Here is a 52,387-nt window from a genome sequence, read left to right as displayed (position 1 = left end):
GGATGTCGGACAACCTCGGACCGCGGCTGACCATCGTGTCCACGCTGCTGGGCGCGGCCGTGCTGCTCCCCTGCGTCCTCTACCTGGACGACTACTGGGCGATTCTGCTGGTGATCGCGGTCAGCGGGGCCGCCAGCATGGCGTACCAGCCGGCCTCCACCAGCATGATCAGTCTCCTCACTCCGACCGAACGCCACGTCATGATCTTCGCGATGGGCCGGCTGGCGATCAATCTCGGCACCACGGCCTCGCCCCTGCTGGGCGCGGCGCTCGTCACGATCTCCTGGAATTTCCTGTTCTGGGGCGAGGCACTGGCCGTGGTGATCTTCTCCGCGGTCGCCGCCACCACACTGCCGCACCGCGTGCGACCGGAGACCGCGGATCCGGCCGACGACCCCGCCGGACGCGGCGCTGCCCCGGCACCCAAGGCTTCGTACCTGACGGTACTGGCCGACCGCCGGTATCTGATGTTCCTGCTGGCGATGTTCGTCAGTTCGGTGATCTACATCCAGCACATCGCGACGCTGCCGCTGACCGTGAAGCACCTCGGCATGGGAATCGAGGTCTACGCGGTGATGATCGCGATCAACGGTGTTCTGGTCATCGTGTGTGAACTCCTCGTCGCCAAAGTGGTGCAGCGCTGGCCGATCCGGATAGCCGTGATCACCGGTGTGCTGCTGACCGGTATCGGCATGAGCCTCTACGCCTTGCCGTGGGGGCTGGCCGCACTGGTGATCGCCACCCTGGTGTGGTCCCTCGGCGAGATCATCGGATATCCGTCGCTGTTCTTCGCCTATCCCGCGCAGGCGGGACCGCCCGCGCTGCGGGGACGCTACTTGGGCGCCTCGAACGCGCTGTACGGACTGGGCAGTGCGGTCGGCCCGTTCGTCGGGGTGATGATCTGGAATCGCTTCGGGGACGGCCTGTGGCTCGGCTGCGGGGTGGTGGGCCTGATCGCCGGCGCCGCCGCGTGGGGCGGAGTGCGTCCCGCCGGCGCGACCGGCGGGGACAGCAGTGCGGAACAGGCGGTCGTGACCGTCGATTCCGGGACCGCCGACGCGGAGGTCCGCACAGGAAGTTGAGTCGACGCACCATGCGTACCACGGAAGTTCGCGCGATCAGCGGGAACACCGTAGAAAGGGAAGCAGACAGATGCCACGCCATGTAGTCCTGGTCGATCCCTATTCCGAGGCCGTCGAGTACGCGCACGCCTTTCGGCGGCGGGGAGTCGAACCGGTCGCCGTTCTGAGCACACCGGCGCCACTGAAGTCGTACCTGCACGGCTGGAAGCCCGATGCCTTCAGCGCGTCGCACTTCTACGACGGGGACCTGACCGAACTCGCCCGCATCGTGCGCGGTTACGACCCGATAGCCGTCATACCCGGCAACGAGTCCGCGGTCATGCTCGTCGACGCGCTGATCGAGGAGCTGGCGCCCGGGACGGGCAATGTGCCCGGGCTCTCCGCGGCGCGCCGGGACAAGTGGCCCATGCTCCAGGCCGTGGCGGACGCCGGCATCCCGCACCTGCGGACTTTCGCCGCCACGACCGAGGAAGAGGCCGCCGACTGGCTGCGGACGACGGGCATGGAGGGGCAGCCGCTGATTCTCAAACCGCGCTGCAGCGGCGGGACCGACGGGGTGCACAAGGTGGAGGCCGGCGCGGACTGGCGGCCCCCCTTCCGGCGGCTGCTGGGCTCGATCAATATGTTCGACCTGTCCAACGACAGCATTCTGATGCAGGAGTTCGCCTCAGGAACGGAATTCGTCGTGGACACCTACTCCGTCGACGGGGAGTTGGGCGTGGTGGCCGTCGTCCAGTACACCAAGTCGACGCGCGGGGAGCGTGTCGGGGTTTACGACGCGGAGGATTATCTCCGACCCCACGATCCGCTGGTCGGCGTTCTGGAGTCCTACACGCGCCGGGTCGCCGAGGCCGTCGGCATCCGGACGGGATGCACGCACACCGAGATCATGCTGACGGACGGTGGCCCCCGGCTGATCGAGATCGCGGCACGCCTCGACGGCGGCTGCGGGCAGCAGGCCGCGCGGCTCGCGACCGGGGACTGCCAGGTCGACCGTGCCGTGCGGCATCATCTGGACGACTCCTTCACCCCGGGATTCGAGATCGTGCGGCCCACCCGGGTGGTGTGGCTCTCCGCCCCGAACAGCGGAACCATGAGCAACGCTGAAGTGCTCGACGCGGCGCGCGAGTTGGCCTGCTTCCAGAAGATGGCCTGCCGCTACCCCAATGGCTCCCGGGTGCCCAAGACCGAGGACCTGTTCACCACACTCGGCTGGGTGCTGCTGTCCGGGCCCGACCAGGAGGCGGTCGATCAGGACACCAAGCAGGTGCGGGACATCGAGGCCCAGGTGGTGATCGATCCGCTCGCCCCCTGACGCCGCTTCCCACTCGGGCGGGTGTCCGGTGCGCGCGCCGTTCCGCTGTTCCCGTTCCGGCCCTACGCTCAGTAGGTGGAGCGGTGGGGTACGCGTGGCGATGTCCGGCGGCAGGTGCTCGGGCCGCGCGGAATCCGGGGGCTGGGCTACGGCCTGTACGGCTGTTGGGCGGCCGTCGGTGTGCTGGCCCAGTTCCGCTCCGGCGCCGACCCGGGGCTGCCGGCCCGCGTGCGCGACGCGATGCTCGTCTCCCTCTTCGGCTGGCTCGTCCTCCAGGTGGCCGGTGCGGCCCGCATCGACCTCGCGGACGGCGTGATCAGCGTCTACTACCCCTTCGTGGTCCGGCACGTCGATGTGGCCGACGTCGCCGGCGTCGAGGTCTACGGCGCCGGGAACCTCCTGATCACGACGAAGGACGGCCACCGGCTGCGCCAGCCCCTCTTCCAACGCACCCCCCGCCCCCGCCGGGCCCGCAAGGCGATCCTCGACTTCCTCACCGCCGAACACACCTCCCCCGGCCCACCCGCCCGACGCTGGCAACCCCGCCCCCTGTGGCCCTTCTTGGCCGGCGCCATCCTGCTCCAACTCACCGCGGCATTTGCGGCACGCTGAGCGGCGGGGCGAAGGGGAATGCCCGTCGTGACCCGGGTCAGTAGCCTCGCCGCATTCTGTGGCCTGGCCGGGAACGCGCGACGACTCGGGTGACCGCGCCCGGCGTAGGGGGCGAGCAGGTCAAGGGGTGTGACCAGCTCGGCCGTCTCGGCATCGAGCCAGTAGTTGCGGCTGAACAGCCCCCGGGCGTGCATCTCGCGACCGGCCGGACAATCCCGGGACCACCCGTCGAGCCGCGGCGCCGACTGGACGACGCCCTGACGTCACCGCTCGACCGCGGCCGGGCGAGCGCGTTCCCACCTCTAGGGTGGCGCCGTCAAGCTCGCGCGTCGCGCGTTGTCCGTGGCTGGAGGATTCCGTGACCATCGCCGCTCGTCTCGTCACCACTGTCCCCGCTCCGCTGGATCCGGCGTCCGCCGCGGCCCCGCAGGTGCTGCACTGGCCCGGCCGTGCGGGCCGGCTGCTCGTCCAGCGCGGCGATCGCGAGGTCGTGACCGTCGACCTGGGAACATCCGACCCGAGCCGGACGTCAGTGATCCGCTTCCCGGCGCCCTGGCCGCGGCGCTTCGGAACGGTGGCGGTCTCACCCGACCAGGAGCACGTGGTGTTCGCCGGCCCGCACGCCGTACGGTCGGTGGATGCCGGCGGCGCGACACGCTGGGAAGTGCGGCACGGCTGCTGGGACGGCAGTTGCCCCCTGCTGCACCGCTCGTTCGCCGAATACGCCGATGACGAGGACCACTTCCACGCCGACAGTGGTTCGGCCATGGTCAACGCGGACGGAACACTGGTCTGGATCCACGTCCGCGGCCCCCTGGCCGGTGACACGGACGCCAATGACGGTGCCGATGACCATGTTGCCGAAGACGACGCCGACGATCAGGAGCTGTGGCTGGTCGTCAATGCGGCGGACGGAGAGGTCATGGGACGGGTGGAGACCACGACGGTGGCCTCGGGCTCGGAGCACACCCCGCACCCCGACCCCACGCAGATGGGTCTCAGCATCGCCGAGGGTGAGGAGGACTCACCTGTGCTGTGGGGACACTGGAACGGTCGGCACCTGACCGCCGAACCGTTCGGCATCGAGCGGATACTTCTGGGAGCGAGCCCCTCCGGCCGGAGCCTGCTGACCGTCCCGGTCGGACAGTGGTCCCTCACCCTCCAGCAAGCACAGGACGGCGCCGTCCTGAGGAAACTGGATGCCCAGAGCGCCCTGCCGCCCCATCCCGACAGCACTGGTGGAGACAGGGTCTACTGGGACTACGAGGCGGCCTTCCTCGCCGAGGACACCGTCGTGGCCGGGTCTTCCGAGAGCGACGCCCGCAACGGCGCGGGCCGCCACTGGCTCGTGGACCTCTCCTCGATGACCCTGACCGGTGAGGTCAGCTACCCCTTCCCGGTCTCCGGGCCAGCCCGCTCGGCGGGCTGCGGTACGTGGTACACGGTCTCCAAGGACCAGACCACTGTGCACATCTGGCAACTCGGCGAGGCACACTGACCCGACGCCACGACGGGGCCCGACCGTGAGCCGGATGCGGAGCCGGACGCGGAGCCGGTTCCGTACGCCCTGCAGTGCGCTGTGGACGGTGAGACGTCACCGACGAGCGGGGACTTCACCAAACCGCAGCACTGGCGCTGCGGCCCTGCGGCCAGAACCCGTCCCACCACACCTATCGGGAGATCATCACCCGTCCCTGGCGGACCTGGCGGCAGACGTGACCCGCCATCCTCTCTCAGTCGCTGCACCGCTTTCCTGAAGAGCGCACCGCAGGCACCTCGGTCCAGCCGACCGCTGAAGCTCCACGCGAATCATTTCCCGTGGAGCTTCAGCGCAGCCGCAAATTCACAGAATGTGAAGCCACCCGGATCTCACCCGGAATTCCTGAAACCGCATGAGGATAATTTCAAACGATCGGATCTCGATTGGGGTCCAAAACGTTCGCACCCCTGGCATCCATAAGGGATTCAAATTCATCAAGCGTCCGGCTCCTTATAAACTCGGCTTCGCTCTGATGAATCGGCAGTAGCCACAAGAATCGCGCTCCACCGGCCTCCGGCGGCGCCCATTCAAGACCCGGACCATACGGATAAGGAAGACTGACGAGCAGGTGATCCATCCGCGAGTCCCGCATCCACGGGCGTCCCATACGGATGACTGACCCAATGTCGAGCCGGTGAGCCTCAAACGAGTGATAATGGCCGACGATTGCCAGGGTTTCGGAGTGACCTTCGTCAGCAAAAGGCGACATGACGAAGAACTCCGTCCCCCCGGCGGCAGGGCCGAGAAGCGAGCATCCCAACGTCACGTAGATCCAAGCCTCACCAGCCCGCTCAGGAAGTACACGGTAGGTGGCGAAGCGTGGCACCCGCTCCAGGATCGGCCCGCGCTCCCAAGTTGCGGCCTCAATGATGTGCCCGTCCCAGAAGCCCCGAACGTGGCGTTCGAGAGCAACCAGCCGCGCACTTTCTTCAGTCATAGCCCTAGATTCGTCCGTTGACGTTGCCGTCAACTACTGCCGTCAGACACCGCATAGGCTCCACCGGAATAAAATCCGGTGGGGCAACTTCATATCCCTACCGGCTAATCATCTCGGACCTTTGCAAGCTTGTGAAAGGCGATCTGACTATCTACGGTCTCGCAAAGAGAATTAGCATCCCCCGCCCTTGCAAATAGCCCATCAAACCATTTCTCCCCCGAAATCCAATTCAGCGGAAGTTGCGCTTTGGGCCAGCTATCCAGAAGGTCCCGGGCTAGCTGCAAGCTCTCCTCGACAATATCAAGAGATCCAATTGCAGCAGGGATCAGGACGCTGTCCTCGACTTCATTCACTGCAGGTGGGTTGCCTTGGGCCTGCTGAGAGATGGAAAAGGCGCGAAGCTCCCGGACAATGTCTTCGATCGTCGGCCTTACATCTAGGCTCAGGCCAGCCTGCTCGGCTAGCCGCCTAGAGGCGTCGGGGTAATCCTCCACATGACGAGAGAATTTGACAGCCTCCTGCACCCCGGAATTCGCGACGAGACGCTGACCCAGAGCCAGGGAGATGACGGGGAACTCTCGGGTGAGCGCATGGATGTGCACGGTCGGAAAGTACGCATCACCCGAGGTAGATCGGTCGAGCGTGACGCCTTGGAGCACCGGGCCGATGCGCCTGAGCAGTCTCAAAGGCCGCCATACATCGAACTCTGAGTACACACTTGCCCAGTCATTTGTAACCCGCTTGACTGTCGCCGCATCTACCTTGCTCACGGGTTCACCTCCACCGTCAGATTCACACCTGGGACGTTTAGGGCGTTTTTATCCGCCTGCCACTTCCCGATCCCCAGGCCGGGGTTCTTGACGAACTTATAGTCATACACGATACCCCCAGCCGGATCGAAGACATCTGGCCGTGCGCTTCCCGCCGTGCCTCGTGGGACGGGCAATCCTCTCAAGTAGCTTTGTTCGGTAATTAGACCACGATTCCCGTAGATGCCCTGGTAGCGAGTAAGGAGAGTATCGGCATACGCATGCTTAGCGTTTCCCGAGACAGCCCCGCTGCCACCCAATCGAGCTTGAGCACGAGTGGCGATGGCTTGGACCAGGTCCGCATTTGAAGGGTTCGTCGAGCCATTGCAGGAGCAGGCAGCTCCATTCGGAGCAGTTCCACCACTGCAGTTATGCACCAAGATCGGCGTGGTTCCGGCGAGGACATAGTGCGTGTGGAGGTCGCCGATGGTGAGGTCGTAGGTGGTGGTGTTGGCGTGGTGGAGGCGGACGGCGGTGATCTGGTTGGTGCCGGTGGGGGTTTGGAGGGTGTCGCCGGGGTGGAGGTCCTTCGCTTCGACGAAGGCGGCCTGGGTCTGGTCGTAGAAGGGGTGGTGGAAGGTGGTGGTGAGGTGGCCGCCCCGGGCCGCAGCCGGGGCTGAGGCTGAGGCCGGGGAGATGACGGCTGCCGCGGTGGTGGTGTGGTCGGTGGTGGCGTGGTGGGTGGCGCCGAGGGTGGCGAGGATCGCGGCGGAGGCGGCCAGGCCATAGGCGGCCTTCTTCGCGGCCGACTTGGCGGCCGCGGAGTCACGCGCCTTCACCAACCCCCTTCACCAACCCCCTTCGCGGGGGCCCGCGTCGCGGCTGCGGCTTCCTTCGCCACTGTGGCATTCACCGTCACGTCCACAAGGTCGTGGTCGATGGTGGTGACAATGACCACGGTGACCTGAAATCTCGCCGGCGGCGCTCGCCAAGCAAAAAAATCAGCCGAACCGCTCGACTGCCAGGGCAAGCCATTTCCGCCCCAGCGCTGCGGCCCGTTGACGTTGTTCCATCAACTGCGCATCCGCGTCACCATCAACTGCTGTCAGGTCAGCAATATCCTGCCGTTGGATCTCATCTTCTTCGTCCAACAGGCGCGTATTACAGCGCCGTTCGAGCCGGAAAGAGAAATTACGGAGCGTCGATGAACAATCGTGCAGGACTGTGCCCCCCAGTCCCGCAGGGACACCCAAGGCCGTGTGGAGAGCGACGGCTCCCTGGTACGCGAATGCACGAGCCCCGATGACGTCGTCACCCACGGCAAGCTCCTGCATCAAGACAATCCTTTCACGCCTTTCGATAAATTGTTCAGACGTAAGGTTATTGGGAGACCACAAGACATCCAGGGCGCTCGCATACGTCTCCAGATCGCTAGTACGCCCATCCGCGGAAACCACCCAGAACAGGATGGGGGCGGCCCGTTCTGTGCAGGCAGCAGCGAATGCAACTGCCTGCACGGATGCCGCACTGCGGACGAATTCCTCTAGATTCTCGATCCCGGCCAAGGGAAAGTCCTGATCTTCCCGCAGTCTTGCTCAAACTCGTCTGCCGCTTCATCACCCTGCGACAGATCAACCTACTCTGTGTCAGCCGCATTGATTCCGATCGGGCTACCCCGCTGGTGGTCAGGATCCGATCGCAACCGCCGAGACCGGCAACGTCGGATCATGTGCTCTCGACGTCCGGGCCCGGATACCGAGATCGCTGAGAAATACCTCGGCCTCGCGCTCCGTATAGGGGACGCTCGCGTTATCCAAGTGTCGGATCAGCTCCGAATACGTGCGTCCAAGGATGTCGAAACCATCCAGCGTCACAGAAGCCGGCGATCCGGCCGACACTCTACAGATCTGCTGTGAGGCGTCGTACCAAACGGTCAGCCCGCACCAGAAAACGTCAAATTCACCGGTTGAGTCACAAGTCGCCATCCCGGCGCCGAGCAGTTCCCGAACTCGTCCTCGATCCATCCCCAGCCGAACCGCGCCCATCTTCTCCGTTGAGACCGGCAGAACCTGGACTTGCGACGGCGGGCCATCGAAGAACTCGGGCTCCGCAGGTACACCGCCACGAAACGCGGTCACTGCATCGAAACAGCTCTCGGGCAACAGCGACTTCGCCGAGTAGAGGGAAATGCCTGCTTCCCGGACGTTCCAGTCGCCATCGACCCGGTCCACCGCCAGCCCTTGCGCGGAAAAGTCGGCGAACACCTGTTCCGAAGGAGCACCCAGCAGATCAATCCCCTGAAACATGGGCTTGGCGGGGCCGTGCATCTCGACGGAATCAAGGAGACCACCCACGGCGTAGTTGAGCGTGACCCCCAACTCCCGGTACTGATCGGATACCTCCGGAGCCCAATTCGCCCGCCTGAAAATGGCCGATGGAACACCGAGCCATGCGCGCAGGGAGCTTCGCGGAGCGCCGAAATCGATACCACCGTAGCCAACGAAGGGAATCAGCTCACATTCTTGCCGACTGGTCACGAAATCAACTCAATCCTCCGGGGTGAACCCCGGCCTTTCTAATCGCATCGATGTAATCCGGAATTTTCGCCACCAGTTCGTCGATCGCGCCATCATACTTGGTGCCAAAAAGATTTCGGACGTTATCTATGTCCATACCGAGAGCTTCGGTAAGGCGACCCTGCCTCAAAAGATACATTTGCTGGGCTCGGTGAAGTTTCCCAGCGTGACTGGACCCCCAGCTTTCAGTTTGGAGATGGTCCGCCTTATCCATTTGGATCGCCAGACCTTGGCCTTCGGGGATATCAAAGACCTCGGAATTTGCTTGGCTCGACGGCATGTGATTGATCTCGGTTCCGGGGACGTTCCTGCCAGTCAGCGGATCCTTCAGGTCCTTGTATTGACCACCACGATAAACATGCCCAGGAGGGGCAGTATCGCAGTTGTGGACCAGGACCGGCGTGGTCCCGGCCTCCACATAGTACGTGTGGAGGTCGCCGATGGTGAGGTCGTAGGTGGTGGTGTTGGCGTGGTAGAGGCGGACGGCGGTGATCTGGGCGGTGCTGGTGGGGGTTTGGAGGGTGTCGCCGGGGTGGAGGTCCTTCGCTTCGACGAAGGCGGCCTGGGTCTGGTCGTAGAAGGGGTGGTGGAAGGTGGTGGTGAGGTGGCCGGCCTGGGCCGCAGCCGTGGCCGGGGTGACAACGGCGGCTGTGGTGGCGGTGTGGTCGGTGGTGGCGTGGTGGGTGGCGCCGAGGGTGGCGAGGATCGCGGCGGAGGCGGCCAGGCCATAGGCGGCCTTCTTCGCGGCCGACTTGGCGATCGTCTTCGCGGCTGCCGATGCGCGGGCCTTGAGCGGGGCCTTCGCCGCTGTTGCCGTTGACGTTGTTGTCTTGACGGTGAGGTCGACGAAGTCGTGGTCGGTGGTGGTGACGATGACTGCGGTGACCTTGTGGTTCTCGGTTCCCGACTCTCCTGGGACGGAGTTGGCGATGGTGTCGCCGACCTTCACCTGGTCGATCGGTTTCGAGGCGCCGCCGGCCAGCAGGACCCGGGTGTTGCCGGTGAAGCTGTGCGGGCCGCCTATCTTGCAGCTGGAGCCTTCGCTTTCCGACCGCGCCCCGGCTGCCTCCGTCTCTTCCGCGGCTTCTTCGGTGGCGTCTGTCGCGCCGGATTCGGCGGCTTCGGTGGCGCCCTTGCCGAACAGGCCGCCGACGGCCTCCAGCGCCTTGGGGGCGAGCTTGCCGAGGATCTTGCCGCCCAGTGAGCCGAGCGCTCCGCCCAGTGCGCCGGCGACAGCGCCGGTCACCGCGGCGCCCGCGAACGCCCCGGCGCTGCACGCCGCGCCGCCCTGGTCGGCGCAGGCGAATCCCTGGTCGACCAGCGAGCCCGCCGCGCCGGCTATCGCGGCGCAGCCGATGGTGCCGACGCCGACGGTCGCGGCTTCGCAGCCGGCGAAGACAGCGGTGGACACCACGAACGAGGTGATGGCAGCCGCGTGGTTCTTGGTGTAGGTGGCGGCGGTCTTGGCCGCGCTCACTGTGGCCTTGTAAGCGGTGCGGGTGGCCGCCGCGACGGTATGGACGGCTGCCTTGGCCTTCTTCGCAGCCGCGTGCACCACCTTTTTGGCCTTGGCGATGACGCGTTTCACCTTGCGTTTGACCGCGTGGTAAGCCGTGGTGACCTTGCGGACGGCCGCGTGGTAGACGCGTTTCACCTTCCGCGCCGCGTAGTGGTAGACGCGTACGACCCGGCGCACGGTGGCGTGGTAGACGTCGCGGACCCTCTTGACGGCCTTGGTCACCTTGCGCTTCACGGCCTTGACGACCTTGTGCACGATCGGCGGGGTGTAGTGGTAGACGAACGCCGCGGCGTGCGAGACGGCCTTGTGGACGGTCTTCTTGACGGCGTGGCTGACCTTGTGGACCAGGCTGCTGAAGCCCCAGTGCCCGGAGGGGTCGGTGCCGTCCAGCGGGTTGTCGTCGACGTAGGCGAAGGGGTTGGCCTCCACCGAGTCGGGCACCGGGTTCAAGGACACCGAGTCCTTGTTCATGAAGGTGCCGGTGGCCGGGTTGTACCAGCGCGAGTCGGTGCCGACCTTGCCGGTGTCGGCCTCGGTCCAGCCGGACTGGTAGCCGAGCCGGCCCATGACACCGGCGGTGGCGGTCACATTGCCCAGCGGATCGTAGGTCGCCGACCCGGACAGGCTGGTCGCGCCGGAGGCGAAGGTGCCGACGACGTCGTTGTGCGCGTCGGTGACGGCCAGCAGACCGCTGCCGGGCGACGAGCCGGCGTTGACGCCGGTCAGCCCCCCGGACGGGTCATAGGAATAGCTGTAGTTCCCGTCCGAGGCGATGGTGTTGTCGGAACCCGAGTACTGGAAGGTGCGGCTGGTCAGGTCGGCGGCGTCGCTGTCGGTGATGTTCCGGCCGACGGCGTCGAGGGTGTAGGAGTGGTCGGCGGCGGTGATCTGGTTGCCGAACGCGTCGGTGGTGTAGTTGACGGCTCCGTCGGCAGTGGAGGTGTCCGTGGTCATCGTGCCCCGCGCGGAGTACGCGTAGGAGTGGACGCCGTCGGAGGTGATCTGGTCGCGGGCGTCGTAGGTGTAGACGTTGGCGCCGACCTGGGTCCGGTTGCCGGAGGCGTCGTAGCTGTAGTTGGTGGTCGTGGCGCCGTTGTTCCACGACGCGAGCCGGTCGGACTGGTCGTAGGTGTAGACGTTGTTCGAGGCGCCGGTCACCCCGACGGTGTTCTTACTCGTCAGGTTGCCGTTGTTGTCGTACCCGTAGGTGATCCCCGACAGGGTGCTGGCACCCTGCACCAGCGTGTCGCTCTTCAACCGGTGCGCGGTGTCGTACGTGTAGGTGCGGGTCTGCCCGGTGGCGCCGTACTTGACCGAGGAGACCTGCTCCAGTGTGTTGTAGCCGTAGGTCAACTGTGTCCCGGACGAGGCGTCGTTGAGGGTGGACAACCGGCCCGCGGTGTCGTAGCCGTACGACGTGGTGCCGGCGGCGTCGGTGCGGGTCAGCGGGGACGAGTCGTCGTTGTAGGTGAAGCTGGAGGAGCCGGCCGAGCCGGACGCCGATAGCAGGTCGCCCCGGTCGTCGTACCCGAAGGACTCAGCTGTGGCCGCCTGGTGGTCACGCGCCCCCAGGGAGCCGGCCTCGTCGGTGGCGGCCGTCTTGACCTGGCCGTCGCCGTCGTAGGTGAACGAGCGCTTGGCGGTGGCCGCGTCCGCGCCGCTGCCGGAGGCCGTCTTGAGGTTGCCGACGGCGTCGTACGTCATCGTCGTGGTGACGCCGCCGGGCTGGGTGCTGGAGACCAGCTGCCCGTCGGCGTCGTAACCGTTGGTGGTGGTGGAGTCGGCCGCCGAGCTGTAGTCGGCGGTGGCCGGCGCCCGGACCGTCTCCTGCTGGCCCCACGGCGTGTAGGTGTAGTACCAGGAGTTGTTCCGCCCGTCGGTGAACCGGGTCTGGTTGCCCGACGCGTCGTATCCGAAGCTGCTGGTGATCGAGTGGGTCGCGTCGACCGGTTCGACCTCCTGGGTCACCGTGCCCGCCGCGTCGTAGGTGAAGTGGGTGGTGTGCTGGTTGGCGTCGGTGGACGCCAGCACATTCCCGACCCCGTCGTAGACCTGCGACGACCCGTTGAGCAGGGTGCCGGTCGCGTCGTACTGCTCGGCGGAGACCGGACGGCCCGACGCGTCGTACTCGGTGGTGGAGTACGTGTTGTCGGCTTCGGTGGTCCTGGTCTGGTCGCCCTGGTAGTCGTAGCTGTACCGGGTGGTGTTGTTGGCGCCGTCGGTCACCGAGGTGGTCTCGCCGACCCGGTTGTAGCCGTACGTCTCCTTGACGCCGCCGGGCGATGTCGTCGACGAGAGGTACGCACCGTACGGATTGGTGGTGGTCGGCGCGTAGGAGTTGTTGGTGGTCAGGGTGCGCGCGGTCGGGAAACGCTCCAAGGTGGTGGAGGTCAGCGGCCGGCCCAGGTAGTCGTAAGTGGCCTGGCTGACGGCGCCGTTGGCATCGGTGACCGACAACTGCTCGCCGTTGGCGTCGTACGTCGCGTGCGTGAGTGTCCCGTCCGCGGCCGTGGTCTGCGCGACGTCGCCGAGCTGGTCGAACAGGGTGTGCGTCGTCTCGTTCTTCGGGGTGGTCTCGCTGATCTGGTTGCCGTCGCTGTCGTACGCCCAGCTCGATGTCGCGGTCAGCGGCGTGGACGAGCCGGCCGGGGTGTAGGGCGGGAGTGTCTCGGAGACCTTGTTGCCGTTGGGGTCGTAGACGGTGGTCGTCTTGTTCCCGTCGGGCTCGACCTCCTCGACGGCCTCGCCGTAGGTGTTGAAGCCGCTGGTGGTCACCGGCCGCTGGGTGGCCGGAGTGCCCCCGTTGGTCTCGACCTGCACCGCGGGCGCGGTGGTCACCGCGAGGTTCCCCGCCTCGTCGTAGCTGTAGTCCGTGGTCTGCACGTCCGCGTCGGTCATCGTCTTCGGCAGGCCGCGCTTGTCGTAGGTCCACTGGGTGACCTGCGCGGTCGAGGAGCCGACCGTGCCGCCGGTGCGGGTGTTGCCGAACAGCTTGGTGATGTCGGCGGCGGTCAACGCCCGTGGGTAGACCTGCACGTTGGACTCGGACCCGGCCATGGTGTCGCTGGTCGGGCCGGTGGCGGCGTTCCAGGTGCCGCTGATCGACAGCGGGCCGGTACCGGTCCACGGTGTGGGGTCGGTGGCCGAGGCGGCCAGCGTGCCGTTGACGTACAGCCGCATCGCGCCGGAACTCGCGTCGAAGACGCCGACCAGGTGGGTCCAGGTGTTCAGTGCCGCCGGGGTGGTCGCCTGGGCGTCGTAGAACGTGGTCGGCGTGGTCGCGTCATTGCTGGCGATGTGGAAGCGGTAGGCATTGGCGGTCGGGTTGTACTGGAGGTAGAAGGAGGCCCGGTTGGTGCCGCCCTGGGCGACGAAGGTGTGGAAGGTCGAGGCGTCGGTGAGATCGACCCAGGCCGAGACCGAGTAGGAGGCCGTGGTGTCCAGCACCGGACCGTTGGTGGTGATGACGTTGGCCGCTCCGGCCGCTCCGCTGAACTTGGCCGCGTCACCCGTCCATGTCACCGCGGAGCCGACCGACGCGGTGTTGCCGGTGCCCGAGGAGTCGGTGACCGTGTTTCCGCCGGTCTGGTTCAGCTTCCACCAGCCCGACGGGTGGCCGGAGGAGTCACCGGAGATGCTCTCGGTGAGCTGGTCGCCGGCCGCGTCGTAGGTGTTGGCCGTGGTGGTACGGCTGCCGGTGGCATCACTGTCGGTCTCGGTGGCCACCAGGTCGTCGGGCGTGTACGACAGGGTCGTGGTGCGGTTCACCCCGGTCGGGTCGACGGTCGTCGATGTCGTACGGGAGGCCGCGTCGACGGCGTAGTTGGTGACCGTGGCGCCGTTGTCGGTGGTCTCGCTGAGCTCGTTGCCCGCCGCGTCGAAGGTGTTCGCGGTCAGCACGCTGCTGCCCGTGCCGTCCGCGCTGGTCTTGGTGACCTTCGCCGTCAGGCCGTTGTCGGTGTACGTGTACGCCGTGGTGTTGCCCATCGCGTCCGTGATCGACGCCAGGCGCCCCGCCGGGTCGTAGGCCCGCGACGACTCCACCAGCAGCTTCGCCGGCTGGGGGTTCACCGGATCCCCGGTGTACAGGATCCCCTGCGTGAGCAGGTGGCCGTCGTCGTCGTAGGTGTACTGGGTAGTGGTCCCGGACGACGTCACCTCGCTCATCTTGTTGCCGGAGTGGTCGTAGGTGTATGTCGTGGTGTTGCCGTTGGGCTGTCCCGCCGCCTTGTTGGCGTCGCTGTCGGTGAGGACCTGGTCGTACTGGTCGTAGGTCTGCGTCTCGGTCCGCGGCGCGTCACCGCCGGTGGCGTCGGCCACCGTCTGCGAGGTGACGTCCCCGTCGGCGTCGTAGACGGTGGTGGAGACCGCCTGATGGCTCGCGCCGGTGACGCGGTCGGTGATCGGCGGATCGGTCTCCTGGTAGACCTGACCGGCCGCGTCGTAGGCGTAACTGCTGGTCAGGCCGGACGGATAGGTGTCGGAGACGACCTTTTTGCTGAGTACCTGCCCGAGACCGTCGTAGGTGTAGGACGTCACCAGGCCCAGCGGGTCCGTGGTGGCGGCCACATCGCCGGTGTGGAGGTAGGCGATGGAGCTGACCGCGCCGCCCGGCGTCGTCGACCGGACCGGCAGCCCCTTCGGGACATTGCCGCTGTCGGCCGCCGGGTAGGTGCTCGTCCCGTCGCTGTAGACGGTGCTCTCGGTACGCCCGTTCGGGAAGCCCGCCACCGGCGGGGTGGTGACACCCGTCTCGTCACCGTTGACGTCATAGGCATGCGTGGTCAGATACGTCGGGTCGGTCGCCGACGCGGACCGGCCGTCCCGCTCGGTGAGCAGCACGTCGTTGCGCGGGTCGGCGGTGGTCAGCTGCGCGGTGGTGTCGTCCGGGTAGTACGTGTAGTACTCCGTCGAGCAGCGATTGGCTGCCTGGTCCTGGCAGGTCGTCGACGAGACCACATTGCCGCGCACGTCATGACCGGTGACCGTCATCGCGCCGTTGGGGTCCACCACACTGTGTTCGAACCCGCCGGTGTCGTAGCCGAAGCTGGTGGTGTAGCCGAGGCCGTCGGTCTCGCTGATCTCCCGCTCGTTGTTGTCCAGGTCGTACTTGTAGGTCGTGACCGCGCTGTACGGCGCCGGTGAGGTGACCTTCACCGTTTCCACCGGCAGCAGGCCGGTCGAGTTCAGGCCCGCCTCGAAGTGGCTCGCGGCGTCCTGGGCGGTGAGCGCCGTGCGGTACATGGCCACTTCGGCGAGGGAACCGTTGAAGTAGGCGACGGTGCCGTTGGTCAGTCCGGTCCAGCCGGCGCCGGTGGTGCCCGCGCCGACGTAGGCGGTGCTGCGGCTGGCGTTGGCCAGGGCGACCGTGCCGGTCTTCGTCGCGGCCTGGGCCCCGTCCAGGTAGAGGGTCTGGGCGGTCGGTGTGGCGCTGAGCAGGACGTGGTGCCACTTGCCGTCGGTCACGGTGCCGGTGGTGCCCAGCTGGACGGAGCCGGCGGTGGTGTAGAAGCCGCCGTGCAGTTTGTTGTCGCTGCCGATCCACAGTTGGGGCGTGGTGGAGCTGACGGTGCCGCCGATGGCGGCGCTCTGCGAGTTCAGCAGGATCGCCGTGCCGTGCGTGGTCTTGAACCACAGTTCGGCCGACGCCGAGGTGGCGCCGGTGACGGTGTCGGGGACCTTCACGTACGAGCTGGTGCCGTTGAAGGTCGCGGCCTTCTGGTCGCTGAAGGGACCGGCCGCGCCCAGGGTGACGGCGTTGTAGGTGCCGTTGCCGCCGCGGGTCTCGTCGACCGCCGCCGAGGCGCCGGCGGCTTCGCCGAGCCGGAAGTACGTGGCCGGGGCGCCGCCGAGGACCGCGCTGCGGTAGGTCTGGCTGGAGCCGGCCACGGTGGGGGTGCCGAGCTTCCAGACGCCGCCGTTCTCGTCGGTGAGCTGGTTCAGTGTGGTGGTGGCCGGGTCGTAGACCATCGACTGGTAGGCCTTGCCGGACGGCCGGGTGATGGTGTTGAGCAGGGATGCGGCGTGGGTGCCGAAGCCCCGCAGGGCGGTGACGTCGGCGGCCACCAGCGGCCGGTCGTACCAGGCGGCGTCGGCGATCTGGCCGTTGAAGTAGGTGGCCTTGCCGGTCGGGTCGGTGGTGCTGGAGTTCGGCTCGTCGGGCCACTTGCCGCCCAGGAAGCCGGCGCCGAGGGTGTTGTACGGCTGGTTCTTGCCGAAGGCCAGGCCCGGCTGGATGCCGATCGTGCCGGACAGCGAGCCGACCTTGGCGCCGTCGAGGTACAGCGTCTGGGCGTTGCCGGCGGCCGACAGCACCATGTGGTGCCACTTGCCGTCCGCGACCGAGGCGGTGGTGCTGATCGGGGCGATGCCGCCGCTGTTCCAGAACTCGGCCTTCAGCTTGCCGTCGGTGCCGACGTAGGCCGCCGGGGTGTACGCGCCCGGCGAGTCACCGGCGGTGACCGGCTGCGAGGCGTACGAGTAGAGGACACCTGGGCCCGCTGAGGTCTTGAACCACAGCGACAGCGCCCCGGAGTCGGTGTTGTTGCCCATGTCGAACGGCAGCGACGCGTACGAGCTGGTGCCGTTGAAGCCGATCGCGGTCGCGGTGGAGCCGGCCATCGGCCCCGCCGCGCCATAGGTGACGTTGCTGTACGTGAGGTTGTCGGCGCCCTGGTTGGCGAGCACCGCGTCCTTGCCCGTCGTGCCCGATGCCTCCGACATGGGCCACATCGCGTGCGGCCCCAGGTCCAGCGACGCGTTCTGGTACTGCGAGCCCGGGGTGTAGCCGTAGGTGGTGCACTGCGTGCTGGAGATCGGCGAGCACACCGAGGTCAGCTGGTCGCCGGTGTAGCCGTACGTCCAGGTCTGCGCGCTGGTGGACACCTGGGGGTCGACCAGGTCGGTGGCGATCGAGGAGATGTGCGCCGCGCTCGCCCCCGTCGGGGTCTGCCACGTCAGGTGCAGCGCCCGGCTGGAGGTGACCGAGGTCATCGTCGTGATGTGGCCGCCGGACCAGGTGAACGTCAGCGCGTGCCCGTCCGCGTCGGTGACCGAGGTGATGCCGTACGCGCCGGAGCCCAGGGACTGGGTGAAGGCGTAGACGGTGGCGTCCTTGTCGGTCAGCGAATAGCCGCCGGTGATCGCCTTGAAGGTCGCGAACCGCCCGGACGGCGGGGTGTAGCTGCCGTCGCCGTTCTTGCCGAAGCCGACCTGGGAGCCGTCCGGATAGGTCACGACGTTGGAGACCACCGCGCCCGCGGCGTTGTACTGCTCGGTGGCCCGGGCGTCGAAGACGCTCGACCAGCCGGTGCCGAAGGCGCCGGTCCAGCGCGGGTCACGGGAGTTGTAGGAGCGGTCGACGTCGAGCCCCGGGCCGACCACCGAGACGCTCGCGTCGGTGTCGTCGGTGGTGTAGTTGCCGATCGAGGCGTCGAAGCCGTGGTCGGAGCTGTTCTGCGACAGCCCCGAGGTGATCAGCGGCTGCGGCACCTCCACCGACAGCGCGTACCAGGTGGCCTCCGACAGCAGGCCCGCGTCCTGGGACTGGACCGTCCACTGGTACGTCTGGCCCCACTTGAGCTTGCCCGCCGGCACCGTCCAGTCGCCGGTGGCCAGCATCCCCGAGTCGGCGATCTTGGCGCCGGTGTTGTCGTAGACCAGGAAGTCGTACTTGGTGGTGGTGTTCGCCTGCGAGTTCGCGCCGCCCGACCAGGCGGTCAGCTCCGGCGTCGTGGTGTACACGTCGGCGTTGTCGTTCGGGTACTGCTGGTAGACCTGCGGCGGGGTGGTGCCGGTGTAGGTGACCTCGATGTACGGGCCGAGCGCCGGGTCGCTGAACGAGCCGAACTGCTTCCAGTGCAGCGTGTCGGTGGTCGCCGCGTACACCGCGAGCCCGTAGTCCGGCGTGGTGCCGTTGACCCATCCCTGGATCGAGGCGGTGGTCAGCGGCACCTCGACCCAGTCACCGACACTGCGGTCGGCGGCAGTGTTGGCGCAGGCGTGCGGAACGCTCGGGGTGAGGTTGCCGATCGAGGCGCCCTTCGACGGACCGGGGTAGGTCGTCACACCGGTCGGCGTCCAGGCCGAGGTCACCAGCGCCACGTCGAAACGCTCGGCGGTGCAGGTGGACGCCCAGGTGTCGAACAGGTGCAGGGAGGCGGCGGTGACCGTCACCCCGGAGCCGTCCCAGCCGCTGTACCAGTGGTTGACGAACGAGTTCGCGGAGTGCGTGCCCGAGTCGTACGAGCCGACCTTCACCGTCTGCTCGAAGGAGTGGTCGCCGTCGGCGCCCGACTCGGCGTAGGTCGTCGTCCAGCCGTCGACAATGGACGGGTCGACGGTCACCGGGAAGACCCGCGCCGCGTCGTGCAGCCACGACGGATCCAGCGTCACCTTCAGCGCGGTGCCGGCCGCGGTGTGCAGCAGCTGGTAGTCGACGGCGTAGGTGGTCGTCGGGTCGCCCGAGCGCGGATCCACCTTCGCGTCGTAGGCGTAGGCCCGCGGAATCCGCGCCGTCGCCTTGCCCGCCGCGTCCCGCAGCTCGATCGACCCGTCCTTGACCTGAACCGGGGTCAGGCCGTGCAGCGCCAGTGGGAACGTCCAGGAGTTCGCCGCCCGCGCCGAGTGCAGGACCACCGACTCCTTCACGCCGACATTCGAGGGCGCCACCACCAGGTCGGTCTGCGGCAGCGCGCCGGCGTAGGTGACCTCGGATCCGGCGACCGTGCCGGCGACCTTCGCGGCGCCCTGCAGGCCGTAGGAGACCGTGTGTTGGGCGTCGGGCCGGAAGGAGGCCAGAGCCGCGTCGCTGCTCTTGGCGGCGAAGTCGACCCCGACGGAATTCGCCGTCTCGTGCAGCCGGCCGTCCGAACCGTGCCGCACCTTGGTGTCGATGGGCTGCCACTTCCCCTGCGGGTCGCGGTAGTTGACGGGCGTCTGGGAGACCCGCCGGGTCCGTGTGCCGTCCGCGTTGTCGTAGACGGTGGTGGTGGCGTCCGACGCGGCGGCGTCCCGCTTGCTGGTCTTCGCCGAGAACCCGCCGACGACCGCGCTGCGGCCCGCCTCCGATGACTTGGCGTGCGGCTGATAGGCCGCCAGCTCGTGGGGCGACGTGCCCGGCTTGCGACCGGCCCCACCGCGGGCCCGCGTGGACGCAGCGGTCGCCCGGTGACTGCGGCCGGCGGCCGTGCCGCCGTGCTGCCGCGGGATGTCCTTCCAGTGCGGCGGGTGCTTCACCCAGGAGGTGAAGGACGACAGGCTCGGCATCGACAGCGAGGGCAGCGTCGCCCCGTCCGCCGCAGCCTGATCCGTCGCCAGCATGAACGCCAGGGCGACGAACGCCAGCATTGCGGTAAGCCGCAACCACCCCCGGCGAAGGGCGGAACGGCGTCGCGAAGGATGCATGGAGCGACGGCGGAAGGATGCGCGCACGGCACAGGCTCCTGACAGTATCGACACAGAAAACGCGCAGATCCTGCCCGCTGTGACCAACTCTTGACTAGACCATTCCGCCCTTCGACCAGGATTCTTTGCCTGTACATGACTAAGAGCGGCGACATATCCCCGGTGCCCGATTCACTCCAGGGACGATCTTTGCCCGCCATCAGGTTTCAACCAGGATTGGGAGTTCACGATACATATGTCGGAAGCGTGAACTCCGCTTTCTGCAAAGGAAGTTGACGGACCGGACGAGGCGCGCATCCCCGCCCTGGGGAGATGGTCCGGAGAAGCCGCCCCGGGCACGCCGCGGGCCGCCGAGTGCGCCGCCGGCGGACGGGCCGCCGCGCTCACGGACACCTGCCCGGCTCACGCCGCCATGAACTCACCGTGGCTGCACAGCACTTGTCCATCGGTGTCTTCGTCCTCCCCGCTCCGCGCACTGCTGCGGCCACCCGTGGCGTCGGGCTCCATCCACATGCCGTCACGCGGGTGAACCGCCGCGCCCACGCGCACGGAATTGCGTTGACAGCGCTGGACGGTCTCTTGGAACATCGCGTCCGACCAGCTGTCCCGTCGTCAGCCGAGAGAAACGGACCCCCCATGCGCGAACTCGTGTGCCCCGCCGTCGCCGTCGCCGACCCGCACACGAGGAGCCATGAACCGTCCGCACTCTCCCGCCCCCGCACCCCATGACCCCGCCACCGCCGGGGCCACGCCCGGCGCACGTCGGCTCAATCTGGGCGTGGTGGCTCACGTCGACGCCGGCAAGACCAGTCTGACCGAGGCGCTGCTGCACGCCGGCGGTGCCATCGAACAGGCCGGCCGGGTCGATGACGGCACCACCCAGACCGACACCCTGGCCCTGGAACGGCGACGGGGCATCACCATCCGCTCGGCGGTCGCCACCTTCGCGATCGACGACGTCACCGTCAACCTCGTCGACACCCCGGGCCACCCCGACTTCATCGCCGAGGTCGACCGCTCACTGGCGGTCCTGGACGGCGCGGTCCTTGTGCTGTCCGCCGTGGAAGGGGTGCAGGCCCAGACAATCGTGCTGTACCGGGCGCTGCACCGCTTGGGCATCCCCGTGCTGTTCTTCGTCAACAAGATCGACCGGGGCGGGGCCGCGCCCGAGAAGGTCCTCGAGGGGATCCGGAGCCGCCTGAGCACCGCTCTCGTACCGCTCGGCCACGTGCGAAACCCCGGCACGGCCGCAGCCGAGGTCGCCGCGTGCGCGTGGGAGCGCCCGGCCGAGGCCGAGCAGGTGACGGGGTTGCTCGCGGACCACGACGAGGGACTGCTCAAGGACTGGCTCGCGCGGGATCACCCCGTCGGAGCGCAGCGGCTCCGCGCGGCCCTCGGACGCCTCACCCGAGCCGGCGACATCCATCCGGTGCTGTTCGGTTCGGCCAGAACCGGTGCGGGCGTCCGGCCGCTGATCGAGGCGGTGACCGAATTGCTGCCCGCGGCGCCCGGCGACGACCGCGCACCGGCGGCGGCGCAGGTGTTCAAGATCGAGCGGTCGCCGGGAGGGCAACGGGTCTGCACGGTGCGGATGCGGGCCGGCACGCTCGGCGTCCGCGATCGGGTGTCGGTCGGCGGCGGCCGGTCGGCGACGGTGACGGCCGTCGAGGTCTTCGAACCCGGCGGGCCCGTGCGGCGCACGCGGGCCACGACCGGCCAGATCGCCCGCGTCCGGGGCCTGGACGGCGCACGGATCGGAGACTGGATCGGGTGCCGCCCGGCCGCCCCCGGCGCGGCGGCAACGCTGCCCGAACCGGGCTACGAGACGAGAGTCACTGCCCACGATCCGGCCCGGCAGGGCGAGTTGCACCAAGCCCTGACCGAACTCGCCGACATCGACCCGCTGATCGCCCTGCGGCCCGAACGCGGCGCCGCCCGGATTCGGATCTACGGCGAAGTGCAGCAGGAGTTCCTGGCCGACACGCTGGCGGCCGAATACGGTATCGCCGTCGACTTCCACGACACCGGCGTGGTCTGCGTCGAACGACCGTCGCGGACCGGCAGCGCCATGCTGCGCCTGGGCGATGCGGGCCACCTGTACAACTACACCCTCGGCATGACCGTGGAACCGGCCGCACCCGGAGCCGGAGTCGAACTCGTCGTCACCGCGGACCTGGCGACGCTGCCCCTGCACGTCTACGGCAACGCCGCCGGATACCGGGCCGCGATCCTGGAGTACCTCCATGAGCCCCTGGCGGTCGGCCCGCACGGATGGCGGGTGACCGACGTACGGATCACGGTCACCGACAGCGGCTACCCTCCAGCAGGGCCGCGGGCCGCAGAAGTCCGACGCACGGCCGAACTGGTCCTCCGCACGGCCCTCGGACGGGCCGGAACGACGGTGTGCGAGCCCATCGACCGGTTCGCGCTCGAAGCGCCGGCAGGTGAACTGCCCCAGGTACTCGCCCTGCTGGGCCGCCACGGTGCCATTCCCGAAGCCACCCGGACCGCCGGGCTTCTCGCCGTGATCACCGGAACCGTTCGGACAGCGGAGGTGCACGCGGTACGTGCCGGGCTGCACGGCGCGGCGCACGGCGAGGGCGTCCTCGACTCCGTCCCCGACCACTACCGGCCGGTGCGAACCACCGGAAGGAGGCCGCGATGAGGCCATGACCCCGCGGCTCCCTTCATCCGCGCCGGTCAGGACCGATGTGCTCGATCTCCACGCGTGGTACGCCGGGCGGCGAGCCGGCACGGACCGTCCGGGCCCCCGTGCGGCGCCTGGCGTACGGCTCGTTCAGGGCCCGTTCACGCGTCACTCATGGCGCGTGCACATCAAGCATCTCGCCCGCACCACTGGCACCGCCACATACTGAACCGCGCGGTACGCCCGGGCCGCCCACCGCCGCCGACACGGGCGCCCGACCGTACGCGAGCTACACGAGTAGAACAGCGACCGGAGAGCATTCCCACCCCCGCACCCCCACCACCACGCGCCAGGAGGAAAGCCTTGTTCTCCCGAATACGCACCACCAGGGCTGTACAGCGGAAGCGGAACCTGATGACGGCCGGCGTCCTCGGCGTCAGCCTGGCGCTCGCGGCAACGGTCTCCGCGGGCACCGCGTCGGCGCAGCCAGCGGCGCGGGACAGCGCCATTCCCCTCGGACAGGGGTACATGGGCGCCGGTTACCTTCAGGACGGCACGAGCTTCGCGCCGGACACGCGCCACCTCCACCTCGACGCCCGGGCCGTCGCGTCGCCGAACGTGACGTATCCCGCGGGGATCGACGTCTCGCACTACCAGGGGACGATCACCTGGACGTCGGTGAAATCCGCGGGCATCCAGTTCGCCTTCATCAAGGCGACCGAGAGCACCACCTACAAGGACCCCGATTTCAGTGCGAATTACCTGCACGCCTACAACGCCAAGGTGATCCGCGGGGCGTACCACTTCGCCCGCCCCGACCTTTCCAGCGGCGCGGCGCAGGCGACGTACTTCGCCGCGAACGGCGGCGCCTGGTCGGCCGACGGCCTCACCCTGCCCGGAATGCTCGACCTCGAGGGCGGCTGCTACAGCAAGTCGACCTCCGCGATGCAGTCGTGGATCCTCGACTTCTACACCACCTACAAGGCGAAGACGGGCCGCGACATCCTCATCTACACCAGCCCCTCCTGGTGGAACTCCTGCACCGGCGGCTGGAGCGGGATGTCCGCCAAGAGCCCCCTGGTCGTCGCGAACTGGACGGACGCGGCCAGCCCCTCCATTCCGAGCGGCTTCCCGTACTGGACGTTCTGGCAGTACAGCGACTCCGGATCGGTGAGCGGCGTCCCGGGCGCGGTGGACCGCGACCGGTTCAGCGCGGACAGCTCCCGGCTGCTGGCCCTGGCCAACAACACCCCCTGACGCGCGGCCCCTTCGAGACCGTCCGCCCCGAGCGCCCCGAGCGCCCCGGCCGCCGCACAGGCGTCCGGGGCGCGACGGCTTCGCCTGGCGCCTCCCTCACTCCGGCGTCGGGGTGCCACGCGAATTCCACAGCCGTCGCACGGGGTTGCCACGCCTCTCCAGCATCGTCTTCGTGACGGCTGCGGCGATCGTGATCGCGATCGCCGCAGCCGGTCACCGACGGCGTCCTTCCGAGAGGGGAACAGAACCCTGGCGGATCGCTCAGGGGACAGCCGTTGGCGGCGCAGGTGCCGCGGGGCACTTCGCCCTGCCCGCAAGCACCGATTCCCCGTCAGGAAGGAAGAGACCATGTCTCTCAAGAGACGTTCCGCGATGCTCGTCGCGGCTGCCGCCGTGGCGCTGGTCGTCATAGCCCCGACCGCCGCGAACGCCGCGCCGCACACGGCCGCGGGCTCGGCGGTCGTCACGCCGAACTCCTCGATCAACGGCAGTATTTCGGCCTCGGAGATTCTCTCCCGAGCGGCGTCGTGGAACGGGACCCCGTACAGCTCCTCGAGCTACAAGTACGGGCCCGGCAACGACATCAGCTACCGCACCGACTGCTCCGGCTACGTGTCGATGGCGCTGCATCTGTCCAGCAGCCTGACCACGGTCACCCTGCCGTCGGTGGTCCACTCGGTCAGCAAGGCCGCCCTCCAGCCCGGCGACGTCATCGGGGTGCTCGGCCCGAATACCGGTGGGAACGCCGGCCATGTGCTGATCTTCGACGGCTGGGCGGACAGCGCCCATTCCCAGTACTACGCCTGGGAGGACTCCGGGGACGCCGGCGTCCACCACCTGACGATGCCCTACCCGTACTGGCCGAACACCAGCGGTCCCTCGCCGTCGCTGTACCAGCCCTACCGCTACAACAACGAGTCCGGCACCGGTGGCGGCGGAGGCGGCGTCCCCCCGTGGCCGAACCTCGTGGAGGGCAACACCGGCACCAACGTGGAGGCCGCGCAGTACCTGTTGGACGAGCACGGCGCGTCCATCGCCGCCGACGGCCAGTTCGGCGCGGGCACTTTCGCGGCCACCGAGGCCTACCAGTCCGCGCACGGCCTCGGTGTCGACGGCCAGATCGGCCCGCAGACCTGGAGTTCGCTGATCGTCCAGATCCAGCAGGGTTCCACCGGCGACGCGGTCAAGGCCGCCCAACTCGAACTGAACAGGTACGGCTACGGCCTTGCGGTCGACGGCCAGTTCGGCTCGGGCACCGACAGCGCCGCCCGGGCGTTCCAGTCCGCGCACGGCCTCGGCGTCGACGGCCAGATCGGCCCGCAGACCTGGGAGACCCTCATCGGCGACTGAGCGCCCGTCGACCCCCCGCCGGCCCCTCCCCGGTGGCGACCGCGGCCGGGGGTGGGGTCGCCACCGACGACGGCAGGGCCGGCGGGCCGCCCGGACGGTCAGGCCGCGTGGTCGACGACCGGGTCGCCGCCGGACAGGATGCACTGATGCACCCTCGCCATTTCCGGCCCCGGTTCGACGCCGAGCTCGTCGATCAGCGTGCGCCGCGCGGATCGATACACCGCCAGCGCCTCGACGCGACGTCCCGCCCGTGACAGCGACAACATCAACTGAGCGCTGAAACGCTCGTGCAAGGGATGCACCGCCACCAGGGCCTGCAGCTGCGGCACCAGCACATGATGGCGACCCAGGTGGAGTTCCGCGTCGAACCGGAAATCCAATACCTGGAGTCGCAGCTGCTCCAGGCGCGGCACGACGGCCTCGGACAGCAGCCGGGACGGCACGTCCAGCAGCGGCCGCGCGCGCCACAGGTTCAACGCCCGTTCCGCGGTGTCGGCCACCGCGCTCCAGGCGCCGACGCGGAGCTGTTCGGCCGTTTCGCGGCACAGGGCTTCGAAGCGGCGAGCGTCGAGTTCGCAGTCCGCGACCGCCAGCTCATAGCCGGGCGCCCGCGTCCGAAGGAGCACCGCGTCCTGGGCCTGGAGACTACGGCGCAGCCGCATGACGTGGCTGCGCAGGGTCTGTGCGTAACCGGCCGGCGGAACACCGTCCCAGACCGTCTCCGCGAGTTCGTCCACCGAGATCGGGGTGTTGGAGTTCAGAAGCAGCGTGGCCAGCAGCGCCCGCTGGCGCGGCCCGGCGACCGGTTGCCACCGGCCCGCGACGTCGATGACCTCCACTGGACCAAGAAGCCTGAACCGCATAGCCAACTCCCCGTCTGTGCGGTCGCGGACGCGGCCGCGGCGGCCCGGTCCTCGGTGCCGCCCTGGTCGGGGTGCTCGTGGCCTTGAGACCGTCACCGCACCATCGCACGCGGTGACGCCCGTGCAGGAAGTCTCGGCCCCCGTCGTCGGCTCCCACTCCTACGACGCGATGAGGACCGGGAAACGTTACAGCCGGCCGGAGGTCTCCGCGGCGGACTGCCGTCGCTTCACGGGTGTCCGATCAGGCGGCCGGCTGCACGTTGTGGTTGAGCCGGAACATGTTGGCCGGGTCGTAGGCCTTCTTGACCGCTGCCAGGCGCTTGTAGCGCTCAGCGCCGTAGATGGCGGCGGCGTCGCCCGCCTCGTCCGGCGCGAGGTTGTTCACCAACCGCCGGTCGCCACGCCAGGGCTCCATGCCGTCGAGCAGTTCCGCGACGGACTCCTTGAGCTGCGGTTCATCCGAGACCGGCCCGCCCGCGACGCCCAGCAGGACATACGGCAGGCCCCTGGTCGCGACGGCGTTGGGGACGGCCGGCTCGCGGTCCCATGCCCCACCCAGTGCTCGCAGTTCTACGATCACCAGGGTGCTTTCGGAGTCCGGGCCGGCGAGTTGGAGGAGCCTGTCCTGCGCCTGTGCGGGGAACTCCCGCAGCATGATGCTCCGTTCGTAGTAGGGCACCGGTTCGGTCGGCTCGTTGTGGATCGTCGCGGCCTTGGTGTAGGGCATGTCCGCCACGGTGTCCAGGACTGCCGGGGCCGCCGCCCGCAACGGCGCCACTATCCGTTCGCCGTCCGCGGCCTGGCCGTTGTAGGCGACACGCACCGCCACCAGGAACTCCTCGTGCAGGGGCACGGGCAGTTCGGGTTGCCCTGCCAGCCGCAGGACGGCGATCGACGAGACCATCGTCTCGGGTGTGCCGGGGTACCAAGCGGTCCAGGCGCGCAGTACGTCGGCCATCCGCTCGCCGGGGAAGTAGAGGGCGCCACCGTAGAGGCGGGGCACCGGGAACAGGTCGAATTCCAGCGCGGTGACCACTCCGAAGTTGCCTTTGCCGCCGCGCAGCGCCCAGAAGAGGTCGGGGTCGGACCGCGCGTCGACATGCCGCAGTTCGCCGTCCGCGGTCACCACGTCGAGCGAGCGCACATGGTCGGCGGCGTAGCCGTGGGAACGGCCGAGGGTCGGGCTGAGTCCGCCGCCCAGGGTGTAACCGGCCACTCCCACGGTGGGGTTGGACCCGTTCAGCGGAGCCAGCCCGACCGCGGCGGTCTTCTTGACGACCTCGGACCATATCGCTCCGGCGCCGACCCGGGCGGTGCGGCCGGCCGCGTCGACGGCCACGTCGTCCATCCGGTGGGTCGCGATCACAACGGCGCCGTGCGCCCGACCGACCATCTGATGGCCGGTGCTCACGGCCAGGGCCGGCCGGTGCTGCCCGGCCGCGAAGGCGACGGCTGCCTGGACGTCGGCCTCACTCAGCGCCACCACGATCAGCGCGGGCTCCAAGCCGTGGTTCAGGTTGAAGACGGCACGTTCGTCGTCGTATCCCTCATCACCCGGCAGCAGGACCGAACCCGCCACCGTGGCCGCGAGGACCGCGGCCTCCTCCGGCAGAACCGACGACAGGGCCGAATCATCGGAAGTCATGTTTTCTAGGCTATTACTGGCCTGCTACGACGTCCATTATTCGAACATATGCATCCTTATCCTGGCGTCCCCCCTGTCCTGGCGCGTGCCCTCTGGTGCGCCAGCGAGCAGCAGTCATCCGATCTCGTGCCCATTAATGGGGCACAAGCGACAGGACAGTGCTCGATATGCGCCTATCCATCCTCACCCGACACTCATAGATCGGATGAATCTGCGGTGCGACCGTTGACTGCCCCGAATAATTGTGAATAGTTGGCGACGACATCCCGCATGCCCTGCCGAAGGGACCCTGCCGTGCCCGCTTCTTCCCGTCGCGACTTCTTCCGCTTCACAGGCGCCGTCGGCGGTGGTCTCGCCTTCGCGCTCCAGCCGTTCGCGGCGCAGGCCGCTCCGGTCCGCCCGGCGAACGTTGACATCGTGCCGGAAGGCAAAGCCACCACGATCTGGTACCGCACGCCGGCCGTCGAGGCGAACATCATCCAGGAGGCCCTCCCGGTCGGCAACGGCCGCATGGGCGCCCTGGTCGGCTGTGATCCGGCTGACGACTTCCTCTACCTCACCGACGGCTCCTTCTGGACCGGAGGCCGCAACGACACTCCCACCGACGACGGGCAACTGCCCTACGGCAAGGACGACTTCGGCAGCTTCGGGCTGCTGGCCCAGCTCCGCGTCGCACTGCCCGGCCACACCGGCGACGCGGTGAGCGGCTACCGCCGCCAACTCGACCTGAGCAACGGCCTGGTGTCCGCGACGTACCGGTACCGCGGCGCCGACTTCCGCCGCGAGGTGTACGCGAGCCATCCGGACGACGTCGTCGTCGTCCGGCTCAGCGGAGACGCCCCGCACACCGGGACGATCTCGTTGTCCGGCACACACGACGAGACCACGTCCGGCAGCGGCCGGCAGCTCTCCCTCAACGGAACCCTGGACAACGGCCTGCGCTACGCCGCCGCGGTGACCGCCGCCAGCGCCACCGGACGGGTGAGCGTCGACGGCGACACGATCGCGTTCACCGGCTGCCGCGAGCTGCTGATCGTGGTCTGCGGCGGCACCGACTACTCCCCCGACGCGACGAAGGGCTACCGCGAGCCGTCCACCGATCCGCTCACCGTCGCCCGCGGCAAGGTGGACGCCGCCGCGAAGGTCCCGGCCGGCGAGCTGCTCACCACCCATGTGGCGGACTACCAGCGGCTCTACAACCGGTTCGCGATCGATCTGGGCGAGTCGTCCGCGCTGCAGCGGTCGCTGGACTCGTGGTCGCGGATCGCGGTGCGGTACACCGACACATCAACACCCGACCCCGAGTTGGAGGCGGCGTATGTCCAGTACGGCCGCTACCTGACCATCAGCGGCTCCCGGGACCGGCTCCCGATGAACCTGCAGGGCATCTGGGTGTCCAACAACACCCCCGACTGGTACGCGGATTACCACACCGACATCAACGTGCAGATGAATTACTGGCTGGCCGACCCGGCCGGGCTCGGCGAGAACTCGCTCGCCCTCGCTCGGTACTGCGTCTCCCAGCTGCCGGTCTGGACCGATGTCACCAAGCGGCTGTTCAACAACGAGCAGAACAGGTTCCGCAACAGCAGCGGGAGGATAGCTGGCTGGGCGATCGCCTTCTCCACCAACATCTACGGCGGCAGCGGCTGGGCCTGGAACCCCTCCGGCAACGCCTGGCTCTGCAACTCCCTGTGGCGGCACTACGAGTACAGCCAGGACCGCGACTACCTCGAACTGATCTACCCGGTGCTGAAGGGCGCGGCCGAATTCTGGCAGGCACGGCTGATCACCACGACGGTCACCGACGCGGACGGGACCAGCCGCGAGGTACTGATCGACGACACGGCCTGGTCGCCGGAGCACGGCCCGGACAGCAAGGGCAACACCTACGGACAGGAACTGGCGTGGGAGCTCTTCGAGGAGTTCACGGCCGCCGCCGCGGCGCTGGGCAGGGACGCCGAGCTGGCCGCGGACCTGGCCGCCCTGCAGGCCAGGCTCTACCTGCCCCAGGTCAGCCCGAAAACCGGCTGGCTCGAGGAATGGATGAGTCCGGACAACCTCGGTGAGACCACGCACCGGCACCTGTCCCCGCTCATCGGCTTCTTCCCCGGCGACAGGATCAACACCGACACCAGCCCCGCCGCACTGCTCGACGGTGTCCGCGCGCTGCTCACCGCCCGCGGCATGGACTCCTTCGGGTGGGGCTGCGCGTGGCGGTCGCTGTGCTGGTCCCGTCTCAAGGACGCGGACAAGGCGTACCAGCTCTATCTGACCGTCCTGCGGCCGTCGATCAACAACGGCAACGGCACCGCCGCCAACTGGTTCGACATGTACAGCCAGGGGAGCTACACGATCTCCAGATCGACGCCAACATGGGCGGACCCGCCGCCGCACTGGAGATGATCCTCTACTCCCGCCCCGGCGTGATCGAACTGCTGCCCGCCCTCCCCCGGGCCTGGGCGGCCAAGGGCTCGGTACGCGGCATCGGCGCCAGGGGCGGCTTCGAAGTGGACCTGTCCTGGCGCGACGGCAAGGCGTACGCGGCCACCGTCCGCAGCGTGGGCGGCACCGCAACCGAGCTGCGCGCCGGCGACTTCCGCAAGCGGCTCACCCTCAAGGCCGGGCAGACGGTGACCGTCCGAATCCCCTGACCTCCGCCGCCCACGGGGGTGACGCCGGAGACCTCCGACCGACGTCTCCGGCGTCACCCCGGCTGTGCCTGCGAAGCCGGGGAAGCGCTCGCGACGTTCGCCGGCCACAACCGACGGACCCGCACACCGGACCCGCACATCCGCCGCCGCGACACCGGCGCTGCGATCACGCAGCCGGTACGGACCAGCCTGCCACTGATAGGTCTAGACCTTGACGTGCACATGCGTTCTGACGTTCAATCAGGTCGTGAAGAAAGTGCGGACGTCCCATCATCGCCCCGCGTCCGCAGGCCCGTCGGTGCACCTCTGACTCCCGCTGGTCCCGGGGTGGCGAGCCATCCCGCCCTGCCCCCCACATCGGCGACGACGAGTGCCCGCCGCACGTTCTCCCCCCTCCACAGCAAGGGAGTACCCCCCATGCGTGTCTTCCCCCTGCCCCGACGCCGGCCCCGGCCGCCGCGTCGGTTGTCCTCCGCGGTGGCGCTGATCGGCGCGGCCGTGCTGGCCGCGAGCGGCCTCACCCTCGCCGTCGCGCCCGCCGCCTCGGCGGCGGTCACCTCGGGCACCGCCTACACCGTCACCAACGTCAACGACGGCAAGTGCGTGGACGCCAGGGCGGCGGGCACCGCCAACGCCACCGCCGTCCAGCAGTACGCCTGCAACGGCACCAGCGCCCAGAGCTGGGTGTTCACCGCCACCAGCGGCGGCTACTTCCAGGTCGGCAGCGCCGCCGCCACCGCCCAGGTCTGGGACGACTCCAACGTATCGAGCGCCGACGGTGCGCTGGTCCAGCTGTGGACCTACGGCGGCGGCAACAACCAGCAGTGGCTGCCGGTCCTGGAGTCCGGCAGCACCTACCACTTCGTCAACCGCTTCAGCGGCAAGTGTCTGGACATCCCGTCCGCCTCCACGGCGGACAGCGTCCAGCTCCAGCAGTACAGCTGCAACGGCACCGCGGCCCAGTCCTTCAACCTCTCCACCGGCGGCGGCTCGACCCCGCCGCCCGGCGGCTTCGTGGTCAGCCAGGCGCAGTTCAACCAGATGTTCCCGAACCGGAACGGCTTCTACACCTACAGCGGCCTGACCGCGGCGCTCAGCGCCTACCCGGGTTTCGCCACCACCGGCAGCGACACCGTCAAGAAGCAGGAAGCCGCCGCGTTCCTGGCGAACGTCGACCACGAGACCGGCGGGCTGGTCTACATCGTGGAGATCAACACCGCCAACTACCCGACCTACTGCGACTACAGCCAGCCCTACGGCTGCCCGGCCGGCCAGGCGGCGTACTACGGCCGCGGCCCGCTGCAGATCAGCTGGAACTTCAACTACAAGGCGGCCGGCGACGCGCTCGGCATCGACCTGCTGGACAACCCGTACCTGGTGCAGAACGACGCCTCCGTGGCCTGGAAGACCGGCCTCTGGTACTGGAACACCTCGACCGGTGCCGGCACCATGACCGCGCACAACGCCATGGTCAACGGCGCCGGCTTCGGCCAGACCATCCGCACCATCAACGGCAGCCTGGAGTGCAACGGCCAGAACACCGCCGAGATGCAGGACCGGATCAACGACTACCAGCAGTTCACCCAGATCCTGGGCGTCCCGGCCGGCAACAACCTGAGCTGCTAGGGCTGATCACCCGGCCTCGGCCCGGCCCGGCCCGAAACCACGACCGCCCCGCCACCAGCACGGTGGCGGGGCGGTCGTGCGCCGGGCCGGGCCCGGCAGGTACTGCCTCATGAGGAGACCCAGAGGTTGGCCGAGCCGCCGTGGACGCACCGGCGGGCGGCAGGATCCCGCAGCAGGAGAAGCGCCACTGATGGGTGGTGTACTCGCCGTAGGAGCCCGGTGACCGGCACCCGTCCGGGGGACGTGTCCGCCCGGCTGCGACGCCGAATCCTCTCCTGTGGCATTGGGGCGGATCCACCGTGTCGGCCGGTGTGGTGAACGCCGGTCCGCGCGGCGGCGGCAGTACGGTGACCGCCCCGGGTACGAGCGGGCCGGTCCGGCGGGCCGTTCCGGGGAAGGCGCGCACCCGGCTTCTTCCCCGCCTGTCGGCCCTTGTCGAAGGTGCAGGAGATGGCAGGCGAGACCACCCCCACCCTCCCGTCCGACGCCCGGCGCCACGTGCCGCGCACGGACGCGGTGCTCGCCGATCCCCGGCTGGTCGCGGCCGTTGCCCGGCTGGGACGCGGCCTGGTGAAGTCCGTACTGGCGGATGTCCAGGAACGCGCCCGCGCCGGGGAGCTGTTGCCCGCGGACGTCGCGGACGAGACGGTGGCGGCGCTGCCAGCCACCGCCTGCGCCCTGCGGCCGGTGATCAACGCGACCGGGGTGCTGCTCCACACCAACCTGGGCCGGGCACCGCTCTCCGCGGCGGCCCGCGAGGCGCTGCTGGCCGCCAGCGGCACCACGGACGTGGAGCTCGACCTGGCCACAGGCGCCCGGGCCCGGCGGGGCCGGTCGGCGCTCGAGGCGCTGCTCCGGCGGGTGCCGGGCGCCGAGGCCGCGCACGTCGTCAACAACGGGGCGGCGGCACTGGTGTTGGCGGCGACCGCGCTGGCACGGGGCAAGGACATCGTGGTCAGCCGGGGCGAGCTGGTCGAGATCGGGGACGGTTTCCGGCTGCCGGACCTCCTGGTGTCGACCGGTGCCCGGCTGCGGGAGGTCGGCACCACCAACCGCACCACCCCGGCGGACTACGCCGCGGCCGTGGGCCCCGACACCGGGTTCCTGCTGAAGGTGCATCCCTCCAACTTCCGCGTCACCGGCTTCACCGGCGGCGCCGGCGTCGCCGAGCTGCGGGGGCTGGGCGTGCCCGTCGTCGCCGACATCGGCTCCGGGTTGCTGACCGGTGACCGCGTGCTGCCGGACGAGCCGGACGCGGCCGGCTGGCTGCGGGCCGGCGCCGACCTGGTGACCGCCAGCGGCGACAAGCTCCTCGGCGGACCGCAGTGCGGTCTGCTGCTGGGCCGCGCCGACCTCGTGCGGCGACTCGCCCGCCATCCCCTCGCGCGGGCGCTGCGCGTGGACAAGCTGACCCTCGCCGCTCTGGAGGCCACCTTGTGCGGGCCGGCCACGCCCGTCCACACCGCGCTGCACGCCGACCCCGGACGGCTGCGCGAACGTGCCGAACGGCTCGCGGCCCGCCTGCGCGCTGCGGGACTGGACTGTCTGGCGGTGGACAGTGCGGCGGTCATCGGGGGCGGCGGCGCGCCCGGGGTGGCCCTGCGCAGCGCCGCGGTGTCGCTGCCCGCATCCTGCGCCGGCCCGCTCCGGGGGGCGGCCCCGGCGGTGATGGGCAGGGTCGAGGAGGGCCGGTGCCTGCTGGACCTGCGGGCCGTTCCGGAGGACATGGACGAGGCGCTCGCGGCCGCCGTCATGCAGGCGTGTGCCGCGCAGGCCCCGCCGGCCGCGCCCGCGGCGGCCTCCCCGCGGGGGCGGTGACCGCCGGTGCATGTCGTCGCCACGGCCGGACACGTCGACCACGGCAAGTCGACCCTGGTCCGGACCCTGACGGGGATGGAGCCGGACCGGTGGGCCGAGGAACAGCGGCGCGGGATGACCCTGGACCTGGGGTTCGCGTGGACCCGGCTGCCCGGGGTCGGGGACCTGGCCTTCGTCGACGTGCCCGGTCACGAGCGCCTGGTGGGCAACATGCTCGCCGGTGTCGGGCCGGTCCCGGCGGTGCTCTTCGTGGTGGCCGCCGACCAGGGCTGGCAGCCGCAGTCCGAGGAGCACCTGGCGGTCCTGGACGCGCTCGGGGCCCGGCACGGCCTGCTCGCGGTCTCCCGAAGCGATCTGGCGGATCCGGCGGTCGCGCGCGCGGAGGCCCTGGCCCGGTTCGCCCGGTCGTCGCTGGGGACGGTGGAGTCGGTGGCCGTCAGCCCGGTGACCGGCGCCGGGCTGGACGACCTGCGGGCGGCGCTGGCCCGGCTGGCCCGCGCGCTGCCGGCACCCGATCCGGCCGCGGACGTACGCCTGTGGGTGGACCGGGTCTTCACGGTGCGCGGGCGCGGGACGGTCGTCACCGGCACACTCGGCGCCGGCACGGTCCGGGTGGGTGACCAGCTCGAACTGGCCCGGGGCGGCGCCTCGTTCCGGATCAGGGGCCTGCAGACGCTGAAGGAGTCCCGCGAGGAGGTGGCCGCGGTCGCCCGGGTGGCGGTCAACGTGCACGGACCGGGCTGCGACGGCCTCACCCGGGGCGACGCGCTGCTCAGTCCCGGCCGCTGGCTCACCACGGACACCGTCGACGTGCGGCTGCACGGCGACCCCGCCCGTGACCTGCCGCGGCAGCTGACCCTGCACATGGGCTCCGCGGCCGTTCCGGTCACGATCCGCCCGCTGGGCGAGGACGCCGCCCGCCTGCGGCTCGCCGGCCGCCTGCCGCTGCGGATCGCGGACCGGGCCCTGCTGCGCGACGCGGGGCGGCACCGCGTCCCGGCCGGGGTGACCGTGCTGGATGTCCGCCCGCCGCGGCTCACCCGGCGCGGGTCGGCCGCGGCCCGGGCGCGGGAACTGGCGGCCGTGGGGGTGCCGGCGGACGGAGCGGCCGAAGTGCGCCGGCGTCGTGTGGTGCGCCGCGGCGAACTGGAAGCCATGGGGGTACGCGCGCCCTACGACCCGGTGGCCGGCGAATGGCTGGTCGATCCCGGCCACTGGTCGTCCCTGCGGGCCGCGCTGCGCCGGACCGTCGACGAGCACGCCGCCGCTCACCCGCTCGAGCCCGGCCTGCCGCTGGAGGCCGCCCGTCAGGCGCTGGGCCTGCCGGACCGCTGCCTGGTCGAAGCGCTGCTCGCGACGGAGGCCGGGCTGCGGCAGCGCGACGGCCGGCTCTACGGCGATCAGGCCCGGCCGACCCTGCCGCCGGCCGTCGAGGCCGCCGTCGCCTCGGTACGCGCCGACCTGGCCGCGACTCCCTTCGGCGCGCCCGAGGCCGACCGCCTGAAACAGCTGGGCCTGACGCCCCGTCTGCTCGCCGCCGCCGAGGCCGCGGGCCTCCTGCTGCGGATCGCGGAGGGCATCGTGCTGCTGCCGGGCGCGGACGGGCGGGCCGCCGCCGTCCTGTCCGGGCTCCCGCAGCCCTTCACCGCCAGTCAGGCCCGCCGGGCCCTGGACATCACCCGCCGCGTCGCCATCCCGCTGCTCGAGCATCTCGACCGGCAGGGCCGCACCGTCCGCGTGGACGGTTCGCTGCGGCGCTGCCCACCCCTGACGCGTCCCACGGGGCGGGGCCGGTGAGGGCGACGGCCGGACCGGTCACCCGTCGCCGCCGCCGGTCGCGGCGCCGCGGTGGAGCGGAGGCGGACGGGAATCGAACCCGCCTGCCCGAGTTGCTCGGGCACCTCGGTTTTGAAGACCGGGAGGGCCACCAGGCACCTCTACGCCTCCCCGCCGGGCCGCCGCACGCGCGGCCCGTCACGCGTCATCGAATCGTTGGGCCCCACCGGCTGTCAACGCGCCGCGCGGCAGGCACGGAACCGGATCGAGCAGCCCTGCCCGTATCCGCAGACCCACGAGAGAAAGGACAGGTGATGGCGACCGCGACCACCCGAGAAGGTGTCCGGCTGACCCAGTTCGGCCGCGGCGGAGGATGCGCCTGCAAGATCCCCCCGGGTGAACTGGAGGACGTCGTCGCCGGTCTGACCGGCCGCGGCCCCGCGGGGGGCGGCGGCGCCGAACTCCTCGTCGGCCTCGACAGCGGGGACGACGCCGCCGTCGTCCGGCTGCCCGGCGGCCCCGGCGCCCCCGCCGTCGTGGCCACCGCCGACTTCTTCTCCCCGGTGGTGGACGACGCCTACGACTGGGGACGGATCGCCGCCGCGAACGCGCTGTCCGACGTCTACGCGATGGGCGGCACCCCCGTGGTCGCCGTGAACCTGCTCGCCTGGCCCCGGGAGGTGCTGCCGTTCGAGCTCGCCCGCGAGGTGCTGCGCGGCGGTCTCGACATCGCGGCGGAAGCGGGCTGCCATGTGGCCGGCGGCCACAGCGTGGATGACGCGGAACCCAAATACGGCATGGCGGTCACCGGCATCGCCGACCCGGAGCGCCTGCTGCGCAACGACACCGGACGGCCGGGCACGCCGCTGTCGCTGACCAAGCCGCTGGGCCTGGGCGTCCTCAACAACCGGCACAAGGCGACGGGAGAGGTCTTCCCGGAGGCGGTGGCCACGATGGTGGCACTGAACCGGAACGCCGCCGCGGCCGCCCTGGCCGCGGGAGCGGTGTGCGCGACCGACATCACCGGATTCGGCCTGCTGGGGCACCTGTTCAAGCTGGCCCGCGCTTCCGGGGTGACCGCCGTGATCGACGCCTCGGCGGTTCCCTACCTGGACGGGGCGGCGGCAGCCGCCGCCGAGGGGTTCGTCAGCGGCGGCACCCGCCGCAACCTCGCCTGGGTCGCCCCCCACACCGACTTCGGCGCCGCCGACGAGCCGACCCGCCTGCTCCTGGCCGACGCGCAGACCTCCGGCGGACTCCTGGTGGCCGGAGAGATCCCCGGCGCCCCGGTCGTCGGGGAGTTGGTCGCCCGCCGCGACCACCCGCTCGTCGTCCGCTGATCCCGTTTCCGCGCTCCGGCCCGGCTCGCCCGAGCCGGTCCGGGCGCGGCCGACCGGCGCGGGGAGCCGCCCCGCCGACCCGGTCGGCCCAATCGCCCCTCCCCCTTCGGGTGAAGCCCCGTCCGCGGACCCCCACGACGCTCCGGCCGCACCCCTAACGTCGCAGGCGCCAGGTCTCCACCCGTCGCACGCCCCCGAGGAAGCACCGCCATGAGCGCTCCGTCCACCGCCGACGCCCCCGCCTCTGCGACCGCCATGCCGCAGGACGTCACCGACATCATGAAGCGGGTGATCGAGGACACGGTCCTGCCCCGGTCGGCCGAGGTGGACCGGCAGGGCGTCTTTCCCGCCGAGGCGTTGGCGGCGCTGCGCCGCACCGGGATGCTGGGTCTGCTGAGCGCCGCCGAGGTCGGGGGCGCCGAGGCCTCGCTCGCCACCGCCGCCACGGTCGTCGAGCACCTCGCGACGGCCTGTTCGTCCACCGCCATGGTGCTGCTCATGCACTACTCGGCCACCGCCGTCATCGAGGCGCACGGGAGCCAGGACGTCCGGCGGGCGATCGCCCGAGGAGAGCACCTGACGACGCTCGCCTTCTCGGAGAGCGGCTCGCGCAGCCACTTCTGGGCCCCGCTGGGCACCGCGGCGGAGAACGGCGGCCACGTGCGTCTGGACGCCCGCAAGAGCTGGGTCACCTCCGCCGGCCACGCGGACAGCTACGTGTGGTCCAGCCGGCCGCTCAGCGCGCCGGGGCCCATGACGCTGTGGCATCTGCCCAGCGACACCGCCGGCCTGGCCGTCCGGGGCTCCTTCGACGGCTTCGGGCTGCGCGGCAACGCCTCCTGCCCGGTCACGGCCGAGGCCGTGGACGTGCCGGTCTCGGCGATGCTCGGCGCCGACGGGCAGGGCCTGGACATCGCCCTGGCCACCGCACTCCCCCGTTTCCTGGTACTCAACGCGGCCTTCTGCGTGGGTGTGTGCGAGGCGCTGCTCGGCCAGGCCCGCGCCCATCTGTCGCAGGCACGGCTGGAGCACTTGGAGCAGAGCCTGGCCGAACAGCCGCCGGTGGTGGCCGCGTTCGCCCGGCTGCGGACCCGCGCCGACACCGCGCGGGCCTTTGTCTCCGACACGCTCACCGCGCTGGAGACGGGCCGGGACGACGCGATGCTGCGCGTGCTGCAGGTCAAGGCGGTCGCCGGCGAGACGGCCGCGGACGTCGCGGACGGGGTGATGCGGTTGTGCGGCGGCGCCGCCTTCCGCCGCGACCTGGGCATCGAGCGGCGCTTCCGGGACGCGCTCGCGGCCCGGGTCATGGCGCCCACCACCGAGGCGCTGTACGACTTCAGCGGTCGCGCGGGCCTGGGCCTGCCGCTGTTCGGGGGGGCGGTGTGACCCTGCTGATGGGGGCCGTCGCCTACGACCCCAAGGTGGTGACCATCTGGACGGGTTTCCGCTCGTGGCTGACCGCCCGCGGACTGCCCTTCGATGTGGTCCTGTACTCGCACTACGAGCGCCAGGTCGAGGACCTCGTCCAGGGCCGGATCCACGCGGCGTGGCACTCCCCCCTCGCATGGATCCGCACCCGCCGGCTGGCGGCGGCCGGCGGCGCGCGGGTGCGCCCGCTGGTGATGCGGGACACCGACCGCGACCTGCGGTCGGTCGTGGTGGTGCGCGCCGACGCGCCCTTCGCCCGTCCCCGCGACCTCAAGGGCGAGTCGGTCGCCGTGGGCGCGGTGGACTCGCCGCAGGCGACCCTCATCCCGCTGTCGACGCTCCGCGCCGAAGGGCTGCGCCCGGGCGAGGACGTGCGGGTCCGCGGACACGAGGTGGGCGTCGGCCTGCACGGCGACCACATCGGCGGCGAACGCGACGCCGCCCGCGCGCTTCTGGCCGGGCGGGTCGCCGCCGCCTGCCTGCTGGACGCGAACCACCTGCTGTTCGGCCAGGAGGGCACCCTGCCGGCCGGCAGCACCCGGATCCTCGCCCGGACAGCCGCCTACGACCACTGCGTCATGGCGGTCAACGACGCGGCGCCCGCGGCGCTCCTGGAGCGTTTCGGCGAACTGCTGCTCACCATGTCGCCCGCCGAGCCCGATGTGCGGCGGCTGTTCGACCTGGAGGGCCTCAACGCCTGGCTCCCCGGGCGGACCGAGCACTTCACGGCGCTGGAGGCGGCGGTCGACGAAACGGGCTTCTACGACGCCGCGGGCCGTGTCACCGCCGAGGGCTACCGGCCGTGAGCCGCTCGGCCGAGTCGCGGACCGCGGTCGACCTGGCGGACCTCCCCTTCGGCCAGGGCGGGCATCTCCTGGTGCAGCGGGCGCTCGCCGGGCTGGCGCCCGGCGGGCATCTCACGGTGACCGGGCACGATCCGGCACTGCTGGTCCACCTGTCCGCCTGGTGCCGCGGCAAGGGCCACCAGGTGCGGCCCTGGGAGGGGCCGCACACCCCGGACGGCGCGGTGGTGGTACGCGGGTCCGCCGATCAGGACCGCTGGGCGCGCGCCGTGCGGGCCGGCGGGCCCGCGCCGGGCGGGATCGTCGAACGCCCCGACCCCGGCTGGGGGTTGGCCGCCCGGGGCGCACTCGTGGAGGACGGGGCGCCGGCCCTCGGCTTCGACCTGGCCGAGCGCGACCTGGTGTGGGCGCAGATCGCGCCCAGCCTGTACGCCCACGCGGCCGCGGCCCAGTGGGATCCCGCCACGGCCGTGCCCTGGGACGCCGCCTTCGCGTTGCCGCCGGCCGTGGAGGAGGCGGTGGTCCAGGTGATGACCTACTTGGTGGAGAACGAGCAGGCGGCCCTGGTGCTGCCGGCCCGGCTGCTGGGGCGCGTCCATCCGCACTTCCGGGAGGTCCTCCAACTGCTCGCCGTCCAGGCCGCGGACGAGGCCCGCCACCTGGAGGTCTTCACCCGCCGGGCGCTGCTGAGGACCGGGCGGATGGGTACCTCCTCGGCCGGCGGACGCGCCTCCCTGGCCACCCTGCTCGCCGAACCCGACTTCACCCTCGCCGCGTTCCTGCTCTCCGTACTGGGCGAGGGCAGCTTCCTCAACCTGCTGTCGTTCCTCGATCGGCACGCGCCCGACCCCGTCACCCGTGCGGTGGTACGCCTGGCCCACCAGGACGAGGCCCGCCATGTCGCCTTCGGTATCGCCCATCTGGAGCACCAGTCGTCCGTGGACCCGGGCCTGCGGGGCCGGTTGCGCGGCGCGGTCGAACGTCGTCACGACATGTTGCGGGACACCGCCGGTCTCAACCAGGACGTCCTGGACGCTCTGGTCCTGCTGGCGGCCGGCGGCTGGGAGCCCGCCGCCATCGGCCGCGGTCACCGGGCCGTCCGCGGCCTGCTGGCGGCGATGGACGAAGGGCGGCAGCGCCGGCTCCTGCGGCTCGGGTTCCCCGCCGACGAGGCGGCCGAGCTCTCGGCCCTGCACACTCGCAACTTCATGTGAGGTGTCAGCGGCCCGGGTCGGACGCCCCCGCCTCCCGGGCCACCCCGCCGGTGGTCCGCAGCCGCTCCCGCTGCGGCACCACCACGTAGGCCGGATCCTTGGTGGAGGCCACGCCCGCCTCGAACACGCCGAAGCGCTGCAGCACGCTGCCGGCCAGCAGGGCCGCTCCCGCCGCGGCCGCGGCCGGCCGGCTGCGCCGGGCCACCGTGACCGCGGCGACCGCGCCGCCCAGCGTCAGCCACTGCGACGCCTGCCGCAGCCGGTGTGCCCGGCCGGTGGTGAACGCGGTGGGCACCAGCCCGGGACGCCGTTCGATCAGCCGCGACGCGAGGAGTTCGGCCGCGGCGCCGGCCGCGGCGAGCCGTCGGGCCGGGCCCGCCTCGGTCACCGGCGCCAGCAGCATCCCCAGCCCGCCGCCGCTGGCCGCCGCCGATCCGGTGAAGACGAACGGCAGCTCCGCGCGGGCCTCGTGCCAGGCCGGCACCGCCGTCTGGGAGAGCAGCACCGCCGTGTAGGAGGCGAGCGCCGGGGCGAGCAGGGCCGCGGACATCCCCGCCGGGCGGGCGGCCGTCACCAGCAGCCGGCCCGGGAGGGTGGCGCGCACCGAGCGCGGGAGCAGTTCGGCCCCGGCGGCCAGCGCACTGCCCGGCCCGTAGGCCACCAGGATCCAGGTGCCCACCGACATCGGCGAGGTCGGCTTGGCGACGCGCAGCATGTGGTGGAAGCGCTCCGGCCTGCCGAGGTCGGCGACCAGCAGGTACGAACTGACCAGGAGGGCGGCGAAACCGCCCAGGCGGCCCGCCTTGCGCAGCGCCGGTCGCCCCGTCAGGTCGGCGCCGGCCGCCAGCAGCGCGGAGCCGGCCGAAAGTCCGCCGGTGAAGAAGTACGCCGGGACCCCCCACTCCCACACCGGGGGTTTGAGCACGGGCCGGCCGTAGTAGGAGCGGTGCCCGGGCGGTGTCCCGGTGGCCGGCTCGTGCCGTCCCGTACCGATGCGGGCCACGGCGCGCGCCCACAGCCCGGCGGCCCCGGCGCGGGGGGTCGCCGGCCGGACCTGTCCCGCGCTCAACGCGAACCGCCGAGGAAGACGGCCACCGAGGCGGCCAGCAGCGCGGAGGCGGCGAGCCCGGCGGACTTCCACATCGCCGGCAGGTCGCGGGTCGGCACCACCGGGTCCGGCGGCAGTCCGTACACCTCCGGCTCGTCCAGCAGCAGGAAGAACGCGCCGTCGCCGCCCACCCCGTCGTCGGGGTCGTGCCCGTACAGCCGGGCCTCGCCGACCCCGGCCTCGTGGAGCTGTTCCAGCCGCCGGCCGGCCTGCTCCCGCAGTTCGTCCAGGGGGCCGAACTGGATGGACTTGGTCGGGCACGCCTGTGCGCAGGCCGGCTCCATGTCGCCGCGCAGCCGGTCGTAGCACAGGGTGCACTTGAAGGCCCGGCCGTCGTCGGGCCGCCGGTCGATGACGCCGTACGGGCAGCCGGACACGCAGTAGCCGCAGCCGTTGCAGATGTCCTGCTGGACCACCACCGAGCCGAATTCGGTGCGGAACAGCGCACCGGTGGGGCAGACGTCCAGGCAGCCGGCGTGTGTGCAGTGCTTGCACACGTCCGAGGACATCAGCCAGCGGAAGGCGGTGCGGCTCTCCGTGCCGGTCGCCGCGCCGGGCAGGTCGAACGAGGGGAATCCCAGGTCGACGGGGCCGGTGCCCAGTTCGGCGCCGGCCCGCGGCGCCGCGGGCATCGCGGCGGCCACCGTCCGGTCCGCGGTCCCGGTGGCGGAGGGGCCGGTGGGAAGACCCGGCAGGCCCGCGTCCTGCCTGCCCAGCGGGGCGTCCTGCTCGATGAAGGCGACGTGCCGCCAGGAACTCGCGCCCAGCATGCCCGTGTTGTCGAAGGACATGCCCAGCAGGTCCACACCGTCCTCGGGGACGCCGTTCCACTCCTTGCAGGCCACCTCGCACGCCTTGCAGCCGATGCACACCGAGGTGTCGGTGAAGAAACCCACCCTGGGCGGGTGATCGCGGTGGCCGGCGTCCGCGGCGGGGTCGGTGAGCAACCCGTAGAGGCTGTGCTCCTGCGTCACGGTGTTTCCTCCGGCCGGTCGTTCTCCGCGTGGGCTGGTCTGTCGCCGTCCCCGGATGTCACCAGGCGGGTGCCGGTCTGCGGGGTGATGCCGGCGCGCCGCCGGTAGTCCTCGACGTACCGCAGCAGTTCCGGGCCCCTGGGCCGACGTCCGGGCCGGACGTCGCAGGTCAGCACCTTGCTCTCCTGGATGAACACGTTCGGGTCGGCCACCACCCCGATCAGGTCGTTGACCACGTCCCCGGTGGTCAGGCCGGTCTGCCCCCAGTGGTAGGGCATCCAGACCTGGTGGACCACCCGGCCGTCGATCCGCAGCGGCGCCATCCGGTCGGTGACGACCACCCGGGCCTCCACCGCGGTCCGGCTGGTGATCACATGGCCCCAGTCGAGATGGCGCAGACCCCGCTCGGCGGCCAGTTCCGGCGACACCTCCACGAACAGCTCCGGCTGAAGCTCCGCCAGATAGGGGAGCTGGCGGCTCATTCCGCCCGCGGTGTGGTGCTCGGTGAGCCGGGCGGCGCCGAAGACGTAGGGGAAGATGTCGCCGTGCGCCTCGGGTGCGGCCGGGTTGGCGGGGTTGTCGGCGCGCCCGTAGACCTTGCGTACCGGGTTGGCCTGCTGGCCGTACAGGAGGTTGCGCGCCGGGGACTCGGCGGGCTCGTAGTGGGTGGGCAGCGGGCCGTCGGCCAGCCCGGCCGGGGCGAACAGCCACGCCTTCCCGTCGGACATCATGATGAACGCGTCGTCGCCGCGCAGCGCCTCGGGTCCCGACGTCCCGTCGGGCGGTCGGTACTCCGGCGGCTTGTTCTTCTCGAAGTCCGGGATGTCGTGGCCCGTCCACTCGGCGCGCTCCGCGTCCCACCAGACCAGTTTCTTGCGCTCGCTCCAGGGGCGTCCCTGCGGGTCGGCCGACGCGCGGTTGTAGAGCACCCGCCGGTTCATCGGCCAGGTCCAGCCCCACTCCCCGTCGTAGGGGCCGGTCTCGAAGCGGGAGACCCGGCGGCGGGCCTGGTTGACCTCGTCGGCGTAGACACCGCTGTAGATCCAGCAGCCGCAGGAGGTGCTGCCGTCCGCCCGCAGATCGGTGTAGCCGCTGACCGTGCGGCCGGTGCGCAGGTCGATGCCGTTGATGTGACGCAGCACGTCCGCCGACGACGGCTCGTCGCCCTCCACGTCGTAGTCCCAGGCCAGGTCGAGCAGCGGACGGTCCCGCTCGTCGGTCGAGCCGGCGAGCTTGGCCTTCAGCCTCAGGCCGAGCTGGTGGAAGAACCACAGCTCGGAGCGCTGGTCCCCGGCGGGTTCGACGGCCTGGTCGCGCCATTGCAGCATCCGCTGGGTCTGGGTGAACGTGCCGGACTTCTCGACGTGCGAGGCGGCGGGGAAGAAGAACACCTCGGTACGGCAGCGCTCGGTGGCGATCTCCCCGGTCTCGATCTCGGGCGCGTCCTTCCAGAAGGTGGCACTTTCGATCATGGCCAGGTCGCGGACGACCAGCCAGTCGAGGTTGGCCATGCCCAGGCGTTGCAGCCTGCCGTGGGCCGAGCCGACCGCCGGGTTCTGACCGAGCAGGAAGTAGCCGAACACCTTGCCGTCGACCATGTCCATCACGGTGCGGTAGGTACCGTGGTCGCCGTTGATCCTCGGCAGGTAGTCGAAGCAGTAGTCGTTGTCCGCGGTCGCGGCCTCGCCCCAGTACTCCTTGAGCAGCGAGACGGTGTAGGCGCCGGCGTTGCCCCAGAATCCCTTCTGGTTGTGGCCGCTGATGCCCTCCACGTAGCTGTTGAGGTCCTCGTGGGTGGTGTCGGGCATCGGGAGGTAGCCGGGGAGCAGGTTGAACAGGGTCGGGATGTCGGTGGAGCCCTGGATGCTGGCGTGGCCGCGCAGCGCGTAGATCCCGCCGCCCGGACGGCCGATGTTGCCCAGCAAAAGCTGGATGATGGCCCCGGCCCGGATGTACTGGGCGCCGGTCGAGTGCTGGGTCCAGCCCACGCTGTAGACCAGGCCGGCGGTGCGTTCGCGCCCCGAGTTCGACGTCCAGGCCCGGCAGACCTCTGCGAACAGGTCCTGCGGCACACCGCAGATCCGCTCCACCATGTCCGGGGTGTAGCGGGAGAAGTGCCGCTTGAGCACCTGGAAGACGCACCGGGGATGCTCCAGGGTCGGGTCGGCGGCGATGTCCTGCGCCGATCCCTCCATGACGGGGCCGCTCGCCCCGTGGCTGTACCCGTGGGACTGCTCCTTCGAGCGGCGGCCCGGCTGCTCCTCGGTCGGGCAGGACTCGTAGGCCCACACGGACGCGTCGTAGGCGGCGGTGCGCGCGTCGTAGCCGCCGAACAGTCCGTCCAGGTCCTCCGTGTCCTGGAACCGCTCGTCCACCAGGAACGAGGCGTTGGTGTAGGCCTGCACGTACTCCCGGAAGTACAGGTCGTTGGACAGGATGTGGTGGATCACCCCGCCGAGGAAGGCGATGTCCGTGCCGGCCCGCAGCGTGACGTGCTGGTCGGCCAGCGCGCTGGTACGGGTGAACCGGGGGTCGATGTGGATGACCCGGGCGCCGCGGTTCTTCGCCTCCATGACCCACTGGAACCCGACCGGATGGGCCTCGGCCATGTTCGAGCCCATGATGATGATGCAGTCGGAGTTGACCAGGTCCTGTTGGTAGTCGGTGGCACCACCGCGACCGAACGAGGTTCCCAGACCGGGAACCGTGGCGGAGTGTCAAATACGGGCCTGGTTCTCGACCTGGAGTGCTCCCAGGGCCGTGAACAACTTCTTGATCAGGTAGTTTTCCTCGTTGTCCAGGGTCGCGCCGCCCAGGCTGGCCAGGCCCATGGTCCGCCGGAGTGTCTTTCCCGCCTCGTCGACGTCCTGCCAGCCCCTGCGCCTGGCGTCCAGCACCCGGTCGGCCACCATGTCCATGGCCGTGTCCAGATCCAGGTCCTGCCATTCGGTGGCGTAGGGCGGCCGGTAGCGCACCTTCTGCACCCGCTGCGGGCCGGTGACGAGCTGCTTGCTGGCCGAGCCCTTCGGGCACAGCCGGCCGCGCGAAATGGGACTGTGCGGATTGCCCTCGATCTGGATGACCTGCTCGTCCTTGACGAAGACGCGCTGGGCGCACCCCACGGCGCAATAGGGACAGATCGAGTCCACCACCCGGTCGGCGCTCTCCGTGCGGGGCGCCAGTCCGGCCGAGCGCGGGGACTGGGCCGCCTTGCCGCGGCCCAACGGGTCCTCCCCGGTGAGCTGACGGTACACAGGCCACCGCCCGATCCACCGTTTCACACCCATCGGCCTGCTCCTTCCGGCCCGGACCGTCGCGGCACGACCGCTTGCTGCCGACGGTACCGGCGGGCGGGCGGTACGCAAGTCAGGAGCGCCGGGGGGCGGCGCGGCCAGCGCCGTATGGGTTACTCACGGTGTGCGGGCCGCCCATATGCGTTACATATCAGCTGAGCAGTTCGCCGGAGGCCGCGGTTCCGCACAGGGCACCGGGGGGCAGGACAGGTCAGAGGAGACATGACGGCATGCAGGTAACCTTCGCTCCCTCGAATTTCCCCCCGCTGGCTCTGGGCTTCTTCGGCCTGGGCACGGGTTACCTCATCTGGGCGCCGCACGAGTTGCTCGGCTGGCCGCGACGCGACGAGCGGGTGGACCGCTCGCTCGGCGTGTGGGGCGTCTGGCTGCCGGGATTCTGCCAGTTCATCTCCGGCTTCATCCTGTTCATCGGGCTGACGTGGTTCCAGGTGTTCCAGGACCGCGCCCTCTACATGGCCGCCCTCGCCTTCTCCGCCTACGGCATCCACTGGTTCAGCATCGGCTGGAACCGCTACCGCGGCAACGACTCCCGGCCCAACGCCGGCATGTGTGTGGCCTTCATGCTCATCTCGGCCATGGGCGCGACCGTGTTCTTCCGGGTCGGCGACTGGCCGGTCGGCCTGGTGTTCCTCGGTCTGTTCGCCGTCTACTTCAGCGAGTTCTTCCTCTCGGTCGGCCTGTCCGTGGCCGAACGCGTGCTGGGTTTCTTCCACATGGCGACGGGAGCGTGGCTGATGTACGTGTCCTACGCGGTCGCCGTCGACTTCGCCCTCGGATGGCACTGGCGCACGTAGCGTCCGCACGCGGCCCGGCCCGCCCGAGCCGCGACCGGCCGGCGGCCCCCCCCGTACCGCTGCGCGCCGGCCAGTGCGCTCCGCCCCCTGGGCGTTGGGGGACGAGGCCGTTCCGGCGGTCAGAGGGCGGGGTGCTGGCCGCGGACGGGGCTGAGTGACTCCAGCAGCGAGGCGATGTGCAGCACGGTCGATTCCGCGTGCAGGTTGGCCACCACCTGTACGGCGATCGGCATGCCGTCGCTGCTCGTGCCGAATCGCATCGACAGGGCCGGATGTCCGGTCAGGCTGAACGGGACGGTCGTCGACTGGACGTGGAAGGCGTTGACCGTCTTCCCGTTCACGGTGAACTCCTCGAGCTGGTGCTGGTGGGCGGGGATCGTGGTGACCGGGAGCAGCAGGACGTCGTACTGGTGGAAGTACTCCGCGAAGCCGTCCCGGAGCCGCTCGATGCCCTGTTCGGCCCGGACGTAGTCCTCCACCGGTGTGTCGGGCAGGCCGAACAGGAATTTCGAGTAGCTGAACAGCTGGTCCTCGTGGCCGGCGGTGACCTCGGCGAAGGCCGGCTTCATCTCCATGGTGCTCAGCTTGGTCCAGATGTCGTTGGAGTTGTCCCGCGCGAGAGCGGGGATGTTCACGGCGTCGACGGGGAGGCCGGCTGATTGCAGGGCGTCGGCGGCTGCCTGCACGGTTGCCGCGACCTCCGGGTCGGTCGGGCCGAGTCCGGAGTCGGTCAGCCAGCCCACCCGCACGGGCCGGTTCGGCGCGGCGCCCAGGCCGGTGTCGAACTCGCGCGGGGCGGTGGCGAAGCCGTCGGCGCCGTCCGGGCCGGCCAGCAGGGAGTAGGCCAGTGCGAGGTCGCGGATGCTGCGGGCCATGGGGCCGACGTGCCAGTTGCGGCGCGGTGCCCGCGGCCAGATGCCCGTCATCGGGATGCGTCCGTGCGTCGGCTTGAAGGACACGACGCCGGTGTCGGCGGCCGGCCCGCGCACCGAGATGGACAGGTCGCTGGCCAGTCCGAGCGGTGACATCCCGGTCGCGATCGAGGCGGACTCCCCGCCGCTGGAACCGCCGGGCGAGCGGTCGAGGTCCCAGGGGTTGTTCGTCCTGCCCGTCAGGAGGTTGTCGGTCTCGATCCAGTAGGAGAACTCCGGGAGGTTGGTCTTGGCCAGCAGGATCGCTCCGGCCCTCTTGATGCGCGCCACGGCGGTGGCGTCGGTGTCCGGGATGCGACCGGCGAAGATCGGCGAGGCGCGCTGGGTGAGCACTCCGGCGGTGTCGAACGAGTCCTTGGCGGTGAAGGGCACGCCGTGCAGCGGCCCGACGTCGCCGCCCGCCGCGAGTTCCTCGTCCGCCGCCCGCGCGGCCTCCAGCGAACCGTCGGCAAGGGTGACGACGGCGTTGAGCCTCGGGTTCAGGGCCTCGATGCGGTCGAGGTGTGCCTGCACCACCTCGACGGAAGACACCTTGCGGGTACGGATCAGCTCGGCGAGTTCGGTCGCGTCCGAGTACGTGAGGTCGATCGTCATGCTGCACCCTTTCCTGGATCGGTCTACTCCCGACGGGTGGACCGGTCTCCGCTTCGATGTGCCGTTCCTGCCCGGTGAGCCCGGGCGGAGGTGGTGCGTCGGACGCGCAGGACCCGACGCGTGAGCCGAAGTGGCGGCGGCCGGTCGTCGGTAATTCCTGCCGCACCCGGGTGCGGGCCATGAGCAGGGCGACATCGTCCGCGTACACGCCCGTCTCGGCGTCCGGCACCATCACCCCGTCCCGGCGCCGCGGAGTCATGGTGTCGATCACTCGCGTGCAGAGCTGCTCCAGCGGGGTCGAAGGTCCGCTGAGGGCCGAACGGAGCCGGCCCATGCCGGTGTCGAGGTCGGCGGTGCGGGTTTCGATGAGGCCGTCGGTGTACAGGGCCAGGGTGCTGTTCTCGGGGAGTTCCAGCGCGAAGGGCTCGTAGGACATCAGGCCCATGCCGATCGGCGGTCCGGGCGGCACGTCGGGGAAGGTGACGTGGCCGTCGGGCCACAGCACCGCGGGCGGCGGGTGGCCGGCCGAGGCCATGGTGCAGGTGCCGGTGACGGGGTCGTAGACGGCGTAGGCGCAGGTGCAGCTCATCACCGGGCCGGCGAAGCCCTCGGCGTTGCCGTCCTGCTCGGTCACCGGCAGGATCAGCCGGTCGAGCCGGGCGAGCAGTTCCTGGGGCGGCAGGTCCTGGTCGGCGAGAGTGCGGATGATGGTGCGGAGCTGGCCCATCAGGGCGGCGGCGTTGATGCCGTGGCCGACGACGTCGCCGACCACCAGGCCGACCCGGGCGTCGGGCAGCGGGATCGCGTCGAACCAGTCGCCGCCCACCCCTTCGTGGGTGTCGGCCGGCAGATACCGCGAGGCCAGTTCCACCGCGCCGCCGCCGGACAGGTTGTGCGGCAGCAGGTTGCGCTGCAGCGCGATGGACGCGGCCCGCTCCCGGGTGTACCGGCGCGCGTTGTCCAGACTCAGGGAGGCCCGGCCCGCCAACTCCTCGACCAGCAGCAGGTCGTCCCCGGAGAACGGCACCTTGTTCTCGTTGCGGACGAAGACCGCTTCCCCGAGCAGGGTCCCGCGCGCCCGCAGCGGGACGATCATCAGCGAGTGCATGCCCGTCTCCCGCACCGCTCGCAAGCGGTTGGGGTCGCGGTTCAACCAGCTGCCGGGTGAGAAGTCGACCGCCGCCTGGAGATACGGCTTCCCGGTGACCAGCGTGCGGGTGAAAGGGGAGTCGGACGGCACGAGGACGGCGTCGCCGACCCGCCACACCGCTTCGGGCACCCCTTCGTGGACGGAGGCCATGCCCGCGCGGCGGAATACCGGAATGCCGGCTTCGGAGGACGGGAGCCGCTGCAGAGGTTCCTCGCCGAGCGGGACGGTCTCCCCCAGGTCGACGGTGACGAAGTCGGCTATCAGCGGCACCGCGGCGTCGGCGAGCTCTTGGGCGGTCCTGATGACATCCAGGGTGGTGCCGATGCGGTTGCCGGCCTGGCCGAGGATCATCAGATGCTGGCGGACCCGGGAGTTCTCGATGTCGGTGGCCATGTTGACCACCCCGATCGGCTTGCCGTCCGCCCCGTCCAGCCGGAAGTACGAGGCCGACAGCAGGCGCTCCTCGTCCTCACCCGGGATGCGCCAGGTGTACTCCCGCTCGATGACGGGCTCACCGGTCTCCAGCACCTGCCGCATCGCGACCACGACCGACCTGCCCATGTCGCCGGGCTGCACCTCGGTCATCAGGCGCCCCAGCCGCCGGCGCCGCAGTACGCCGTCCTGCCGCTCGGCCGCGTCGTTGAGCCACACGCAGCGCAGATCGGTGTCCCAGATGGACAGCCCGACCGGCGAGCGAGCCAGGGGCCCCACCGCTGCCGACGGCCGCGCCGGCCGCCAGGACAGCGCCCCGGTGGGATCGGTGACGGTCACGAACCAGTCCCCGCGGCCTCGGCCGGCCAGCGGGGACGCCTCCACCGTCATCCGGACGGCCGAGCCGCCCTTGGTGCGCAGCCGGATCGCGCCCGACCACGGTTCGCGGGCCCGGACGCGCGCCGCCCAGGCGGCGAGCTCGACGGACGTCTCGGCCAGCAGCCGCGCGGCGGGCCGGCCCACCACTTCCTCCGCGCGGTAGCCCGTGGCCCGCTCGGCGGCCACCGTCCAGCCCAGGACGATCCCGTCGCCACCGACCACCGCGGTGGCAGCACCGACCAGGCCGAGAATGTCCTCCGCGGACCAGGGCTTTCCTTTACTGGATTCGGCCATCCCCTGCATCCCATCGATCGATGCGCCGGCACACGCTTCCCGGGGTGTGGTGGTCCGCTCTCCATTTTGCGCCCGATGAAGCCGGTGCGCCGGTCGGGCGAATCGGTGCCGTCCGCTTTCCTGCGGGGTTTCCTGCGGGGTTTCCCGCAAGCCGCTCCTTCGGGGGGTGATCCGGCTTCCCGGTATTCACGTTTTTCGAGAATCCAGTCGGGCGCGCGGAAGAATAGCCCCCTACCGTGTCTGCCTCTTGATCCGCAGGTCAGGCTGTTACGTTCACCTCATGGCACAGGTCAAGATCAATAAACCGTCGCCGTCCCTGTGGCGTGTCAGCTTCGACAACCCGTCGATCAATCTCATCGGCTCGCAGATGGTCGTGGAGCTGCGTTCGCTCGTGGAGGCGGCGGAGGCGGACCCCGACGTCACGGTCATCTTGTTCGAGAGCGCGAACCCGGACTATTTCCTCGCGCACTGGGATCTCGCCGACGACGGCGCACCGCAAGAGGCCCTGCCCGCCGGGACCACGGGGCAGCATCCCTTTGTGGATGCGCTGATCCGGATCAGCAAGCTCCCGGTCGTGACCATCAGCGCGATCCGCGGCCGGGCCCGGGGTGCGGGAAGCGAGTTCGTCCTCGCGACGGATGTGCGTTTCGCCAGCCGGGAGAAGGCCGTTCTCGGCCAGTTCGAGATGACCACCGGCGTCGTCCCGGGCGGCGGCGCGCCGGCCCGGCTGCCGCGACTGGTCGGCCGGGGACGCGCGATCGAGATCCTGGCCGGCGCGGAAGACTTCGACGCGGACCTCGCCGAACGCTACGGGTACGTGAACCGCGCGATCCCGGACGCCGAGTTCGAGGATTTCGTCACGGCTTTCGCGCAGCGGGTCGCCCGCTTCGACCGCCGCGCCGTCGAAGAGCTCAAGCAGTGGGTGAATCCGCTGACGCTTCCGGACGACGAAGAGTTCCCGCCGCAGCTGAGGGCTTTCTTCGCCGCGGTGCAGCGGCCCGAGGTCATGGCACGCATCGGCTGGCTCTTCGAACAGGGCCTGCAAAAGCCCGGCCCCGCCGAGGAGCGGCTCGGCGAGTTCATCGCACCGGACTAGCCTCCGGCCTCCGGCGCGCCGGGGATCACGGCCCGCCTCGGTGAGGACGTACTCGTCACATGTCGGTGGGCCGGCGCCAACCCGGCCCCGGCGACCGAGCAGACCCCCCGGGCTCCCGGGCTCCCGGGCTCCCGGCCAGCAACCGCGACGGTGACTCAGCCGCGTCGGGGCAGGAAGGTTCCGCGGGCGAGTCCCAGGAGGGTGCCCGGCGGCCACGGTCGGCACCATGCCAGTGACTCGGGCAGCCGACCCGGCGGGGGCGGCCGGCCGGTGTCCGGTCAGGCGGCGAGCAGTTCGAGGGTGTCGATCACGCGGTTGGAGAAGCCCCATTCGTTGTCGTACCAGGCGACCACCTTGACGTGGCGGCCGTGGACGCGGGTGAGGGCGGAGTCGAAGATCGACGAGGCCGGGTTGCCGGTGATGTCGGAGGAGACCAGTGCGTCCTCGGAGTATTCGAGGATGCCGGCCAGCGGGCCGTCGGCGGCGGCGCGGTAGGCGGCGAGGATGTCGTCGCGTGTCACGTCGCGGGCGACCGACGCGTTGAGTTCGGTGATCGAGCCGACGGTGATGGGGACACGCAGGGCGTCGCCGGACAGTTTGCCGTCCAGGCCCGGAAGGACGAGGCCGATGGCCTTGGCGGCGCCGGTGGTGGTGGGCACGATGTTCGCGGCGGCGGCCCGGGCGCGGCGGGGGTCACGGTGCGGGCCGTCCTGCAGGTTCTGCTCCTGGGTGTAGGCGTGCACCGTGGTCATGAAACCCTGCTCGATCCCGGCCAGGTCGTCCAGGACCTTGGCGAGCGGGGCGAGCGCGTTGGTGGTGCAGGAGGCGTTGGAGATGATCGTGTGCGCGTCCCGGTCGTACGCCTCGGTGTTCACGCCGTAGGCGATGGTCACGTCCGCGCCCTTTGAGGGTGCGCTGACCAGGACTTTCTTCGCGCCCGCGGTGAGGTGGGCGCCGGCGGCCTCGGCGGAAGAGAACCGGCCGGTGGACTCCAGCACGATCTCGACACCGAGGTCGGCCCAAGGCAGCCGCGCCGGTTCACGTTCGGCCAGCACCCGGATACGCCGGCCGTCGACCACCAGATCGTCCCCGTCGACCGACACCGGGCGCCCCAGCCGCCCGGCGGTGGTGTCGAAAGCCACCAGCCGCGCGAGCGCGGCCG

29 protein-coding genes, 1 tRNA gene and 2 pseudogenes (1 of these 32 cut by a window edge) are annotated in these 52,387 nt (G+C 70.3%); 17 read left to right on the top strand and 15 right to left on the bottom strand.

Annotated features, from left to right (window positions below; genetic code table 11):
* From GA0115240_RS16895 to GA0115240_RS16880, 4 genes are all read left to right on the top strand, one after another.
* Positions 1-1,082, top strand: a 1,082-nt coding sequence (locus GA0115240_RS16895) for an MFS transporter (RefSeq protein WP_093737489.1), incomplete at its 5' end; no start/stop codon positions are given.
* Between the two features lie 70 nt (positions 1,083-1,152).
* Positions 1,153-2,397: an ATP-grasp domain-containing protein gene (locus GA0115240_RS16890; RefSeq protein ID WP_093737488.1), complete on the top strand. Its 1,245-nt coding sequence runs from the start codon at positions 1,153-1,155 to the stop codon at positions 2,395-2,397.
* 75 nt (positions 2,398-2,472) lie between these two features.
* Complete coding sequence (locus GA0115240_RS16885; protein WP_141708865.1) at positions 2,473-3,009, top strand: hypothetical protein; 537 nt, start codon at positions 2,473-2,475, stop codon at positions 3,007-3,009.
* 358 nt (positions 3,010-3,367) lie between these two features.
* A complete protein-coding gene (locus GA0115240_RS16880; RefSeq protein WP_093737486.1) occupies positions 3,368-4,507 on the top strand; it encodes a hypothetical protein in 1,140 nt (379 codons plus the stop codon).
* Between the two features lie 406 nt (positions 4,508-4,913).
* Here the strand turns inward: GA0115240_RS16880 and GA0115240_RS16870 are convergent, their stop codons facing one another.
* From GA0115240_RS16870 to GA0115240_RS16855, 6 genes are all read right to left on the bottom strand, one after another.
* Complete coding sequence (locus GA0115240_RS16870; RefSeq protein ID WP_093737485.1) at positions 4,914-5,486, bottom strand: suppressor of fused domain protein; 573 nt, start codon at positions 5,484-5,486, stop codon at positions 4,914-4,916.
* 104 nt (positions 5,487-5,590) lie between these two features.
* A complete protein-coding gene (locus GA0115240_RS36210; protein WP_141708864.1) occupies positions 5,591-6,256 on the bottom strand; it encodes a hypothetical protein in 666 nt (221 codons plus the stop codon).
* Positions 6,253-7,074 (bottom strand): polymorphic toxin-type HINT domain-containing protein, encoded by an 822-nt coding sequence (locus GA0115240_RS16865; RefSeq protein WP_141708863.1) that lies wholly within the window; start codon positions 7,072-7,074, stop codon positions 6,253-6,255. Before GA0115240_RS16865 ends, GA0115240_RS36210 begins: the two co-directional genes overlap by 4 nt.
* A 162-nt stretch (positions 7,075-7,236) precedes the next feature.
* Entirely contained in the window at positions 7,237-7,800 is a 564-nt protein-coding gene (locus GA0115240_RS36205; protein ID WP_141708862.1) for a hypothetical protein, read from the bottom strand.
* A 120-nt stretch (positions 7,801-7,920) separates the two neighbouring features.
* Positions 7,921-8,772: a hypothetical protein gene (locus tag GA0115240_RS16860; protein WP_141708861.1), complete on the bottom strand. Its 852-nt coding sequence runs from the start codon at positions 8,770-8,772 to the stop codon at positions 7,921-7,923.
* 4 nt (positions 8,773-8,776) lie between these two features.
* Entirely contained in the window at positions 8,777-19,678 is a 10,902-nt protein-coding gene (locus GA0115240_RS16855) for a LamG-like jellyroll fold domain-containing protein (RefSeq protein WP_107407158.1), read from the bottom strand.
* 748 nt (positions 19,679-20,426) lie between these two features.
* On the opposite strand from GA0115240_RS16855, the gene GA0115240_RS16845 reads away from it, so the two are divergent.
* From GA0115240_RS16845 to GA0115240_RS16835, 3 genes are all read left to right on the top strand, one after another.
* Complete coding sequence (locus GA0115240_RS16845) at positions 20,427-22,400, top strand: elongation factor G (RefSeq protein ID WP_093737480.1); 1,974 nt, start codon at positions 20,427-20,429, stop codon at positions 22,398-22,400.
* A gap of 396 nt (positions 22,401-22,796) precedes the next feature.
* Positions 22,797-23,639, top strand: a complete 843-nt coding sequence (locus tag GA0115240_RS16840) for a GH25 family lysozyme (protein WP_093737479.1) — start codon at positions 22,797-22,799, stop codon at positions 23,637-23,639.
* A 348-nt stretch (positions 23,640-23,987) separates the two neighbouring features.
* Positions 23,988-24,989, top strand: a complete 1,002-nt coding sequence (locus GA0115240_RS16835) for a C40 family peptidase (protein WP_093737478.1) — start codon at positions 23,988-23,990, stop codon at positions 24,987-24,989.
* A 98-nt stretch (positions 24,990-25,087) separates the two neighbouring features.
* Here the strand turns inward: GA0115240_RS16835 and GA0115240_RS16830 are convergent, their stop codons facing one another.
* Positions 25,088-25,828, bottom strand: a complete 741-nt coding sequence (locus GA0115240_RS16830) for an AfsR/SARP family transcriptional regulator (protein WP_161302270.1) — start codon at positions 25,826-25,828, stop codon at positions 25,088-25,090.
* 265 nt (positions 25,829-26,093) lie between these two features.
* On the bottom strand, positions 26,094-27,497 hold the full coding sequence (locus GA0115240_RS16825; RefSeq protein ID WP_093737476.1) for an FAD-binding oxidoreductase: 1,404 nt from the start codon (positions 27,495-27,497) through the stop codon (positions 26,094-26,096).
* A gap of 270 nt (positions 27,498-27,767) precedes the next feature.
* Here GA0115240_RS16825 and GA0115240_RS16820 point away from each other — a divergent pair.
* The 4 genes and pseudogenes from GA0115240_RS16820 to selB all read left to right on the top strand — a co-directional run bounded on the left by GA0115240_RS16820 (position 27,768) and on the right by selB (position 35,392).
* A pseudogene (locus GA0115240_RS16820) lies at positions 27,768-30,151 on the top strand (glycoside hydrolase N-terminal domain-containing protein).
* A gap of 417 nt (positions 30,152-30,568) precedes the next feature.
* Positions 30,569-31,777, top strand: coding sequence for a glycoside hydrolase family 19 protein (locus tag GA0115240_RS16815; protein WP_093737475.1), 1,209 nt, complete (start codon positions 30,569-30,571; stop codon positions 31,775-31,777).
* Between the two features lie 450 nt (positions 31,778-32,227).
* A complete protein-coding gene (gene selA / locus GA0115240_RS16810; protein ID WP_093737474.1) occupies positions 32,228-33,595 on the top strand; it encodes an L-seryl-tRNA(Sec) selenium transferase in 1,368 nt (455 codons plus the stop codon).
* 6 nt (positions 33,596-33,601) lie between these two features.
* A complete protein-coding gene (selB, locus tag GA0115240_RS16805; protein WP_093737473.1) occupies positions 33,602-35,392 on the top strand; it encodes a selenocysteine-specific translation elongation factor in 1,791 nt (596 codons plus the stop codon).
* 52 nt (positions 35,393-35,444) lie between these two features.
* Here selB and GA0115240_RS16800 read toward each other — a convergent pair.
* A tRNA-Sec gene (locus GA0115240_RS16800) sits at positions 35,445-35,542 on the bottom strand.
* 143 nt (positions 35,543-35,685) lie between these two features.
* Here GA0115240_RS16800 and selD point away from each other — a divergent pair.
* The 4 genes from selD to GA0115240_RS16780 all read left to right on the top strand — a co-directional run bounded on the left by selD (position 35,686) and on the right by GA0115240_RS16780 (position 40,159).
* Positions 35,686-36,711, top strand: a complete 1,026-nt coding sequence (gene selD, locus GA0115240_RS16795) for a selenide, water dikinase SelD (protein ID WP_093737472.1) — start codon at positions 35,686-35,688, stop codon at positions 36,709-36,711.
* A gap of 210 nt (positions 36,712-36,921) precedes the next feature.
* Positions 36,922-38,100: an acyl-CoA dehydrogenase family protein gene (locus tag GA0115240_RS16790; protein ID WP_237554936.1), complete on the top strand. Its 1,179-nt coding sequence runs from the start codon at positions 36,922-36,924 to the stop codon at positions 38,098-38,100.
* Positions 38,097-38,948 carry a phosphate/phosphite/phosphonate ABC transporter substrate-binding protein gene (locus GA0115240_RS16785; RefSeq protein ID WP_256069847.1) on the top strand — a complete coding sequence of 284 codons (852 nt, stop codon included), beginning with the start codon at positions 38,097-38,099 and terminating at the stop codon, positions 38,946-38,948. The genes GA0115240_RS16790 and GA0115240_RS16785 overlap by 4 nt, the downstream gene beginning before the upstream one ends.
* Positions 38,945-40,159 (top strand): hypothetical protein, encoded by a 1,215-nt coding sequence (locus GA0115240_RS16780; RefSeq protein ID WP_093737471.1) that lies wholly within the window; start codon positions 38,945-38,947, stop codon positions 40,157-40,159. Before GA0115240_RS16785 ends, GA0115240_RS16780 begins: the two co-directional genes overlap by 4 nt.
* Before the next feature lie 4 nt (positions 40,160-40,163).
* Here GA0115240_RS16780 and nrfD read toward each other — a convergent pair whose 3' ends face one another.
* From nrfD to fdh, 3 genes are all read right to left on the bottom strand, one after another.
* Positions 40,164-41,162 (bottom strand): NrfD/PsrC family molybdoenzyme membrane anchor subunit, encoded by a 999-nt coding sequence (nrfD, locus tag GA0115240_RS16775; RefSeq protein ID WP_256069846.1) that lies wholly within the window; start codon positions 41,160-41,162, stop codon positions 40,164-40,166.
* 62 nt (positions 41,163-41,224) lie between these two features.
* Positions 41,225-42,241: a 4Fe-4S dicluster domain-containing protein gene (locus GA0115240_RS16770; protein ID WP_093737470.1), complete on the bottom strand. Its 1,017-nt coding sequence runs from the start codon at positions 42,239-42,241 to the stop codon at positions 41,225-41,227.
* A complete protein-coding gene (gene fdh, locus GA0115240_RS16765) occupies positions 42,238-45,528 on the bottom strand; it encodes a formate dehydrogenase (protein ID WP_237554934.1) in 3,291 nt (1,096 codons plus the stop codon). Before fdh ends, GA0115240_RS16770 begins: the two co-directional genes overlap by 4 nt.
* Positions 45,529-45,764: 236 nt before the next feature.
* Here fdh and GA0115240_RS16755 point away from each other — a divergent pair, with 236 nt between their 5' ends.
* Complete coding sequence (locus GA0115240_RS16755) at positions 45,765-46,349, top strand: hypothetical protein (protein ID WP_093737467.1); 585 nt, start codon at positions 45,765-45,767, stop codon at positions 46,347-46,349.
* Between the two features lie 119 nt (positions 46,350-46,468).
* On the opposite strand, the gene GA0115240_RS16750 is transcribed toward GA0115240_RS16755, so the two are convergent.
* Entirely contained in the window at positions 46,469-47,875 is a 1,407-nt protein-coding gene (locus tag GA0115240_RS16750; protein WP_093737466.1) for an amidase, read from the bottom strand.
* 229 nt (positions 47,876-48,104) lie between these two features.
* Positions 48,105-50,129 (bottom strand): annotated as a pseudogene (locus GA0115240_RS39270) (SpoIIE family protein phosphatase); the annotation flags it as partial.
* A 280-nt stretch (positions 50,130-50,409) separates the two neighbouring features.
* On the opposite strand from GA0115240_RS39270, the gene GA0115240_RS16730 reads away from it, so the two are divergent.
* Entirely contained in the window at positions 50,410-51,225 is an 816-nt protein-coding gene (locus tag GA0115240_RS16730) for an enoyl-CoA hydratase/isomerase family protein (protein WP_093737464.1), read from the top strand.
* 278 nt (positions 51,226-51,503) lie between these two features.
* Here GA0115240_RS16730 and gap read toward each other — a convergent pair whose 3' ends face one another.
* Positions 51,504-52,387 carry the 3' portion of a type I glyceraldehyde-3-phosphate dehydrogenase gene (gene gap / locus GA0115240_RS16725; RefSeq protein ID WP_093737463.1) on the bottom strand. Its footprint extends 112 nt past the window's final position, so 884 of the gene's 996 nt are visible here — the last part of the coding sequence; its start codon lies off the right edge, out of view; its stop codon occupies positions 51,504-51,506.

It is taken from the genome of Streptomyces sp. DvalAA-14, from assembly GCF_900091855.1.
Lineage (GTDB): Bacteria > Actinomycetota > Actinomycetes > Streptomycetales > Streptomycetaceae > Actinacidiphila.
Note: the sequence above shows the minus strand (reverse complement) of the source record. Positions and strands in the feature narration are given on the sequence as shown.

Excerpts from the sequence above, each read along its gene's own strand:
- selD (WP_093737472.1), top strand. The coding sequence starts at position 35,686 with ATGGCGACCGCGACCACCCGAGAAGGTGTCCGGCTGACCCAGTTCGGC.
- GA0115240_RS16855 (WP_107407158.1), bottom strand. The coding sequence starts at position 19,678 with ATGCTGGCGTTCGTCGCCCTGGCGTTCATGCTGGCGACGGATCAGGCT.
- GA0115240_RS16730 (WP_093737464.1), top strand. The coding sequence starts at position 50,410 with ATGGCACAGGTCAAGATCAATAAACCGTCGCCGTCCCTGTGGCGTGTC.
- GA0115240_RS16840 (WP_093737479.1), top strand. The coding sequence starts at position 22,797 with ATGACGGCCGGCGTCCTCGGCGTCAGCCTGGCGCTCGCGGCAACGGTC.
- selA (WP_093737474.1), top strand. The coding sequence starts at position 32,228 with ATGGCAGGCGAGACCACCCCCACCCTCCCGTCCGACGCCCGGCGCCAC.
- GA0115240_RS16815 (WP_093737475.1), top strand. The coding sequence starts at position 30,569 with ATGCGTGTCTTCCCCCTGCCCCGACGCCGGCCCCGGCCGCCGCGTCGG.
- GA0115240_RS16870 (WP_093737485.1), bottom strand. The coding sequence starts at position 5,486 with ATGACTGAAGAAAGTGCGCGGCTGGTTGCTCTCGAACGCCACGTTCGG.
- GA0115240_RS16750 (WP_093737466.1), bottom strand. The coding sequence starts at position 47,875 with ATGACGATCGACCTCACGTACTCGGACGCGACCGAACTCGCCGAGCTG.
- GA0115240_RS16755 (WP_093737467.1), top strand. The coding sequence starts at position 45,765 with ATGCAGGTAACCTTCGCTCCCTCGAATTTCCCCCCGCTGGCTCTGGGC.
- GA0115240_RS16890 (WP_093737488.1), top strand. The coding sequence starts at position 1,153 with ATGCCACGCCATGTAGTCCTGGTCGATCCCTATTCCGAGGCCGTCGAG.
- GA0115240_RS16835 (WP_093737478.1), top strand. The coding sequence starts at position 23,988 with ATGTCTCTCAAGAGACGTTCCGCGATGCTCGTCGCGGCTGCCGCCGTG.
- GA0115240_RS16845 (WP_093737480.1), top strand. The coding sequence starts at position 20,427 with ATGAACCGTCCGCACTCTCCCGCCCCCGCACCCCATGACCCCGCCACC.
- GA0115240_RS16825 (WP_093737476.1), bottom strand. The coding sequence starts at position 27,497 with ATGACTTCCGATGATTCGGCCCTGTCGTCGGTTCTGCCGGAGGAGGCC.
- GA0115240_RS16790 (WP_237554936.1), top strand. The coding sequence starts at position 36,922 with ATGAGCGCTCCGTCCACCGCCGACGCCCCCGCCTCTGCGACCGCCATG.